Consider the following 54,320-nt stretch of genomic DNA (forward strand, 5'->3'; position numbering starts at 1 on the left):
GTACCGGCAGCAATGGGTGAAGGACAGCGATGCGGTGCGCCTGATCTTCGGCGAGTCGGACCGGCTGCCCGGCCTGATCGTCGACTACTACGGCAACGGCGCGCAGGGCCAACTGGTGTGTCAGTTCAATTCCGCGGGCGTGGAGCACTGGAAGGCCGCGATCGTGCAGGCGCTGGTGAAGGAAACCGGCTGCCCCAACGTCTACGAGCGCTCCGACGCCGCCGTGCGCCAGCGCGAAGGGCTGGAGCTGGTGACGGGCGTGCGGGCCGGCGCCGAGCCGGATCCGGCGCTGTCGGTGACCGAGCATGGCGTGCGCTACTACGTCGATGTGCGCAGCGGCCACAAGACCGGCTTCTACGTCGACCAGCGCGACAACCGCAAGCTGGTCGGCGACCTGGCCGAAGGCCGCGAAGTGCTGAACTGCTTCTGCTACACCGGTGGCTTCTCGCTGGCCGCACTGCGCGGCGGCGCGACATCGGTGACCTCGATCGATTCGTCGGGCGAGGCGCTGAAGATCGCCGCGGGCAATGTCGCGCTCAACGGCTTCGATCCAGAGCGTGCTACCTGGCTCGATGCCGACGTGTTCAAGACGCTGCGCGAATTCCGCGCCGAGGGCCGCCAGTTCGACCTGATCGTGCTGGACCCGCCCAAGTTCGCGCCGTCGGCGCAGCATATCGACCGCGCCGCGCGCGCCTACAAGGAGATCAACCTGGTCGGCATGCAGCTGCTGCGGCCGGGCGGGTTGCTGTTCACGTACTCTTGCTCGGGTGCGATCAGCATGGAGTTGTTCCAGAAGATCGTGGCGGGCGCGGTTACCGATGCGCGTGCCGATGCGCGCATCCTGCGCAGGCTGTCGGCGGGGACCGATCACCCGATGCTGGCGGCGTTCCCGGAAGGGGAGTACCTGAAGGGATTGCTGCTGGAGAAGGTGGCTTAAGTCGACGCGTGGCGCAGGTCAGCGCCACATATTCCGCATTCTGCTAGCCAGATCCACCGGCGCCAACGCCGGCTTGACCGGCCCCTCCCCCGGCATCGGCGGCGGCGGCCACGCACGGCTGTGGAAGTTCGGCATCACGCGATTAGGCAAAAAACGCGTGCGCGACGCATAAACATGCCGGTCGCCAAAGCCCACCTGCTGGTGCACATAGAAACGCTGCGGCACGACGATGTCGAGATGGTCCTTGGCCCGCGTCATCGCCACGTACATCAGCCGCCGTTCTTCCTCGATCTCCTCGGTCGTACCCGTTGCCAGGTCGGACGGCATGCAGCCGTCCACCGCATTGAGCACATACACCGCCTTCCACTCCTGCCCCTTGGCCGAGTGGATGGTCGACAGGATCAGGTAGTCCTCGTCGCGCGAGGGCACGCCAGACTCATCACTCGACGCGCTTGGCGGATCCAGCGTCAATTCAGTCAGGAAGCGCTCACGCGCCCCATAGGTGGCGGCGATGCGCTCGAGCTGCTGCAGGTCGGCCTGGCGCGCGGCGGCATCGTCATGCAGGCGTTCCAGGTGCGGCGCGTACCAGGCCAGCACCTGCTCGAATTCCGACGGCCATGGCGAGGTCGGCGCCATCAGCGCGCGCGCCAGCGCCAGCAGGTCGGCCCACGCCGGCGCGGCAGCAGGCGGGGGCTCGAATGCTTCCAGCGAGAACAGCGGCTCGGTGGCCAGCGCCAGCGCATCGAGCACGCGTGCCGCGGTCTTGGGGCCGATGCCGGGCAGCAGCTGCAGCGTGCGGAAGCCTGCCATGCGGTCGCGCGGGTTTTCCAGCCAGCGCACCACGGCCAGCACATCCTTCACGTGCGTCGATTCCAGGAATTTCAGCCCGCCGAACTTCACGAACGGGATATTGCGCCGCGCCAGCTCGATCTCGACCTGCGCGCTGTGGTCGGCGGCACGGAACAACACAGCCTGCGCCATCAGCGCCAGCCCGGCCTCGCGCCGCGCCAGCACCTGCTCGACCACGTAGCGGGCCTGGTCGGCCTCATCGTTGACGACGATCACGCCGGGCTTTTCCGCCGAGGCGCGGTCGGACCACAAATCCTTGGTATAGCGCTCCGCAGCCAGCCCGATCACCGCGTTGGCGGCCTGCAGGATCGGCTGCGTCGAACGGTAGTTCTGCGATAGCGTGACCTGCTGCGCCGCCGGCGTGAACTGCTGCGGGAAATCGAGGATATTGCGCACGGTGGCGCCGCGGAAGGCGTAGATCGACTGCGCGTCGTCGCCCACCACGGTCAGGCTGCGGCCATCGGGGCGCATGGCCAGCAGGATCGATGCCTGCAGCGCGTTGGTGTCCTGGTATTCGTCGACCAGGATATGGTCGAAACGCGCGCCCATGTCCTGCGCGATGGTGGGCTCGGCCATCGCCTGCGCCCAGTACAGCAGCAGGTCGTCGTAGTCGAGCACGTGCTGCTTCTGCTTGGCCTCGACATAGCCGGCAAAGAGCGTGCGCAGCGCATCGGCCCACATCGCGTAGCGCGGGAACTGCTGCTTGAGCACGTCTTCCAGCGGCGCCTGCGTGTTGACCACGCGCGAGTAGATCGCCAGGCAGGTTTCCTTCTTGGGGAAGCGGCTGGCGGTTTCGGACAGGCCCAGGTCGTGGCGCACCACGTGCATCAGGTCGGCCGAATCGCCACGGTCGCTGATGGTGAAGGCGGGCGACAGGCCCAGCGTCTCGGCGTATTCGCGCAGCAGGCGCGCGCCGATGGCGTGGAAGGTGCCGGACCACTGCAGCGCGGCACGCCCGGCGCCGGTCTGGGTGCCGAGCGCCTGGTCGACGATGCGTTCGACCCGGCGGCCCATCTCGGCGGCGGCGCGGCGCGAGAAGGTCAGCAGCAGGATGCGGCGCGGGTCGGCGCCGCCCAGCACCAGGTGGGCCACGCGGTGCGCCAGCGTATTGGTCTTGCCCGAGCCGGCGCCGGCGATGATCAGCAGCGGCGCGCCGCTGCCGTGCTGGACCGCGGCGCGCTGCTCCGGGTTGAGCCGGGAGAGGTAGGCGGGGGCCGCATCGGCTTCCGGGGCCGCGAGGTCCGCAAGGTTCGAAGCAGGGGCAAGATCCAGTGACACAGGCAGGGCTCGAGGGTCGGGCAGGGCGCGGCCCGCGCATGCGCACGGATCGCCACCAGGATGGAAAGGCTGGGAAAAAGCTGGCGCTAACTGTATATCCATACAGGCCGGCTGCGCAAGCTTGGCAACGCCTGAGCTGGCATCGAAAAAGAAAAAAGGTGCTCGATGAGCACCTTTTCGCGGCCGTTGCAGGCGGTAGCGTTACGCAGACTTTGCCAGGGCCCCGTCCAGCAGCTTGTGCAGCGCATCCCACTCGGGCTCGCCCACATAGCGCTTCAGGATGCGGCCGTCCTTGTCGACCACGAAGGTGGTAGGCGTCAGCTGCACATTGCCAAAGGCCTTGGCCGCGCTGCCGTCCGAATCCATCGCCACCTTGAACGGCAGGGCGCGCGTCTTGGCGTAGTTCACCACGTACATCGGCGGATCGTAGTTCATCGCCACGGCGACGAATTCCAGGCCCTTGTCCTTGAACTGCTCGTAGGTCTTGACCATGTCGGGCATTTCCTTGACGCAGGTGGCGCAGCTGGTGGCCCAGAAGTTGACCATGTAGACCTTGCCCTTCAGGTCGGCGGTGCTGACCTTTTCGCCCGACAGCAGCGTGAAGGTGGCCGCCGGCGCCGCATTGGCCGGCGAAAGCGCGCGGTAGCCGAACCAGCCCAGCAGCGCGAGTACGACAACGGCCGCGACGATGGGCCAGGGCTTGCGGGCGGGTCTGGCGGCGGGAGGGGAAGTCGTCATGGGATGCGGTCAGGCGGATTCGATCGGCAATGGGACATTCTAATGCCGCTGGCGCCCGGGCGCTGCGCGCGGCGTGGCTGCGGCAATCTGCCGCAACCGCATCAGCGCCGGGTGGCGACGGCGGCGCGTGCCTGGTCCAGTGCCTGTTCCAGGTAGGCGCCGTAGAAGTCCGGCTGCATGCCGCGCAGCGACGGGGCGGCGGCGCGGCCCTGCCGGTCGAGGAACAGTACCGTGGGCGCCACGCGCACCTGGTGCGCCCGCGCCCAGGCGCGTGCGGTGGTCAGGTTGCCGTCGGCATCGCGCAGCGGCGTGTCGGCAGTCAGGTCGAGTTCGCGCACCACGGCGATCTCGCCGGCGGCAGCCTGCGGTCCGAGGTAGTTGCGGCGCACGGTCTCGCAATAACTGCAGCCCGGCATCGACACCAGCACCACCACCGGCTCGCCGCGGCGCGCGGCTTCGGCGCCGTGGGCGGCCAGGTCGGTGGCCGGAGACAGGTGCGCCGACCCTGCCGCGGCCTGCACGCCGGTTGCGGCCATCAACGCGCACGCGGCCAGCCAGCAGCGGCAAAGCCTGGCGGATGCGCGGAGGGCGATGTTGGCGGGCATGGCGAAAGCGTCGGGCAAAGGTGTCGGGGGCAATGGAGCGGCGCGGCAAGCACTGGCGGGCCGCTTCCGGGATAATACCGGTTTCCGCCCGCAGGCGACGGCAGCCCCCGAGAGCCGCCCCGGCCTGTGCGCGCTGTCCGCAATCGCTCCCCCATGCGTCCTGTGCCGCCCCCGCCGAGCCTTCCCGCCGCCGCCCGCAAGCCCTTGATGTCGTCGTGCGCCGCCGCGCTGCTGGCGCTGGTCCTGTGCGCCTGCTCGCCGCGCTATGACTGGCGCACCATCCAGTCCGGCGAAGGCGGCTACGCCGCGCTCTATCCCGGCAAGCCAACCAGCGCCGCACGCGACGTGACCATCGCCGGCCGCAAGCTGCCGATGACGATGGAAGCCGCGCGGGTCGACGATACGCTGTTCGCCGTCGGCGTGGTCACGCTGCCCGCCGACGATCCCGAGCTGCGGCGCGAGGCGCTGGCCGCGATGCAGGCTGGCTTGCTGGCCAACCTCGGCACGCCGTCGGGCGAGCCCGCGCGCACCCGTCCGGTCACGATCATGACCGCGGACCGCCCGGGCCGTCCGCTCGAAGGCGTGGAAGTGCAGGCCAGCGGCGTGTCGCCGCAGGACCAGTCGCCGCGGCGGCTGACCGCCCGGCTGGTGGCCGTGGGTATCCGTGCGTACCAGGCCGTGGTGCTGGAGGCGGGCGATGCGGCGCGCGATCTGCGCCAGGCCGAGCAGGTGGAGCAGTTCCTGACCGGCTTCCACCCGCTCTGACAGCGAGCGCCGCGCCGAAGGAAATGTTCGTTTTTTTCAGCCGTTGCCGGCAACATGGGGCAGCGACAGGGTTGTCGTCAAAGGAGAGTCGTAATGCGTTGGGAAGTCTGGCTGGCTTATTTCGCGGCGTGCTGGGTGATCGCCGTGTCGCCGGGATCGGGGGCGGTGCTGTCGATGAGCCACGGGCTGTCGTACGGCTTGCGCAAGACCAGCACCACCATCTTTGGCCTGCAGAGCGGGCTGGTGATCGTGCTGCTGGTGGCTGGGGGCGGGCTGGGCGCGCTGCTGCTGGCTTCGGAGCAGGCCTTCATGGTGGTCAAGACCGTCGGCGCCCTGTACCTGATCTACCTGGGCGTGCAGCAGTGGCGCGCGAAAGTGGAGAGCAGCGAGGGCTCGGCAGCGGATGCCGGCCCCGCGCGCGTGGCCGTGATGAGCCCGCGCCGGCGCTTTGCCACTGGCCTGCTGACCAATGTGACCAATCCCAAGGGCATCATCTTCATGGTCGCGGTGCTGCCGCAGTTTATCAATCCCAACCATGCGCTGGCGCCGCAGCTGGCGATCCTGGCCGCCACCATGTGCGGCGTTGACCTGATCGTGATGCACGGCTATGCGCTGCTGGCCTCGCGTATGCAAGGGCTGTTCCGCAATGCGCGCGCGGTGCGCTGGCAGAACCGCTTCTTCGGCAGCGTGCTGATGGCGGTGGGCGCGGCGCTGTTCTTCGTGCGCCGGCACCACGCCTGAGGCGCTCGCCCCGGCAAGGCTGCGCGACGGCACTGGCGCCCACCGGCCGGGTTTGCTTCAATGAGGAGGAACCCCGGCCACGGAGACCCCGCATGCCAGCCTCGCTGAACCCCCATGGCGCGCACGCGCTGCCGCGCCATACCGTGCCACCGTCGGAAGAGCCGTCGCCGCCGGGCGTGCCTCCCGACCTGCCATTGCCGCCCGAGGAAGACCCGACCCCGCCGCCGGTGGAGCCTCCAGTCGCCGGGCGCTATTGCTTCAACTCGTAGAAATCGTTCAGGCAATAGCCGTCGGTCAGCTCGACCGGCTTGTCGCCGTGGGTGTAGTCGGTGCGCAGGATATGCAGCAGCGGCTCGCCCGGGGCGATGTTCAGGCGTGCCGCCAGTTCGTCGCTGGCGACGATGGCGCGTAGCTTCTCGGTGACGCGCAGCACCGGCTTGCCAATCCGTTCCAGGTAGGCGTAGAGCGACTCGCCGATGGCGCTGGCGTCCGGCAGCACCGCCAGCGCCAGCGTGGTCACATCCATCCAGTAGGTCTGGCCGTCGGCCTTGCGCAGCCGGGTCAGCCTGACAATCTCTTCCCCTTCCTGCAACGCCAGAGCCGCGGCTTGCGTGGCGCGGCGGCGCTCGAACGCCACCAGTTCGCTGGCCGGCGTCATGCCGCGCCGGCGCGCCAGCTCGCTGAAGTTGTCCAGCCGCGCCGGCTTCGGCTCCGGACTCAGCAAGGGGAGAGTGCGGCTGTCGAGACCGCCCCCACGCAAGCGACATCGCCGGCAAGCTTCGATCCCGACTGGTGGCTCGACACGCTGGGCGGCGCCGCCAATATCGCCTCGGTCGGCGTGGTCGCGCAGATGCGGCTGCGCGTGGTGGTGCGCGAGCGCGCCCGCGTGCGCGCCGGGCAGTTGGCCAGCCCCGCCGGCAGCCAGCTGATGTGGGCCGGCGACGACACCGCGCATATCGCCTTCGGCCAGTCCGCCAACGGACCCGCCGCCGCATTCCAGCGCGCACTGCAAGCCGCCGTGCCGACCTGACCCCCGCCGCCGCAGCCGTGCGCGGCTGCGGTCGAACACCGCCATCGGCAGCCAGCGCGATCACAACGACAGCGCCGATGGCGACCGCCTACCCATCAAGGAGCCAATTGATCGTGAAACGCATTGCACTGACGACGCTGCTCGCGGCGTCGGCTGGCAGCGCCTGCGCGCAAGCCGCCAGTCCCACCGGCATCACCCTGTATGGCCGCGCCGTGGCCGGCCTCGACTATGTCAACGGCATTGCCCGACCCGGCGGCGATGTCGATACCTTCCGCTTCGGCAGCAATCAGTATGGGGTCAGCTTCTGGGGCATGCGCGGCGCCGAGGACCTGGGCGGCGGCATGCACGCGGTGTTCAACCTGGAGGGCATGATCACTTCCGGCACTGGCCGCTCCGATCCGCTGTTCAACCGCCGTGCGCAAGTGGGCCTGGCCGGCAACGACTGGGGCACGCTGCTGCTCGGGCGCGCCATGCGCCTGACCGATGACGAGAGCGGCGCGATCGACCCGATGGGCCTGCAGGCCAGCTCGGTGGCCACGCTGGTCTATGGCCGCAACTGGGGCTCGCGTCCCAATGCCGTGACCTACAACTCGCCGGTGTGGAGCGGGCTGAGCGTGCGCGCGCAGGCCGGCAGCAACGGCGAGGCCGGCAGCTTCAACAGCGGCAAGCAGCTGAGCGCGGCACTCAAGTACGCGCAGGGCAACTTCAACCTCACCGGCATCTACGAAGAACTGCGCGACGACCAGGGCCGCATGAACAACCTGTATGTCAATTCGCGCCAGTACACGCTGGGTGGCAGCTATGCGCTCAACAACCTGCGCCTGTTCGCCGGCTACAACCTGACCGTGTCGTCGGGCGATACCGTGGCCACGCCCGAGATCCCGTATGCGGCCACGCGCAGCCAGATGGCGTGGATCGGCGCCAACCACCGCGTGCTGCCGGCGCTTACGCTGCTGTCCGGTGTCTATTACGCCACCCTAAACAAAAGCGGCGGGCATGGCACGCTTGTCACACTGGGCGCAAAGTATGACTTGTCGAAGCGCACCTCGCTCTACGGCACGGTCGCCTCGGTGTTCAACTCGCGCAACGCCACCTTTTCGGTCGAGGCCTCGCCGGACAACCATGCCGCGCGCGGGGGCGAACCAGCAGGGCGCGTACGCCGGCATCATCCACCTGTTCTGATGGGGGCGTGCCGGCGATGTTGCGGAAGTGGAGAGTGATGCCATGAAAGGAAACATCCTGACGCCCGCCGGCTGGGTCTTGGGCGAGATCCACGCCGGCCCGGACGGACGCATCGCGCGCATCGAGGGCGTGCCCGCCACGCCCGACGGCAACGATGCCCCGTACGTGCTGCCGGGGTTTGTCGACCTGCTCAACCACGGCGGCGGCGGCAAGGACTTCATGGACGGCGAGGCGGCGGTGCCGGTGATCCTGCGCGCGCATGTGCGCTTTGGCACCACCAGCCTGCTGGGCAGCACCATGACGGCGCCGCACGACGTGCTGCTGCCGGCACTGCAGGCGCTGGGCCGCGCCTGCGCGCAACGCCCGCGCGGCGCGGCGCGGATGCTCGGTGTCCACCTGGAAGGGCCATATATCAACCCCGGCAAGCTTGGCGCGCAACCCGACACGTCAGCCATCGCCACGCAGGAAGAACTGGAGCAGTACCTGGGCGCGGCGCCGCTGAAGGTGGTGACGCTGGCGCCCGAACTGCCGGGCCACCTCGACATCATCCGCGCGCTGGCCGCGCGCGGCGTGCGCGTGCAGCTGGGCCATACGCTGGGCACCTATGAAGACGCGGTGGCGGCGCTGGAGGCCGGCGCCAGCGGCTTCACCCACCTGTTCAACGCGATGACGCCGCTGCAGCATCGCGCGCCCGGCATGGTGGCCGCGGCGCTGGCGCACGCCGAGTTCGCCGAGCTGATCCCCGACCTGCTGCACGTGCATCCCGGCGCCATCCGCGCGGCGCTGCGCGCAATACCGCGCCTGTACGCGGTGACCGATGCCACCGCCGCGGCCGGCATGCCCGATGGCGTGTACCACCTGGGCAGCCAGACCGTCTACAAGTCGGACGGCAGCGTGCGGCTGGCCGACGGCACGCTGGCCGGCAGCGTGCTGACCATGGACCAGGCGCTGCGCAACTTTGTCGCGATCGGGCTGGAACTGGCCGAGGCTTCGCGGCGCGTGTCGCTGTATCCATCCCAATACCTGGGCCTTTCCAACCGCGGCATGCTGGCTGCCGGCTGCTGGGCCGATATGGTGGTGCTGGACCGCTCGCTGTCGGTACATACCGTCTATGTCGAAGGAGAGTGTTGTGTCGAGAATGCTTGAAGAGGCGCTGAGCGCGCCGGGCGTGGTGGCCGCGCAGCTGGCCGATGCGCCGCGCGTGGCCGCGCTGGCGGCGGAACTGGCCGCGCAGCCGTGGCCCGCGGTACTGACCGTGGCGCGTGGCAGCTCGGACCATGCCGCCAGCTACTTCGCCGCGCTGGTGACCCGCCGCCTGGGCGTGCCGGTGGCCTCGCTGCCGATGTCGACGGTCACGCTGCATGGCAGCTCGCTGCGCGTCGCGGGGCAACTGGCGGTGGCTTTCTCGCAGTCGGGACGCAGCCCGGACCTGGTCGAGACCATGCAGGCGCTGCGCGACGGCGGCGCCACCACGCTGGCGCTGGTCAACGCCCCGGACTCGCCGCTGGCGCAGGCGTGCGCGCACGAGTTGCCCCTGCGTGCCGGGCCCGAGCAGAGCGTAGCGGCGACCAAGAGCTATATCGCCATGCTGTCGATCTCGGCTTTGCTGGTCGGCCATCTCGAAGCGGCGCGCACCGGCGAGCGCGAACTGGTCGCGGCCTGCGAGGGGCTGCCCGCGGTGTTGCGCGAGGCCGCCGCGCAGGACTGGATGCCGCTGGTGCCCGCGTTGCGCGGCGCGCAGCGCATGATCGTACTGGGCCGCGGCGCAGGGCTGGCAATCGCGCAGGAGGCCGCGCTCAAGCTGAAGGAAACCTCCGGCATCCAGGCCGAGGCGTTTTCCGGTGCGGAAGTGCGGCACGGCCCGATGGAGATTATCGGCGACGGCTATCCGCTGCTGGTATTCGCGCCGCGTGGGCCGGAACAGGCCGGGCTGCTGGCGCTGGCGGCGGAGATGCGCGCCCGCGGCGCGCGCGTGCTGCTGGCCGCGCCGCCTGGCACGGAGGATGCGAATCTGGCGGTGGAATTGCCGCTGGTGACGGCCGGCCATCCGCTGCTCGACCCGATCGCCGCGATCCAGAGCTTCTACGTCGCCGCGCAGGCGCTGGCCCTGGCGCGCGGCCGCAACCCCGACCAGCCGCAATACCTGCGCAAGGTGACTGAGACGCGCTGAAACCGCTGCGCGCGTCAATTACAACCAATACGCCCCACGCCGGCAACCCGGCAAGCAAGGAGTCCGCCATGCCAACCACCCGATCCGCCTCTTCTTTGGGCCGTGCCGACGCGCGGCCGCTGGACCTCGTCATCTTCGGCGGCGCCGGCGACCTGTCGGCGCGCAAGCTGCTGCCCTCGCTCTACATGTGCCATCGCGACGGCAACCTTCCCGACGGCACCCGGGTCATCGGCGTGGGCCGCCACGCGTGGGACCGCGAGGCCTTTGTCGGTTTTGCCGACGAGAAGGCGAAGCCGTTCGTGGACGCGCGCTATCTCGACGCGGCCAAGTGGCAGACTTTTCTGGAGCGGCTCGACTTCGTGCGCCTGGATGCGTCGCAGCCGGCCGACTATGAGGCGCTGGCGGAGAAGCTGCGCGACGAGGCGCTGCGCATCTACTACATGGCGATGCCGCCGGGACTGTTCGCCGCCACCTGCGACAACCTCGCGGGCCACGGCCTGATCGCCGACGACACGCGCCTGGTGCTGGAAAAGCCGCTGGGCGTGGACCTGGCCTCGGCCATCGCCATCAGCGAAGTGGTGAACCGCTATTTCACCGAGGATCGCACTTACCGCATCGACCACTACCTCGGCAAGGAGACCGTGCAGAACCTGCTGGCGCTGCGCTTCGGCAACTCGATCTTCGAGCCGCTGTGGCGCACGCCGTTCGTCTGCAGCGTGCAGATCACCGTGGCCGAGACCGTGGGCGTGGGCAGCCGCGGCGGCTTCTACGATGAGGCCGGCGCGATGCGCGACATGATCCAGAACCACCTGCTGCAACTGGTCAGCATCCTGGCGATGGAACCGCCCGCGGCACTCAACTCCGACGCCGTGCGCGACGAGAAACTCAAGGTGCTGCGCTCGCTGCGGCCGATGTCGCCCGAGGACGTGCGCCGCAATACGGTGCGCGGCCAGTACACCGCCGGTGCCATCGCCGGCGAACTGGTGCGCGGCTACCTGCAGGAAGACGGCATCCCGCCCGACAGCCGCACCGAGACCTTTGTCGCGATGCGCGCCGAGCTGGGCACGTGGCGCTGGAACAAGGTGCCGTTCTACCTGCGCACCGGCAAGCGCATGCAGGAGCGCGTGACCGAGGTGGTGATCAACTTCGCCCAGGTGCCGCATTCGATCTTCGATCCGGGCAGCACGTTGCAGCCCAACCGCATGGTGATCCGGCTGCAGCCGGAAGAGTCGGTGCGGCTCACGCTGATGGTCAAGCAGCCCGGTGAGGGCATGAAGCTGAAGCCGCTGAGCCTGGCGCTGAACCTCGACTCGGCCTTCACCACGCGGCGCGCCGAGGCTTACGAGCGCCTGCTGCTCGACGTGATCCGCGGGCGGCTGGCGTTGTTCGTGCGGCGCGATGAACTGCAGGCGGCCTGGACCTGGGTCGATCCGATCCTGGAAGCGTGGCGCCAGCAGGACGAAGGGCCACGGCCCTATACGGCGGGGACGTGGGGACCGGCGGCATCGTCGGCGTTCATGGCGCGCGAGGGCATGCAATGGTCGGAGGAGGCATGACACCGCTTACCGAACGCGCCGCATGGCGGACGCTCGCCGCGCTAGCGGCGCGGCCGCAGCCGCATCTGCGCGAACGGCTGCACGAGCCGGGACGCGGCGACTACGCGCGGCTGGACGCGGCCGGCATCGAACTGGATTTCACGCGGCAGCGCATCGATCGCACGATCCGTGACGCGCTGCTGGCGCTGGCGGGCGGACCTGCAGGCATGCCTGGCGCGGGGGGAGGTTCCGGCAGGGCTTGACCCGGCGGCGCGGGCGACGATGGCCGCGCTGATGGTCTGAATCGCCGCGCTCACCCAGCCGCCATCCGCAACGCCCGCCGGTACTGGATCGCCTCGCCCACATGCGCGACGGTCAGCACGTCGGCGCCCTCCAGATCCGCAATGATCCGTGCCACCTTCAGCACCCGGAAATACGACCGCGCTGACCACGCCAGCCGCGTCATTGCCCCCCGAAGCAGCGCCTGCGCCTGCGGCGCAAGCATGCAGTGCAGCTCGATCTCCCGCCCGCCCAACTCGCTGTTGGGCTTGCCCTGGCGCGCAAGCTGTCGCTCGCGCGCAGCCAGCACGCGAACGCGTACCGAGGCGCTGGGTTCGCCGGGCGGGCCGTCCAGCATTTCGCCCTGGTCCTGCGCGGGAACTTCCACCTGCAGGTCGATGCGGTCCAGCATCGGTCCGGAGATCCGCGACTGGTAGCGCCGCACCTGCTCCGGCGTGCAGCGGCAGGGGCGGTCGGGGTGGCCGAGGTAGCCGCAAGGGCACGGGTTCATCGCCGCGATGAACTGGAAGCAGGCCGGGAAGTCGGCGTGCCCGGCGGCGCGGGCGATGGTGATGCGGCTGGATTCCAGCGGCTCGCGGAGGACTTCAAGCACCCGGCGGTCGAATTCAGGAAGCTCGTCGAGAAACAGCACGCCGTGGTGGGCCAGCGAGATCTCGCCTGGGCGCGGGTTGCCGCCGCCGCCGACCATCGCCGGTCCGGACGCGGTGTGGTGCGGCGCGCGGCAGGGGCGCTGCGCCCATAGTTCGGCGCGGAAGCCGCCTGGCGTCAGGCTCATGACCGCGGCCGACTCCAGCGCTTCCTGCAGCGACATCGGCGGCAGCAGTCCCGGCAGCCGTTGCGCCAGCATCGACTTGCCGGTGCCGGGCGGGCCAACCAACAGCGCGGAGTGCTGGCCTGCCGCCGCGACTTCCATCGCCCGGCGCGCCTGCATCTGGCCGCGCACGTCGCGCATGTCGGGGCCGCCGCTGGCGGGCGTGGAAAGCAGGGCAGGCGCGGCGCGGGGCAGGCGGGCGTCGGGCAGGGGGGCGAGGTGGTCGCACGCCTGGCGCAGCGTGGCGGCGGCGTGTACTGCGAGGTCTTCGATCAGCGCGGCCTCGGCACCGTTGCCTGCCGCCACCATGAAGGCGCGCGGCGCTTCGCCGGCGGCCGCGCGCGCGGCGTTGTCGCGTGCCAGGCCCATCGCCATGGCGAGCGCGCCGCGCACCGGGCGCAGTTCGCCGGACAGCGACAGCTCGGCGGCATATTCATGGGCGTCGAGCGCCTCGGACGGGATCTGGCCGCTGGCGGCCAGGATGCCCAGTGCGATCGCCATAACGAAGCGGCCGGATTCCTTGGGCAGGTCCGCCGGCGCCAGGTTGACAGTGATGCGGCGGTTGGGAAACTCGTAGCCGCTGTTGAGGATGGCGGCGCGCACGCGCTCGCGGCTTTCACGCACGCCGGTGTCGGCCATGCCGACGATGGTGAACGCCGGCAGGCCATTGGCCAGGTGGGTCTCGACGCGCACCGGCGGGGCCGGGCGTGCCCGATGGACAACTACTAACAAAAAAGGCCGCCAGGATTGGCGGCCTTCAGGCAGGCGGGCTTGGTCCGGCCGGCGCGGCGCGGTCATGCGCCCCCGGTCGAGTCCACCGACCCGGCGCCGGGCGGGATGCCGGCCCGGCGCTCCAGCTCGGCCACGCGGCTTTCCAGTTCCTCCAGGCGGGCGCGGGTGCGGGCCAGCACCTGCGACTGGACGTCGAATTCCTCGCGCGTGACCAGGTCGAGGCGGGCGAAGCCCTGCGTCATCATGCTGCGCACGTTCTTTTCGATGTCCCTTGCCGGCGAATTGCGCAGCGCCTCGCTGACCTTGTTTTGCAGGTCGTTGAAGAGATCGGTCGGTTTCATGGTTTCTCCTTTGTGCACCTAACTGGTGCCAATTCGGGTGGGCATCTGGCGTATAGCGCGCTTTCGCACAGGTTTTGGGCGCCCTCAATCCGGGCGGATCGCTCGTGCGTTTGCTGCTTCCGGCCACCGTCAGGACTTGATTATCGCCCTTGCGCCACGCCGGCGAAAGCTCCGGCCTACCGACGTTCACACCTTTTAACCCGATCTGGCTTTGCCGCAAGGCAGATTCAAGCGCGCCTTTGTTCACTGCGGAGCGCTGGCCGCCGCCTGTCATCGCCGTTTTCCGAGGGGCTGGCACGGCTGTTGCAGTAGTGATCCCGCCTGCCTTACAGAAATCCCAATAAACGAAATCCGAGCCATCAGGAAAAAGGAGAAGAAATCCATGAAGAAGTTGGCCCTTGCAGTCAGCGCGGTCGTCTTGTCCGGCGCCGCCGCCACCGCGTACGCGCAGAGCACCGACGCGGCGGCAGCCCCGGCGCCCGCCGCCGCCGCTGCCGAGCCGGCATCGCCGCATACGTTTACGGCCAACGTGTCGCTGGTCTCGGACTACCGCTATCGCGGTATCAGCCAGACCAACCTGCGGCCCGCGATCCAGGGTGGCTTTGACTACGCGCACGAAAGCGGCTTCTACGTGGGTAACTGGAACTCCAGCATCAGCTGGCTCGAGGATGCCAACCCGGCGGTCTCGGCACCGGTCGAGATGGACTTCTATGGCGGCTTCAAGAACACCTTCAAGGTCGCCGGCACCGAATTCAACTATGACCTGGGCGTGCTCGAGTACTACTACCCGGGCGGCTACAACAATCCGCGCCCGTACACCACGGAACTGTACGCCGGCATCGGCTGGGGCCCGGTCATGCTCAAGTACTCGCACTCGGTCACCAACCTGTTTGGCTGGGCCGACAGCAAGAACAGCTACTACGTCGACCTGAGCGCCAACGTCCCGCTGAACTTCTGGGACCTGACGCTGAACGCGCACGTCGGCTACCAGGGCGTGAAGCACAACAGCGATGCCTCCTATACCGACTGGAAGATCGGCCTGACCAAGGACCTGGGCAAGGGCTTTGCGCTGGCGGTCGCCTATGTTGACACCAACGCCAAGGAAGTGGCCTACACCAGCGCCAACCGTGGCCGCTACCTGGGCAAGGCAGCGGCGTGGGCCTCGATCACCAAGACTTTCTAACTCTGACGCAGCCCGGGCGGGCTGATGCCGGCCCTCCCCCAGGAGAATCCTGATGAAACTCATCATTGCAGTCATCAAGCCGTTCAAGCTCGACGAGGTGCGCGAAGCACTGTCGGACGTGGGCGTGTCCGGCATCACCGTGACCGAAGTGAAAGGCTTCGGCCGCCAGAAGGGCCACACCGAGCTGTACCGCGGCGCGGAGTACATCGTCGACTTCCTGCCCAAGGTGAAGATCGAAGTGGCGGTACCCGACGACGTAGTCGAGCGCGCCATCGAGGCGGTCGAGAAATCGGCCCGCACCGGCAAGATCGGCGACGGCAAGATCTTCGTGGCACCGATCGAGCAGGTCATCCGCATCCGCACCGGCGAGACCGGCGGCGATGCCCTGTGACCCCGAGACAGCACAACACAAGAGGTTAATCAAATGAAAACCTGGTTCAAGCGATTCCTGACAGCCGGCGCAATGGCGCTGGCCATCGGCACGGCGGGCGTGGGCGTATCCACGCCCGCCGCCGCACAGGACAAGCCGGCGGCGGAGGCATCTGCCCCGGCCGCCTCCGCCGCGCCCGCGGCTGCTGCCCAAGCTCCGGCTACCCCGGCTGCAGCGGCACCTGCCGCCGCTGCCCCGGCCGCCGCCCCCGCGGAAGCCGCTGCCGCGCCGGCCGCTGCCGCACCGGTGCCCAACAAGGGTGACACCGCCTGGCTGCTGGTCGCCACGGCCTTCGTCATCCTGATGACGCTGCCGGGCCTGGCACTGTTCTACGGCGGCCTGGTCCGCTCCAAGAACATGCTGTCGGTGCTGATGCAGTGCCTGGTGATCTTCTCGCTGGTGGCGCTGCTGTGGGCGGTCTACGGCTACAGCTTTGCCTTCACCGAGGGCAACGCTTTCTTCGGCGGCACCGACCGGCTCTTCATGAAGGGCCTAACGGTGGAAGCCATGGCGGCCACCTTCAGCAAGGGCGTGGTGATCCCGGAACTGGGCTTCTTCGCCTTCCAGTGCGCCTTCGCCTGCATCACCTGCGGCCTGATCATCGGCGCCTTCGCGGAGCGTGCGCGCTTCTCGGCCGTGCTGGTGTTCGTGGTGCTGTGGTTCACCTTCTCCTACATCCCGATGGCGCACATGGTCTGGTTCTGGCCGGGTCCTGACGCCTACACCGACGCCGCCGCCGGCGCTGCCGCGACCGCCAAGTCGGGCTGGCTGTTCCAGAAGGGCGCGCTCGACTACGCGGGCGGCACCGTGGTGCACATCAACGCCGCCGTGGCGGGCCTGGTGGGCGCCTACATGTTTGGCAAGCGCATCGGCTTTGGCCGCGAGGCGATCCGTCCGCACAGCCTGACCTTCACCATGGTCGGTGCCTCGTTGCTGTGGTTCGGCTGGTTCGGCTTCAACGCCGGCTCGGGCCTGGAAGCCAGCGCTGGTGCTGCCCTGGCCTTCGTCAACACGCTGCTGGCCACCTGCGCCGCGGTGCTGGCGTGGACCTTCGGCGAGTGGATCGGCAAGGGCAAGCCCTCGATGCTCGGCGGCGCCTCGGGCGCGGTGGCCGGCCTGGTGGCGATCACCCCGGCGGCCGGCTTCGTCGGCCCGATGGGCTCGATCGTGATCGGCCTGATCGCCGGCCTGCTGTGCCTGTGGGGCGTAACCGGCCTGAAGCGCATGCTGGGCATGGACGACTCGCTGGACGTGTTCGGCGTGCACGGCGTGGGCGGCATCGTGGGTGCGCTGCTGACCGGCGTGTTCGCTTCCCCCAGCCTGGGCGGCACGGGCATCTACGACTACGTGGCGAACAAGGTGGCGGATGACTATTCGATCGCCGGCCAGCTGTGGATCCAGTTCGAAGGCGTGCTGACCACGGTGGTGTGGTCGGGCGTGGTGGCCTTTGTGGCCTACAAGCTGGTGGACATGCTGATCGGACTGCGGGTGCCGGAAGACGAAGAGCGCGAGGGCCTGGATATCACCTCGCACGGCGAGACCGCATATGAAGTCTGATCACAAAGGTGTTGTGCTGGAGAGCTGATTGGGAATCGACTCTCAGGAGTTTGGCCCGGCCCTGTGCCGGGCTTTTTTATGTTCAGCGGGCGCGGCCCAGGCTCGGATTATGCTCGCCAGTGCCCGAAGTCGCGATTATGTGCAAAAGGCTTCCGAAGCCGCATCCGGCCGGCTTTGCCGGGGCTCCACGGGGTTATCCAGGACCCGCGCCAAAGTCAGCCAGCCCAGTGCCGGCGCCGCCTCGCGGGTATCTCCCCGCACCGCACACGGGCTTTTCGCAAAGTGCTTAACTCCGATCTTAAAAAGCTTCAATTGTCTTTAATGTGCGGGGCACATACATTGCCAGTGAGGCAGTTTCCTCCACCTGCAGAACGCTCCCCGTATCTGTCAGGCCATTTGAAAGCGCGGCATCGCCGCGCTTTTTTTTTGCCTGTACGAATGGCGTCCGGGCGGGTTGCCGCCTCAAGCCCCGGCCGGCAACCGCGGACACCGGCCGCCGCGCGGGCCGGCCCTTTATTTCCGCACGCCCATCCCCATATCGTTATCCCTTACGCCATGGCCTGCATATCCTTATAAAGGGTGTGCCAGCGCCTGTTTGGCCGTTCCTCTACAATCGGGGCGAACGATAAAGACGATCTATAGGATGGATATGGTCCCGCATCTCATCACCGCGCTGAACGGTCCGCTGCTCGAACTGGAAAAGAAGATCCTGGACGCCACGCCGTCCATCGAGCGCTGGTTCAGGCTGGAATGGCAGGAGCATACCCCTCCGTTCTATTGCTCGGTGGACCTGCGCAATGCCGGCTTCAAGCTGGCGCCGGTCGATACCAACTTGTTCCCCGGCGGCTTCAACAACCTGGCGCCCGAAATGCTGCCGCTGGCGGTGCAGGCGGCGATGGCGGCGATCGAGAAGATCTGCCCGGACGCCAAGAACCTGCTGCTGATCCCGGAGCGTCACACCCGCAACATGTTCTACCTCCAGAACGTGGCGCGGCTGTCGCTGATCATGCGCCAGGCGGGCCTGAACGTGCGCCTGGGCTCGCTCTCCGAGGAAATCACCGAACCGACCCCGATCGAACTGCCCGACGGCCAGACCCTGGTGGTCGAGCCGCTGGCGCGCCTGGGCACCAAGGGCCGCCGCCTGGGGCTGAAGGACTTCGATCCCTGTTCGATCCTGCTGAACAACGACCTGTCGGCCGGGATCCCGCCGATCCTGGAAAACATCAACGAGCAGTACCTGCTGCCGCCGCTGCACGCCGGCTGGTCCACCCGCCGCAAGAGCAGCCACTTTGCCGCCTATGACGAGGTGGCGAAGAAGTTCGCCAAGCTGATCGACATCGACCAGTGGATGGTCAACCCGTACTTTGCGCGCACCACCGGCGTGAATTTCCACGAGCGCGTGGGCGAGGAAGAACTGGCCGACGCGGTGGAAGGCGTGCTCAAGAAAATCGCCAAGAAGTACCGCGAGTATGGCATCAAGGAAACGCCGTACGTGGTGGTCAAGGCCGATGCCGGCACTTACGGCATGGGCATCATGACCGTGCGCGACCCGTCCGAGGTCAAGGGCCTGAACCGGAAGGAGCGCAACAAGATGAGCGTCGTCAAGGAAGGCCTCGAGGTCAGCGACGTGATCATCCAGGAAGGCGTGCACACTTTCGAGAAGGTCAACGAGGCGGTGGCCGAGCCGGTGGTCTACATGATCGACCGCTACGTAGTCGGCGGCTTCTACCGCGTGCACACCGGCCGCGGCAACGACGAGAACCTGAACGCCCCGGGCATGCACTTCGTGCCGCTGGCGTTCGCCCCGAACGGCATCCCTGACAGCCACGCCAAGCCCGGCGCGGCGGTGCCTAACCGGTTCTACATGTACGGCGTGGTGGCGCGATTGGCGCTGCTGGCGGCGTCGCTGGAACTCGAGAAAACCGACCCGAACCCGATCCTGTGACGAGCCCCATGCGCATCCTCTTCATCACTGACCCGCTGGAGACCTTCAAGACCTACAAGGACTCCACCTACGCCATGATGACCGAGGCCGCCGCGCGCGGCCACGAGCTGTACTGGTGCCTGCAGCCGCAGCTGACGCTGTCCGGCCGCGTGGTCGAGACCATGGCCACGCGGCTGCACCTGACCGGCGACGACCATGCCTGGTACCGCGAAGGCAACAGCGCGCTGGAGCCGCTGTCCGCCTTCGACGCGGTGCTGATGCGCAAGGATCCGCCGTTCGACATGGAATACGTCACCAGCACCTGGCTGCTGGAACTGGCCGAGTCGCAGGGCGCGCGGGTCTTCAACAAGCCGCGCGCGATCCGCGACCATTCCGAGAAGCTGGCGATCGCCCAGTACCCGGAATTCATCACGCCGACGCTGGTGACGCGCGACCTGGCGCGCATCCGCGATTTCCACGCTGAGCACCGCGACATCATCGTCAAGCCGCTCGACGGCATGGGCGGCATGGGCGTGTTCCGCGTCGGCGCGGACGGCATGAACCTGGCCGCGATCGTCGAGACGCTGGGCCATGACGGAGCGCGCACTCTGATGGTGCAGCGCTATATCCCGGCGATCAAGGACGGCGACAAGCGCATCTTGCTGATCGGCGGCGTGCCGGTGCCATATTCGCTGGCGCGGGTGCCGATGGCCGGCGAAGTGCGCGGCAACCTGGCCGCCGGCGGCACCGGACGCGCCCAGGAGCTGAGCAAGCGCGACCGCGAGATCGCCGAGGCGCTGGCGCCGGGGCTGTGGGAGCAGGGCTTGCTGCTGGTGGGGCTGGATGTGATCGGCGACTACCTCACCGAAGTCAATGTGACGAGTCCGACCTGTTTCCAGGAGATCACCCAGCAGACCGGCTTCCATGTCGCGGCGATGTTCATCGACGCGCTGGAGCATGCCGTGGGCGCCGCCGGCAGCTAAACCTGACCGCCCCGGACGTGAGCGGGAGTGCGGGGGCCGCCTGCTACAATCTGGGCAATCCAACGGATTCACCATCATGGCAGGCATCCTGATCATCGCGCACACCCCGCTGGCTTCGGCCCTGCGCGATTGCGCCGCCCACGTCTACTGCGGCCAGCCGCAGCGGCTGGAAGCCATCGACGTCCTTCCCGACGCGGATCCCGCCGCCGTGCTGGCTGAAGCCAGGCGCCGGCTGGCCGCGATCTGCGAAGACAACGGCGCGCTGGTACTTACCGACATCTTCGGCGCCACCCCCGCCAATATCGCCGCGCGCCTGGCCGAGCCGGGCCGCGTGCGCGTGCTGGCCGGCGTCAACCTTCCCATGCTCGTGCGCGCGATCTGCTACCGCGGCGAAAAGCTCGACCAGCTCGCCACCAAGGCGCTGGCCGGCGGCTCGCAGGGCGTGCTGCAGGTCGGCACCACCACCGTACAGAACCAAACCGCCAATCATCCCGACAAATATGCTGCAGAGGGACACCACCATCATCAATAAGCTCGGACTGCATGCTCGCGCGTCCGCAAAGCTGACCCAGCTCGCAGGCAGCTTTGTCAGCCAGGTCAAGATGTCCCGCAACGGACGCCAGGTCGATGCCAAGAGCATCATGGGCGTGATGATGCTGGCGGCCGGGATCGGCTCGACCATCACCCTGGAGACCGACGGGCCCGACGAGCAGGAGGCGATGGACGCGCTGCTGGCGCTGATCGCCAATCGTTTTGGTGAGGGAGAGTGAGGCCGGCGGCCTCGACATAAATTCTTAAACGTTCCTGACGGAGCGGTACATGCCTTTCGCCTTGCACGGCATCCCGGTCTCGCGTGGCGTCGCCATCGGGCGCGCGCACCTGCTCGCGCCCGCGGCGCTGGATGTGACGCATTACCTGGTCGATGAAGACCGGCTCGACGCCGAGGTCGAACGGTTGCGCGCCGCGCGCGCCGCGGTACGGGCGGAACTGGCGGCGCTCAAGCGCGACCTGCCGCGCGACGCGCCCGAGGAGCTGGGTGCCTTCCTCGACGTGCACGCGATGATCCTCGACGACGAGGCGCTGGCGCGCGAGCCCGAGGGGCTGATCCGGGGCCGCCGCTACAACGCTGAGTGGGCACTCACCACGCGCCTCGAAGAGCTGATGCGCCAGTTCGAGGAAATCGAGGACGAGTACCTGCGCGAGCGCAAGACCGATATCCGGCAGGTTGTGGAGCGCATCCTGAAGGCGCTGGCGGGGGCCCCCGTGCTGGTGCCCGCGCCAGTGCCGGCGCTGGCCGCCGACGGCGAAGCCGCGCCTGGCGTGATCGTGGTCGCCCACGACATCGCCCCGGCCGACATGCTGCAGTTCCGCCACACCATCTTCCACGGGTTTGTGACCGACATGGGCGGGCGCACCTCGCATACCGCCATCGTCGCGCGCAGCCTGGATATCCCGGCCGCGGTCGGCGTGCAGAGCGCGAGCGAGCTGATCCGCCAGGACGACTGGATCATCATCGACGGCGACGCCGGGCTGGTGATCGTCGACCCGACCGCCATCATCCTCGAGGAATACCGCCACCGGCAGAGCGAGCGCGCGCTGGAAAAGAAGCGCCTGCAACGCTTGCGGCACACGCCGGCAGTAACACTGGACGGGCTCGAGATCGAGCTGCTGGCCAATATCGAGATGGCCGAGGACGCTGGCGCGGCGCTAGTGGCCGGCGCGGTCGGCGTGGGCCTGTTCCGTTCCGAATTCCTGTTCATGAACCGGCGCGACGAGCTGCCGGACGAGGACGAGCAGTTCCAGGCCTACCGCGGCGCGGTCGACGCCATGCACGGCCTGCCGGTGACCATCCGCACCATCGATGTCGGCGCCGACAAGCCGCTGGATGGCCGTGATGGCCGTGGCGACGGCCGCGGCGACGAGTTCGAGACCGCGCTGAACCCGGCGCTGGGCCTGCGCGCGATCCGCTGGTCGCTGTCCGAGCCGGGCATGTTCCTGACCCAGTTGCGCGCGCTGCTGCGCGCCTCGGCCTTCGGCCCGGTGCGGCTGCTGGTGCCGATGCTGGCGCATGCCAGCGAGATCGACCAGACCCTGGCGCTGATCGCGAAGGCCAAGCGCCAGCTGGATGAGCGCGGCGAGCCCTACGACCCGGGCATGAAGGTCGGCGCCATGATCGAGATCCCGGCAGCGGTGCTGCTGCTGCCGCTCTTCCTGCGCAAGATGGACTTCCTCTCCATCGGCACCAACGACCTGATCCAGTACACGCTGGCGATCGACCGCGCCGACAACGCGGTGGCGCATCTGTTCGACCCGCTGCACCCGGCGGTGCTACAACTGGTGGCGCGCACCATCCGCGAAGCCAACCGTGCCGGCGTGCCGGTGGCGGTGTGCGGCGAGATGGCGGGCGACCCGTCGATGACGCGGCTGCTGCTGGGCATGGGCCTGCGCGAGTTCTCGATGCACCCGGCGCAGTTGCTGCGGGTCAAGCAGGAGATCCTGCACGCCAACTGCCAGCTGCTCGAGCCGCTGGTCGACCAGGTGCTCAATGCCTACGACCCGGAGGAGCAGGCCGCAGCCCTGCGGCTGCTCGCGAGACCATGACGATGTCAGGGTTTTTTGATGACTGAATGCGGCATATGCGTCACAATTCACGCTTCGAAAGTGCCGCCATCGCCGCCTTCTTTTCCTGCCTTGTGCCGTTCTCCCGACCTCCTCGCGTGTGGCTTAATGGGAATTGTTATCATTTTGCATCTCTGATATTCTGACGTTCATTCGCAGTGGCATGCCGGTGCCACGCGCCCCACAGGAGGGAGTTGTGTACGTCTGTATCTGCAACCAGATCACCGATCGTGAGATTCACGGTGCCGCACACCTTGGCATCGAAACCCTCGACGAACTGGCCGAAACGCTTGGCGTTGGCACGTGCTGCGGCCGCTGCCGTGAGTGCGCGCACCAGGTGTTGCAGGAAGGCGTGGCAGCGGTGCGCAACGTCACCGTGGCGACCCTCGCCAACATCCAGGTTGTGGAGATTTCTTCCTGTTCCGCATCAGGCCCATGTACCATAATGGACACTCGGGACCCGGCAGTCGCGAACGACCAGCGCAAGGCGTTGGTTGCCTGAACGCGCCCATATGAACTGAAAGCCAGTTCACGGCGCGTTTTGCGCATTTCCTTTTTCACCGACTGCACGCGGCGCCATTGGCGCCGCTTCGTGTTTTTGCGCGGGCCCGATGCAACAGGAGCCGCCAATGAAAGGTGACAAGAAGGTCATCCAGCATCTGAACGCCCAGCTCAAGAACGAGCTGACCGCGATCAACCAGTATTTCCTGCACGCCCGTATGTATCGCCACTGGGGCCTGAAAAAGCTCGGCGACGTGGAGTACAAGGAATCGATCGGCGAAATGAAGCACGCCGACCGCCTGATCGAGCGCATCCTGATGCTGGACGGCCTGCCCAACCTGCAGGACCTGCACAAGCTGCTTTTGGGTGAAGACACGCCCGAGATGCTCAAGTGCGACCTGAAGCTGGAGCAGAGCGCGCACGCCACCGTCAAGGAAGGCATTGCCTACTGCGAATCCGTCGGCGATTACGTCAGCCGCGAAATCCTGGTCGATATCCTCACCGATACGGAGGAACATATCGAATACCTGGAAACGCAGCTGGACCTGATCGACAAGGTCGGGCTGCAGAACTACCTGCAGTCGCAGATGGAGCCAGGCGAGCAGTAAGCCGCCGTCTCCGGCGCGGCCGCTGCACAGGCGGCCCGCCCCAGCGCGCGGCGCCACCCGGCGCTGCCACCTTGCTTGCCTGTTTGCAGTAACCCTTCTCATTCCAATTCCTTTCTTCATCCAGGCGTGCCTGACCGGGTAGTGGCTCCTGCCCGGACAGGGCGCCGCGACGGAGCCAACCATGACCGATCCCATCCGCCTGACGCAGTACAGCCACGGCGCCGGCTGCGGCTGCAAGATATCTCCGAAAGTGCTCGACGTGATCCTCGCGGGCAGTGGTGCGCAGCATCTGGACCCGCGCCTGTGGGTCGGCAATGCCTCGCGCGACGATGCGGCGGTGTATGCGCTGGATGGCGCCGACGGCGAGCGGGGCGTGGTGTCCACTACCGACTTCTTCATGCCCATCGTCGACGATCCGTTCGACTTCGGGCGTATCGCCGCCACCAATGCCATCAGCGATATCTACGCGATGGGCGGCGATCCGCTGATGGCGATCGCCATCCTCGGCTGGCCCGTCAACGTGCTGCCGCCCGAGGTGGCGCGCGAAGTGGTGGCGGGCGGGCGCCGCGCCTGCGACGACGCCGGCATTCCGCTGGCGGGCGGGCATTCGATCGATGCGCCGGAGCCGATCTTCGGGCTGGCGGTGACCGGCATCGTCGAACGCGCGCACCTGAAGCGCAACGACACGGCCACGCCCGGTTCCCGCTTGTACCTGACCAAGCCACTGGGCATCGGCGTGCTGACCACCGCCGAAAAGAAGGGTTTGCTGCGCGCCGACAACCGTCACCTTGCGCGGGACTGGATGTGCGTGCTGAACCGGCCCGGCAGCGCGTTCGGGCGCCTGGCGGGCGTGTGCGCGATGACTGACGTCACCGGGTTCGGCCTGCTCGGCCACCTGGTGGAGATGGCCGACGGCAGTGGCCTGACCGCGCGGCTGGACTATGCCGCGGTGCCGGTGCTGGATGACGTGGTCGACTACATCGGCCAGGGCTGCGTGCCGGGCGGCACGCAGCGCAACTTCGACAGCTACGGCCACCGCATCATGCCGCTCACGGACGTGCAGCGCGCGGTCCTGTGCGATCCGCAGACCAGTGGTGGCCTGCTGGTGGCGGTCGAGCCTGCCGGCGAAGCCGAGTTCGTGGCTGAGTGCGCCCGCCTGGGACTGGCGCTGACGCCGGTCGGCGAGATGGTTGCGCGCGCCTCGCTTGCGGTCGAGATCCAGTGATGCGCGAAGACACCGCCGACCTCCGTACCCTGTTCCTCAGCGGCGTGGCGACGATGGATGTGCGCGCACCGCTGGAATTCGCGCGCGGCGCCTTCCCGGGGGCCGTGAATTTGCCGCTGATGGACGATGCCGAGCGGCACGAGGTTGGCCTGTGCTACGCGCAGAAGGGCCAGCAGGCGGCGATCGTGCTGGGCCACCAGCTGGTGTCGGGCGAACGCAAGGCGGCGCGGATCGCGGCGTGGGCGGAGTTTGCGCGCGCGCATCCGGATGGCTACCTGTACTGCTTCCGCGGCGGGCTGCGCTCGCAGCTGGTGCAGCAGTGGCTGCGTGAAGCCGGTGTCGACTACCCGCGCGTGACCGGCGGCTACAAGGCGATGCGAGGCTTCCTGATCTCGGCCATCGATACAGCCGCCGCCGAGCAGCGCTGGTTCGTGCTCGGCGGCCTGACCGGCAGCGGCAAGACCGACGTGCTGGCCGACGTGCCCGCTGCGATCGACCTGGAGGGCCATGCGCGCCATCGCGGCTCGGCATTCGGGCGCCGCGCACTGGCGCAGCCGCAGCAGGTCGACTTCGAGAACGCGCTGGCGATCGACCTGCTGCGCCATATCGACACAGGCTTCCACGCGCTGGTGGTGGAAGACGAAGGCCGCTATATCGGCAGCCGCGACGTGCCGCAGGCGCTGACGCAGCGCATTCAGGCAAGCCCGCTGGTATGGCTGGAGGCGTCGTTCGAGCAACGCGTGGAGCGCGTGCTGCGCGACTATGTGCAGGGACTGGCGGCGGAATTTCTCGCGGAGAAGGGTACGGCGGAGGGCTTCGAGGCCTACGCCGCGCGTCTGCGCGAAGCGATGGCCGCTATCGCTCCAAGGCTGGGCGGAGCGCGCTATGGCAAGTTATCGAGCCTGCTGGAGCAGGCGCTGGCGCGGCAGGCGGAATCCGGCGAGGTGGCATTGCACCGCGGCTGGATCGAAGTGCTGCTGCGCGATTACTACGATCCGATGTACGACTACCAGCGCGAGCAGCGCACGGCGCGCATCGTCTTCCGTGGTGACCGCGCCGCCGTCACCGACTGGCTGCTGGCGCACGCGGCGCCCAAGGAGTAGCTGCGCTCAGCGCCCCGCGCAGACCGGGCAATCCGGCGTGCGCGCCAGCCGCATCGTGGTCCATTCCATCGACAGCGCATTGACCATCAGCAGCCGGCCCGCCAGGCTGTCGCCGACGCCTGCGAGCAGCTTGAGCGCCTCGGCCGCCTGCACCGTGCCGACCATGCCGACCAGCGGCGCGAACACGCCCATGGTGGCGCAGGCCACTTCCGGCGCGGGCTCGGCCGGCGGGAACAGGCAGGCGTAGCAGGGCGCATCCGGCTGGCGGCGGTCGAACACGCTGATCTGGCCGTCGAAGCGCAGCGCCGCGCCCGACACCAGTGGCACCTTGTGGCGAACGCAGGCGCGGTTGACCGCCTGGCGCGTGGCGAAGTTGTCGCAGCAATCCAGCACCACGTCGGCCGTGGCCACCAGTTGGTCGAGCTCGGCATCGCCCACGCGCGCGGCCACCGTCACGATCTCCAGGCCCGGGTTGATGCGCAGCATGCCCTCGCGCGCGGAATCGACCTTGGGCCGGCCCACGTTGGCGGTGGTGTGGATGATCTGGCGCTGCAGGTTGGTCAGGTCGACCTCGTCGTTGTCGACCACGGTGATGCGGCCCACGCCGGCCGAAGCGAGGAAGGGCAGCGCGGCCGCGCCCAGCCCGCCCGCACCGATTACCAGCGCGTGGCCGGCCAGCAGCCGGCGCTGGCCTTCGATGCCGAGTTCGTCCAGCAGGATATGGCGCGAGTAGCGCAATAGCTGTTCGTCGTTGAGGCCGTCGTCGCTCATGAGGTAATCCCTCGAGTGCTGAAGAGGAGGGCGGTCTTGGGTGCTCCGTCTTGGGTGCTCCAAAGCCGCCCGAGCTAGCCTAAGCAAGGTGTTCTCCCTCTCCCCTCATGGGGAGAGAGTTGGGGAGAGGGGTGGGCTAGCAAGGAGTCACATCAAGCTAAGCCAACGGTTTGAACCCACCGCCGTCGGCCTTTGACCCTCCTGCCCTCTCCCCCTGCCTCTCTCCCGCAAGCGGGAGAGGGGAGCAAACCAGCAGCCTTGTGCAGGCCTCAGGGCGCCTTGCCCGTCGGCGTACCCAGCGGCTCGCCGATCGGCGCGCTGGCTGGCGGCTGCTTGCCGGGGGCCGGAGCGGCCGGCTTGGCGGCCGGGGCGCTGGCACCCTTGGCGCCGCTCTTGCCCGAGGGCTTGGCTGCCTTGCCGTTGTCGGCCGGCGGATTGGTTTCCAGCCGCGACTTGGAGCGCTTGACCGGCTGGCCATTGAGCTGGGCCACGGCTTGCTGCAGCATGAAGTCGTCGGCCGAGCCGAATTCCACCGGCTTCTTGCGGCGTTCCTTCTCGCGCTCTTCCGGCGTCTTCTTCGCGTTCTCTTCTTCCAGGCGGCGCAGTTCTTCCACCCGGCGCTGCTCGCGTTCGGTCATTTCCGGCTCTTCCGATTCCTGCTTGTTGTGCAGGTGGCGCTCGGTATCGATCTCCCGCGTGATCAGCGCGTCGTCCGGATCGCCTTCGGGGTTCTGGTCGACCGGGATGTCCGGGCGAATGCCCTTGGCCTGGATCGACTTGCCGCTCGGCGTGTAGTAGTACGCGATGGTCAGCTTGATGCCGGTGTCGTTGGTGAGCGGACGCACGGTCTGCACCGAGCCCTTGCCGAAGGTGGTCTTGCCCATGATCTGCGCGCGGTGATGGTCCTGCAGCGCGCCCGCCACGATCTCGGAAGCCGAGGCCGAGTAGGCGTTGGTCAGCACCACCATCGGGATCTTCTTGTAGATCGCGGGCAGGTCCTTGAGCGGATCGTCTTCCAGCGAGGACAGGCGGTAGTTGTTGTACGCCGCCTTGTAGACGCGCTTGGCATCGGGCACCTGGCCGTTGGTCGACACTACCGTGGCGTCGTTCGGCAGGAAGGCCGCGGCCACGCCGACCGCGCCCTGCAGTACGCCGCCGCCGTTGTTGCGCAGGTCCAGGATCAGCCCCTTCATGTTCGGGTTCTTCTGCGCCATCTCGGCCAGCTTGCGGGCCAGGTCGGAGACGGTGCGTTCCTGGAAGCTGGTGAGGCGAATCCAGCCGATATTGTTGTCGAGCATCTTGGCCTTGACCGACTGCACGCGGATCTCGGCGCGCGTGATCGAGACCGGGAAGGTGCGTTCCTCGCTCTTGCGGTAGATGGTCAGCGTGACCTTGGTGCCGGGCTCGCCGCGCATGCGCTTGACCGCTTGCTCAAGCGGCAGGCCGCGCACGGGTTTGTCGTCGATACGGGTGATCAGGTCGCCCGGCTGGATGCCGGCGCGGAACGCCGGCGTGTCCTCGATCGGGTTGATCACCTTGACCAGGCCTTCTTCCTGCGAGATCTCGATGCCGAGGCCGGCGAAGCGGCCGCGCGTGCCTTCCTGCAGTTCCTTGAAGTCTTTCTCGTCGAGATAGGACGAGTGCGGGTCGAGGCTGGCGACCATGCCCTTGATGGCTTCGGTCAGCAGCTTCTTGTCATCGACCGGCTCCACGTACTCGCGCTTGATCTGCCCGAAAATATCGGCCATCAGCCGCAGCTGGTCCAGCGGCAAGGGCCCCGATGAATTCTGGGCGGTCGCCGAGATCTGCAGCGTGGCGAGCACGCCGGCGACGAGGCCGACAGAGACTAGGCTGATGTTCTTGAGCGTCTTGCGCATGAGGGCTGCCTGAACGTGTACTTGGTGTACGGAGTGTACGTGTGGGGATTATGCCGGCTGCGGCCGCCCGGCGCTGGGCGGTTTGTCCGACAGTATAAGTCCGAGCGTAGAATGGGGCCTGCCGTGCCCCGGTTCAGGGTGGGCGGCCGCACATGCGCGTACACATGCGCCTGTGGGGGCCGCCCGGACCAGCTTCAGCGTGCCTTGCCCTGGTTGGCCACGGCCGCCAGCGAGGCGGCGATGGCTTCCTGGTCGCCCAGGTAGTAGTGGCGCAGGGGGCGCAGGTCGGCGTCCAGCTCGTACACGAGGGGGGTGCCGTTGGGAATGTTGAGTCCGACGATTTCGTCATCCGAGATCTGGTCCAGGTACTTTACCAGCGCGCGGATACTGTTGCCGTGCGCGGCAATGACCACACGCTTGCCGGATTGGATGTCGGGGGCGATGGATTCGTTCCACAGCGGCAGCACGCGCGCGACCGTGTCCTTCAGGCATTCGGTCAGCGGGATCTCGTTGCGCGGCACATTGGCGTAGCGCGGATCGTTGAACGAGGCGCGCGGATCGGTCGGCTCCAGCGCGGGCGGCGGGGTGTCATAGCTGCGGCGCCACACCAGCACCTGCTCGTCGCCGAACTTGGCGGCGGTTTCGGCCTTGTTCAGGCCGGCCAGCGCGCCGTAGTGGCGCTCGTTCAGGCGCCATTCGTTGCGCACCGGGATCCACATCAGGTCCATTTCGTCCTGCACGTGCCACAGCGTGCGGATGGCGCGCTTGAGCACCGAGGTGTAGGCGATATCGAAGCTGAAGCCGGCATCCTTGAGCAGCTTGCCGGCCAAGTTGGCCTGGGCCGCGCCGGTTTCGGTCAGGTCGACGTCGACCCAGCCGGTGAAGCGGTTTTCAAGGTTCCACGTGGATTCGCCGTGGCGGATAAGGACGAGCTTATACATGCTGCTGCTTCCAGAGAGTAGATAACCTGTGCGTGCGTCCGCGCCGTCACCCCGAGTGAGCTCATGGCTTTCTAATGTGAACTCCATGTCTCAGGCAGGCGACAATGGCGGCTGGCCATGCAGCGGCAGGCCCCGGACGCCAAACCGCGTATTTTATAATGCCGCCGACCCAACCTACCGGAATGCCAACGTGAATTTCTTTGCCGACTATAACAACCTTGCCCTGATCGCCCTAGCCGTGGTCTCGGGCGGCCTGCTGGCCTGGCCCGCGATCTCGCGCAGCACCGGCGGCAAGACCGTCAATATGGCCGCCGCCACCCAGCTGATCAACAAGCGCGGGGCGGTGGTGGTCGACATCCGCGAGCCCGCCGAGTATGCCAAGGGTCACCTGCCGCAGGCCAAGAGCGCCCCGCTTGCCGAGCTGGCCTCGCGCGCGGCCGGCCTTGCAAAGGACAAGTCGGCCCCAATCATCGTCGTATGCCAGACCGGCCAGCGCTCGGGCAAGGCCCAGGCAGCGCTGAAGGAAGCCGGTTACAGTGAGATCTACGCGCTCGAGGGCGGCATCGCCGCCTGGCAGCAGGCAGGTCTGCCGCTGGTGAAGTAATCCCGGCAACTCCGGCCCGTATTCCGTTACACCGTGCGCCGCCCGGCCCAAAGCCGGTGCGCGCGCCGCATTGCATTCAAGGAGAACCCGCATGGCCCGCGTCGTCATGTACAGCACCGTGGTGTGTCCGTTTTGCGTTATGGCTGAACGCCTGCTGAAGTCCCGCGGCGTGGAAGCAATCGAGAAGATCCTGATCGACCGCGAACCCGGCAAGCGCGAAGAGATGATGTCTCGCACCGGCCGCCGCACCGTACCGCAGATCTACATCGACGATACCCACGTGGGCGGCTTCGACGACCTGTCGGCGCTGGACCGCCAGGGTGGCCTGGTGCCGCTGCTGGCTGCCTGAGCGCCCCGCGACTGCTGCTCGCTCGGAACCGTCTGATTCCGGGCCGGCTTTGTCCCGGCGCGGGTGAAATCGCCACCCGCGTCATGTACCATATGCGTTTTCCAACCGGGCACCGGCCAGCCCTGCACCCATCAGGGGCTGCCGCCGCCGCGCCCAACGCCCATCTTCCCGGAAGCCTTTCATGAGCGACCAGCAAAACACCCAGCAGGACGATCAACCCTTCTTCAATATCCAGCGCGTCTACCTGAAGGACATGTCGCTGGAGCAGCCCAACTCGCCGGGCATCTTCCTGGAATCGGAAGCCCCGTCGGTGGAAGTGCAGGTCAACGTCGGCGCTTCGCAGCTGCAGGAAGGCATCTTCGAGGTGGTGGTGACTGGCACCGTGACGACCAAGGTGCAGGACAAGGTCGCCTTCCTGGTGGAAGCGCACCAGGCCGGCATCTTCGATATCCGCAACGTGCCGGTGGAGCAGCTCGACCCGCTGCTGGGCATCGCCTGCCCGACCATCCTGTATCCGTACCTGCGCAGCAATATCGCCGACGTGATCACCCGCGCCGGCTTCCAGGCCATCCACCTGTCGGAAATCAACTTCCAGGCGCTGTACGAGCAACGCCTGCAGGCGGCCATGGAAGAAGCCCAGGGTGCCGAAGGCGGCAGCAGCGGCATCGTGATGCCCGACGGCAGCCAGGCTCGCCACTGATTCCGGCGTCCGGAGTCATGCATCGGAACGGGGCTGCGGCCCCGTTTCGCCATTTGGGCTCCGGGACTACTATCGACTGCGCCCATCCTCCGTGCGAGCTCCCATGAAACTGACCTTCCTTGGTGCCGGTGCCTGGGGCACCGCCCTCGCCAGCCATGCCGCGGCCACCAATGACGTGGTGCTGTGGGGGCGTGACCCCGCCCAGCTCGCCACCATCGCCGCCACGCGCGAGAATGCTGCCTACCTGCCGGGCGTGACGTTGTCCGAGCGGCTCGCGGTGCAGGCGGATTTCGAGCTTGCGGTGGCGCATGCCGCGGACGATCCGGACGGCATCGTGGTGGTGGCCACGCCGGTGTCGGGCCTGCGCGAGATGACGCGCCGGCTCGCCACGCGCAGCGCGCGGCCGGTGACGATGCTGTGGCTGTGCAAGGGCTTCGAGTCCGGCACGCACCTGCTGCCGCACCAGATGGTGCGCGCCGAGCTGGACACCGCCGGGCGCACCGATGGCTTCGACTACGGCGTGCTGACCGGCCCGAGCTTCGCCCGCGAAGTGGCGCAGGGCCTGCCGTGCGCGCTGACGGTGGCGGGCAGCGTGCCGTCGCTGGCCGAGCGCGCGCAGGCGGCCTTCCACCACCACGCCATGCGCATCTACGGCAGCGACGACCTGACCGGCGTGGAAGTGGGCGGCGCGGTCAAGAACGTGCTGGCGATCGCCACCGGCGCCAGCGACGGGCTGGGCCTGGGCCTGAACGCGCGCGCCGCGCTGGTGACGCGCGGGCTGGCCGAGATGACGCGGCTGGGCCTGGCGCTGGGCGGGCGGGTCGAGACCTTCATGGGCCTGGCTGGCGTCGGCGACCTGATCCTGACCGCCACCGGCGACCTGTCGCGCAACCGCAAGGTGGGGCAGCAACTGGCGGCGGGGCAGAGCCTGGACCAGATCCTGGCCGAACTGGGCCATGTGGCCGAGGGCGTGCGTTGCGCGCAGGCGGTGGCCGAGCTTGCCGCCGCGAACGGTGTCGAGATGCCGATCGCCCGCGCGGTGTGCGCGGTGCTGTTCGACGGGCTGAGCGCCGCCGACGCGGTGGCGCAGCTGCTCCAGCGCGACGCGCGCGACGAGTGACAGCGCGCGCGACCCAACCTTCCTGACGATACTTCCCGCATGCCTACCCGCCGACACGTGCTGATCGCGCTTGCCGCTGCCTGCGCTGCCGGCGCTTCCGCCAGCGTGCTCGCCCAACCCTGGCCCGCCCGGCCCATCCGCATGGTGGTGCCGTTCCCGCCGGGCTCGTCGCCCGACCTGATCGCGCGGATCGTGACCGAGAAGCTTGCGACTGCGCTGGGCCAGCCGGTGGTGGTGGAAAACCGCCCTGGCGCCGGCGGTAATATCGGCACCGGCATGGTGGCGCGCGCCACGCCCGATGGCTACACGCTGGTGTTCACCATCAACGGCCCGCTGGTCACCGCGCCGACGCTGTCGCGCAACCTGAACTACGATCCGTTCCGCCAGCTCGCGCCGGTGACGCTGGTGGCGACCTCGCCCAACGTGCTGGTGGTCGACGCACGCCTGCCGGTCCACAACCTGCGTGAATTCGTCGCCCTGGCCCGGTCGAAACCGGGCGAACTGAACTATGGCTCGCCCGGCAACGGCAGCGCCTCGCACCTGGCGATGGAGCAGCTCAAGGCGATGGCGGGCATCGAGCTGCAGCACGTGCCGTATCCCGGCTTCCCGCAGGTCACCACCGCGATGGTAGGGGGGCAGGTGCAGGCGGGCTTCATGGTGCCGGCGATCGCGATGCCGCAGGTCAATGCCGGCAAGCTGCGCGTGCTGGCCGTGACCACTACGGGCCGCACCGCGGTGCTGCCGTCGGTGCCGACGGTGGCGGAATCCGGCTATCCGGGTTTCGAAGCGATTTCGTGGCAGGCAGTGCTGGCACCGGCGGGCACGCCGCAGCCAGTGATCGACCGGCTCTACCGCGAACTGGTGGCGATCATCGGCAGCGCCGACGTGCGCGACAAGATGCGCGCGCAGTATTTCGTGCCGGCCGGCACCGCGCCGGCGTCGCTGCGCCAGACCATGGCGAGCGAGAAGGCGCGCTGGGACAAGGTGATCCGGGCGGCCGGGGTGCAGCCGGAATAAACGGTGCGGCGGCGTTCAGCTTCCGCCCGCGAACCCGTTCTGCCGCCACGCTTCAAACACCACCACCGCGACCGTATTCGACAGGTTCAGGCTGCGGTTGTCGGGCCGCATCGGCAGCCTTATGCGTTGCGCCGGCGGGAACCACTCGCGCCGCTCGGGTGACAGGCCGCGCGTCTCGGAACCGAACACGAACCAGTCGCCCGGCCGGAATTCCACCTGGCCGAACGGTGTCGAGCCGCGCGTGGTCAGCGCGAACATGCGCGTGGGATCTGGCTGTTCGCTGGCCATCAGCGCGTCCCAGCTGTCGTGCACACGCATGGTGGCGTACTCGTGGTAATCCAGCCCGGCGCGGCGCATGCGCGCGTCTTCCAGCGGAAATCCCAACGGTTTGATCAGATGCAGCTGTGCACCGGTGTTGGCGCACAGGCGGATCACATTGCCGGTGTTGGGTGGGATTTCCGGTTCGACCAGGACGACGTTGAACATGATGCGGGGGGTATCTCGGGCGCCGGGTGCCGCCCTTCGTCAGAACGGTGCGCAGCTTACCGCGCGCACCGCTCACTGTCATCCCGGCCCTATGGCGTGCGCAGCGCCACGATTACGCTGACGTGGGCAGCGCCGTGCGCTTTGAGCACGCGGGCCGCTTCGTGCAAGGTGGTGCCGGAAGTCATGACATCGTCGACCAGCGCCACATGCAGCCCGTCCAGCCGTGCGGGACGCGCCAGCCGGAACGCATCGCGCAGGTTCACCTGCCGTGCCGCCAGGTCCAGCGCACGTTGGCTGCCGGTATCCCGCTTGCGCTGCAGCAGCACCGGATCGGCGCGCAGGCCAAGACCGCGCGCCAGCGGCCGCGCGATCTCCCAGGCCTGGTTGAAGCCGCGCGCGGCGAGGCGCTGTGGCGACAGCGGAATGGGTGCAACCAGGTCGGGCGGCCCAAGCCGGGCGCTGGACCACGCCGCCGGCAGCCCGGCCGCGAGCCGGGCCGCCAGCCAGCCCGCCAGCGGCAGCGCCTGGCCGAACTTGAGCGCCAGCACCAGCTGGTCCTGCGGCGAGGCATAGTCGCCCAGCGTGCAGGCGTGGTCGAACGCGGGCGGCATCGCGGCGCACGCCGGGCAGCTGAAATGGCGCCCCAGCGCCAGCGCGCTCCGGGCGGCCAGCGCGGCGCGCGCGTATACTTGCCGTCCGGCCGCGGCCCATCGGGCAAGGCGGCCGCGTTCGCCCGGCGCCCGTGCCTGCACCTGTGCCGCTTCCTGGTCTTCTTGCTGCCCTGTCTGTCCGTGTCCCTGCATGCCGCTGAATCCCCCGATGCTTTCCTGCCGCCCGCGCGCCTGACCCGGCTCGCCTTTGACCGGCGCAGCCGCGGCTTCGGCCAGCTGGACTTCCTGCTGGGCGAGATCGGCCGCCGCATGCAAGAGCGCATGGAGGTGATCCGCCTGGCGCCGCAGCGTGCGCTGGATATCGGCTGCGGCCACGGCCAGGGCCTGGCGGGGCTGCGCGCGCGATTTCCCGATGCGCAGATCGCGGGGCTCGATATTTCCGGCGCGATGCTGGCCGAAGCCGGCCAGCGCGACCCGCAGCGCCGTCCGGGCTGGCTTGGGCGCATGCTAGGCAAGCGGCCCCTGTTCGACCTGGTCCAGGGCGATCTTGCCACACTGCCTTTTGCGCCCGCGAGCTTCGACCTGCTGTGGTCCAACCTGGCGCTGCACTGGCATCCGGAGCCGCACCGTGTGTTCCCGGAGTGGCACCGCGTCACGCGCGACGAGGGGCTGGTGCTGTTCTCGCTGTTCGGCCCGGATACGCTCAAGGAGCTGCGCGCGGCCTTTGCCGAAGTCGACGACGCGCCCCATACGTTGCGCTTTGTCGACATGCACGATATCGGCGACATGCTGGTGCACAGCGGCTGGTCCACGCCGGTGATGGACATGGAAACGCTGACCGTGACCTACGAGTCGCCCGCCACGCTGCTGCGCGAGGTGCAGGCCTTCGGCGGCCTGCGCGGCCCGGCGGGCGCGTTGTCGCAGGGCCTGCGCGGCCGCGGCTGGTACCAGGCGCTGACCCAGGCGCTGGAGCGCCGGCGCAACGCCGATGGCGTGATCCCGCTGACCTTCGAGATCGTCTACGGCCATGCGTGGAAGCTGGCGCCGCGCGGCGGCCAGGCGCTGGACGAGCAGGGCCGCGCCGTGGTGCCGCTGGACCAGATCGGCCGTGCAAGGCCGCGCAAGGCAGGTTAAAACAGAGTTAACTTGCGCGTGCGACAGATTGCCGCAGAGTGAGCGCTGGCGCGGCGTGCAGGGAGATCGCGGGGCGTTTGTGCATGCACAGAATCAAGCGGGGCGCAAGCCTTCCGGTCAAGGTGCGCCCTTGTCCGTGTAGGGGAAGCGCCCTATAATGCGCCAGTTTGTCGCAGTGGTCCCCTGGCACAAGAACGTCCTGGTATTGCACCCGCACTGTGCAACCCGGGCGCCATCGTCCCGGGTGTGCATCCGATGCAGAGTGGTTGGCGATGCAAGACTTGGGTATCGCACTCCAGACGGCAGGTGGTGACTCCGGCGGAAATCTCGACGGACCTCTCCCCGCGCCCCACGACTGGCTGATGAAGCGAAATTGCTCGCTGTCTCCACGCCAGGTCGGCTGGTTTTACCTCTCGATCCTCACTGTTTCGCTTGCCATCGCGTTGTTTTTCGCGTGGCAAGGGTCCTGGCTCGTGCTGCCGTTTGCCAGCATCGAGCTGATCGGGCTGGGGATCGCGCTGCTGGTGTATGCGCGCCATGCGACAGACTATGAGCGCGTCAGCATTACCGACGGCATGCTGGTCGTGGAGACAGCCAGCGGCACAAAGGTGACGCGCCAGGAATTCAACCCGCGCTGGGTGCGGGTCGAACTGGGTGAATCGTTCCGCGCGCTGGTGACGCTGCGCTCGGGCGGGCGTGAGGTACAGGTGGGGTGTTACGTGGACCCGTACCGGCGACGCAAGTTCGCGCAGGAGCTCGCAGCGGTCCTGCGTCGCCTCTGAGGAGGCGGCGGGGGCGGAGGCGGGGACAGATCTGAATCTGTAAATTGGGTAGATAACAAATGAAAATGTGGAAGAAGGCATCCGCAGTTTGTCTGGCAGGTGTGTCCCTGCTTGCCAGCCAGGCGGCGTCCGCGGTGAGCGACATGCCGGGCGGCCCCGCCGTGCGCCAGCTCAACCTGACCGAGCCGGTTACCAAGATCGCCGAACAGATTCACTGGCTGAACTGGATGATGCTGATCATCTGCACGGTGATCTTCGTCGCGGTGTTCGCCGTGATGTTCTATTCCATCTTCACGCACCGCAAGGCCAAGGGCTCCAAGCCGGCTTCCTTCCACGAGAGCATCACGGTGGAAGTGGTCTGGACCATCGTCCCGTTCCTGATCGTGATCGCGATGGCCCTGCCGGCCACCAAGACCGTGGTGGCGATGAAGGACACCACCAACTCCGACATCACCATCAAGGCCACCGGCTACCAGTGGAAGTGGGGCTATGACTACCTGAAGGGCCAGGGCGAAGGCATTTCCTTCGTGTCGACCCTGACCACCCCGCGCGAGCAGATCAACAACGAGCAGCCCAAGTCCAACACCTACCTGATGGAGGTGGACAACGAGCTGGTCGTGCCGGTCAACAAGAAGATCCGCATCGTCACCACCGCCAACGACGTGATCCACGCCTGGATGGTTCCGGCCTTCGGTGTCAAGCAGGATGCGATCCCGGGCTTTGTGCGCGACACCTGGTTCAAGGCTGAGAAGGTCGGCGTGTACCGCGGCCAGTGCGCCGAGCTGTGCGGCAAGGAACACGCCTTCATGCCGATCGTGGTGCGCGTGGTGTCCGATGCCGACTACACCAAGTGGGTCGACGGCAAGAAGAAGGAGCTGGCGGCCAAGGCCGACGACCCCAACAAGACCTGGACGCTGGACGAGTCGAAGGTGCGCGGCGAGAAGATCTACGCCGCCAACTGCGCGGTCTGCCACCAGCCCAACGGCAAGGGCGGCGGCGCGTTCCCGGCGCTGGACGGCGCCAAGCTGGTCAACGGCCCCAAGGCCGGCCAGATGCACATCCTGCTCGAAGGCAAGGGCGGCATGCCCTCGTGGAAGCAGCTCTCGGATACAGAGCTGGCCACGGTGATGACCTATACGCGCAACGCCTGGAGCAACAAGACGGGTGAAGTGATCCAGCCGAGCGACTTCGTGGGTGCCCGCGCGGGCAAGTTCCCGGAAGGCGGCGGCGCGGCAGGCGGCGCGGCTCCCAAGGCCGAAGCCAAGCCTGCAGACAAGCAGGCCAGCCTCGCGGGCGACCGCGTCGCGGGCTGACCCGCTGAAGACAGAACAGGATTAGAGGAGCATTTGCGATGAGTACTGCTACCCCGGACGCGCTCGCCCATCCGCACGATCATGCGCATGACGACCACGCGCACGATCACCCGCATGGCTGGCGCCGCTGGCTGTTCGCCACCAACCACAAGGACATCGGCACGCTGTACCTGCTGTTCTCGTTCATCATGCTGCTGTCCGGTGGCGTGCTGGCGCTGCTGATCCGCCTGGAGCTGTTCGAGCCCGGCCTGCAGTTCTTCCGCCCCGAGCTGTTCAACCAGTTCACCACCATGCACGGGCTGGTGATGGTGTTCGGCGCGATCATGCCGGCCTTCGTGGGCTTTGCGAACTGGATGATCCCGCTGCAGGTCGGCGCGTCCGACATGGCGTTCGCGCGCATGAACAACTTCAGCTTCTGGCTGCTGCCGCCCGCCGCGCTGCTGCTGGCCGGCTCGTTCTTCGCCCCGGGCGGCGCCACCGCCGCCGGCTGGACCCTGTACGCGCCGCTGTCGGTGCAGATGGGCCCGGGCATGGACATGGCCATCTTCGCCATGCACATCATGGGCGCGTCGTCGATCATGGGCTCGATCAACATCATCGTGACCATCCTCAACATGCGTGCCCCCGGCATGACGCTGATGAGGATGCCGATGTTCTGCTGGACCTGGCTGATCACCGCCTACCTGCTGATCGCCGTGATGCCCGTGCTGGCCGGCGCCATCACCATGGTGCTGACCGACCGCCACTTCGGCACGAGCTTCTTCTCGGCCGCCGGCGGCGGCGACCCGGTGATGTACCAGCATATCTTCTGGTTCTTCGGCCACCCCGAGGTTTACATCATGATCCTGCCGGCGTTCGGGATCGTCTCGCACGTGGTGCCGGCGTTCTCGCGCAAGCGCCTGTTCGGCTACAGCTCGATGGTGTACGCCACCGCCTCGATCGCCATCCTGTCGTTTATCGTGTGGGCCCACCACATGTTCACGACCGGCATGCCGGTGACCGGCCAGCTGTTCTTCATGTACGCGACCATGCTGATCGCGGTGCCGACGGCCGTGAAGATCTTCAACTGGATCGCCACCATGTGGCGTGGCTCGATGACGTTCGAGACCCCGATGCTGTTCGCGATCGGCTTTATCTTCGTGTTCACCATCGGCGGCTTCACCGGCCTGATGCCGGCGGTGGCTCCGATCGACATCCAGCTGCAGGACACCTACTTCATCGTGGCGCACTTCCACTATGTGCTGGTGGCCGGCTCGCTGTTCGCGCTGTTCGCGGGCTTCTACTACTGGGGTCCGAAGTGGAGCGGGTTCATGTACAACGAGACCCGCGGCCAGATCCACTTCTGGGGTTCGCTGATCTTCTTCAACGTGACCTTCTTCCCGATGCACTTCCTGGGCCTGGCCGGCATGCCGCGCCGCTATGCCGACTACCCGACCCAGTTCGCGGATTTCAACGCGATCGCGTCGCTCGGTGCGCTGGGCTTCGGCCTGATGCAGGTGTATTTCTTCTTCTTCGTGGTGCTGCCGTCGTACCGTGGCGGCGAGAAGGCCGCGGACAAGCCGTGGGAAGGTGCCGAGGGCCTGGAGTGGACCGTGCCGTCGCCGGCGCCGTTCCACACCTTTGAAGTGCCCCCGCAGGTCCGCTGAAGCGGCACCAGCGTAATCAGGCAGCGGGAGGCGGCAGCGTCCGCCTCCCGCGCCAGCAGGTAAGCAAATGATGCAGGCTCCAGACAAAAACCCATCACACCCGGACCAGAAAGCCGCCAACCGGCGCCTTGGCCTGATCCTGCTGTCGATCGTGGTGGTTTTCTTTTTGGGGTTCTTCGCCAAGATGGTGTTCCTTGGCTGAAGTGGCCGGGTAGCTGCAGGATAGCGAGATGAGCATCGACCAGCAGGGCAGGGAAGCAGACAAGCGGTTCAACCGCGGCATGATGCTGCGGCTGGTCGTGATCGTGGCCGTGATGTTCGGCTTCGGCTATGCGCTGGTGCCGCTGTACAAGAAGATCTGCGAGATCACCGGCATCAACGTGATCACCACGCGCGAGCTGCACGGCGCGGTGAAGAACACGCAGGTCGACAAGAGCCGCACCATCACGGTGGAGTTCGACTCCAATGCGCGCGGGCCTTTCGCCTTCCGGCCGGTGAAGAACAGCATGGAAGTGCATCCTGGCGAGATGGCGACGATCGTCTATGAAGTTGCCAACGGGCAGCCGCGCGATATCTCGGCGCAGGCGATCCCGAGCTACGCGCCCAAGCAGGCGACCCAGTATTTCATGAAGCTGGAGTGCTTCTGCTTCAAGCAGCAGACGCTCAAGGCAAAAGAGGCGCGCGAGATGCCGGTGGTGTTCGTGATCGATCCCGCGCTGCCCAAGGATGTGAAGAACATTACGCTGTCGTACACCTTCTTCGAGGTGGGCACGCCGGTGGCGCAGGCGCCCGAGGGCCTGCTGGCGCCGCAGCCGGCGCCGGCAGGCAAGGGCATCTGAAGCCGGCCGGCGCGGCATGCCGGCGTTGCGGAGGACGGGCGATGGATGAGATGAAGGACGCGGTCAAGCGCAAGATGTCGTTCGCGCAGACCATGCGCGCGGTGCTGTGGTCGTTCATCGGCCTGCGCAAGGGCGCGGAGCACGAGCGCGACATGGCCAGGCTGAACCCGGTGCACGTAGTCATCGCCGGGGTGATCGCGGCGGCCATCTTCATCGCGGTGCTGGTCGTCATCGTGCGCATGGTGGTGAGCCAGGCGGCGGGGTAGCAGGGCAGGAAGGGTAGACAACAAAAGCAGTCGCAGGCAGTCGCAGAAAAAAACAGCCGCAGCGGCGCGGCCGGCCCAGAGGAGGCGGGCGGCCCGGAGCGCCGAAGCGCGGATAACGAATACCGAATCAAAGACTCTGAGCTGGAGATAAAAGAATGAGTGCGAATCGCGCAAACGCTCCGTACTACTTCATACCGGGCCCGTCGCGCCACCCGATCACGGCGAGCTTCGGCCTGCTGCTGACGGGCGCGGGCGCCTCCGGTTGGGTAAACGGGCAGCCCTGGGCGCCGTACGTGTGCGGCTTCGGCCTGCTGTGGTTTCTGTTCGTGCTCAAGAGCTGGTTCGGCGACGCCATCAGCGAGTCCGAAGGCGGCCTGTACGGCAAGAACATCGACTTGTCGTTCCGCTGGTCGATGGGCTGGTTCATCTTCTCCGAAGTGATGTTCTTTGCCGCCTTCTTCGGCGCGCTGTTCTACGCCCGCGCCATTGCCATGCCGTGGCTGGGCGACCTGAACAACAAGATCCTGTGGCCCGACTTTGCCGCGGTGTGGCCCAACCTCGGGCCGGCCGGCGTGGTGGAGTCGTTCCAGACCATGGGTCCGTGGCCGATCCCGACCATCAACACCGCGCTGCTGCTGATGTCCGGCGTGACGCTGACCTGGGCGCACCACGCGCTGCTGGCCGGCAAGCGCAGCCAGCTGATCCAGGGCATGGTGCTGACCATCCTGCTGGGCGCGATCTTCATGTGCCTGCAGGTGTACGAGTACATGCACGCCTACGGCGATCTGAACCTGAAGCTGACCTCGGGCATCTACGGTTCGACCTTTTTCCTGCTGACCGGCTTCCACGGCTTCCACGTGACCATGGGCGCGATCATGCTGGCGGTGGTGCTGGGCCGCGTGCTCAAGGGCCATTTCACGCCGGAGAACCACTTCGCGTTCGAAGGCGCAGCCTGGTACTGGCACTTCGTTGACGTGGTGTGGCTGTTGCTCTACGTCGTGGTGTACTGGCTGTAAGTTACGCTGCTGTACCCGCCGGCAGGGCCCCGACCGGGGCCGCCGGCGCCGACGTAAAAGAGAAACGCCGCAGGGGGTCGACCAGCCTGCGGCGTTTGTCTTTTGCGTCCCGGGTGTTTCAGGGCGTCATGCGGATGCCCGTGCTGTGGATCCAGCCCATCCAGTTCGAGAACAGGATGAACAGGAACAGCGCCACCGAAAAGCCCACGCGCAGCATCAGCGAGCGCATCATGTTGGGCGTCTTGCCGCGGTCGCGCATCATGAAGAACAGGGCGGAAGCCAGGCTGGCAATGATCAGGACAAAGGCGACGATGATGACAAAGCGCATGGCGGGGCAGGTTGGCTGCGGATCGGGCCGCGGTCTCGTTGGGGTAGCCGCGATGGGCATCGGAAGCGCCCATTATCGCACCGGCCTCGCGCGCGCGGCGCTGACGGGCATGACCGGGCGATGACGGCACGCCGTATCTTCAGCCCGCTGCCACTGGCCGCCGCGCTGGTGGTGGTCGCCATCACCTGCGCGCTCGGCAACTGGCAGCTCAATCGCGCGCATGAGAAAGAAGGCCGCGCCGCGCGGCTGCAGGCGCTGGCGGCACAGCCGCCGGTGGTGCTGGGCCCGGCGCCGCTGTCACAAGTTGTGACGGACCGCACCGTGCGCGTGACGGGGCGTTTCGACACAGCGCGCACCGTATTGCTGGATAATCGCCCCCACGGCAATGGCAGCGACAGCCGCGCCGGCTTCCTGGTGCTGACGCCGCTGCGCATCAACGCCCCTGCAAGTGATCGGGGCGCCATGCAAGCGGTGCTGGTGCTACGCGGCTGGCTGCCGCGCGACGCGCAGGACCGCACCCGGATCGCGCCGTTCCCGACGCCCGAGGGGGAGGTGACCATCGAGGGCACGGCATTGGCGGCCGTGCCGCGGGTCTATAGCCTGGGCCAGCCGGCCAGCGCCGAGGCCGGCAGCAAGATCCGCCAGAACGTGGAAATTGCGGCGTATGCCGCCGAAACCGGACTGGCTCTGCATCCGCTGGTGGTCGAGCAGCGCAGCGATACCGGCGACGGTCTGGCGCGCGACTGGGCCCCGGCCGACCTGGGCGCAGACCGGCACTACGGCTACGCCTTCCAGTGGTTCGGGCTGGCCGTGCTGACGGTGGTGCTGGTGGTCGTATTCGGCTGGCGCCGCGCGCGCCGGCCGGCGGCGGGCTCGACCACACCCCGAACCGAATGAACTGACCGCACGCGCCTTCTCCGGGGCGTGCGCTTGCCGAAACAAAGGACAGACGTACCCATGGCACAGCAAGACTCCGCTCCGGCTCCGGCCGTCACGGCTACGCCGCCGGATCCCCGCATCGACGCGCGCACGCGCCGCGGCCGCTTCCAGATGCTGATGCTGCTGCTGGTGTGCGCCTCGCCGGTGATTGCCTCGTATTTCACCTACTACGTCATCAAGCCGCGCGGTGGCGCCACCAACTACGGCGCGCTGGTCGACCCGCAGCGGCCAATGCCGCCGGTGCGCGTCACCGACGAGCGCGGTCAGGCCGTGCCGCTGGAGCAGTTCCGCGGCAAATGGCTGCTGGTGACTTCCGATCCGTCGGCCTGCGACGAGGCCTGCGCCAAAAAGCTCTTTACCATCCGCCAGATACGCGCCGGCCAGGGGCAGGACCGCGAGCGCATCGTGCCGGTGTGGCTGATCACCGACGAGGGCAAGGTCGACGAACGCCTCAGCGCCGCCTACAACGAGCCCTATGCCGGCGTGCGCTTCCTGCGCATCGACCGCCAGGCCGCGCAGCAGTGGCTGCCGGCCGAGACCGGAAAGCGCGCCGAGGACACGATCTTCCTGGTCGACCCGCTCGGCAACCTGATGATGCGCTTCCCGCAGGACCCGGACCCCAAGAAGATGAGCGGCGACCTGAAGAAGCTGCTCAAGGTCTCGCGCATCGGTTGAGGGAGACGGCATGCTGCTGCAACTGGCCATTATCGGCATCCTGATCGCGCTGCTGCCCCTGTGCTACGTGCTGGTCAAGGGCGATCGCAACAAATACCGCAAGCTGGTCTGGATCACCGCATTCCTGACGCTGGACCTGATCATGTTCGGCAGCTTCACGCGGCTGACCGACTCCGGCCTGGGCTGCCCGGACTGGCCCGGCTGCTACGGCCACTCCAACCCGCACTCGGCGATGGAGCCGATCCGCGCGGCCGAGACCGCGCTGCCCAGCGGACCGGTGACGCTGGTGAAGGCGTGGATCGAGATGATCCACCGCTATTTCGCCATGGCGGTCGGCGTGCTGATCATCGCGCTGATGGTGTTGGCGTGGGTCAAGCGGCGCGAGCTGAAGCAGTCGCCGTGGTTCGCCACCGGCGTGCTGCTGCTGGTGTGTGTGCAGGGCGCGTTCGGCGCCTTTACCGTGACCATGAAGCTGCAGCCGATCATCGTGGTCACGCACCTGATGCTGGGCATGAGCCTGCTGGCGGCGTTGATCTGGCTGGGCTCGCGCAACGATCCGCCGCACCCGGTCGCGCCGCAGGCCGCGCGGCTGCGATGGCCGGTGCGCATCGGCCTGCTGCTGCTGGTGATCCAGATCTTCCTGGGCGGCTGGGTCAGCACCAACTACGCGGTGCTGGCCTGCACCGACTTCCCGCTGTGCAACGGCCAGCTGGTGCCGGAGATGGACTTCGCGCACGGCTTCACGCTGTGGCGCCAGCTGGGCATGACCGCCGACGGCGACTACATCCCGCACGCGGCGCTGGTGGCGATCCACTGGGTGCACCGCGGCTTCGCTTTTATCGTGCTCGGCTACCTGGCGTGGTTCGGGCTGCGCGCGCGCCGGCTCGAAGGGCTGGACCGCGCCGCCGGCTGGCTGCTCGGCACGCTGGTGCTGCAACTGGCGACCGGGATGTCCAATATCGTGTTCGACTGGCCCCTGGTGGCCGCGGTCGCGCACAACGGCGGGGCGGCGGTGCTCCTGCTGCTGCTCGTCCGCCTCCACTACAATATAGGGCTCGCGACCCGGGCCGCCCGCGCTCCTGCCCCCGTGCCGAACGCCGCCCGCGCCACATGAAAGACAAGACCCCTTCCGTGGTTACCGCTACACATACCCATTCACTGGGCAAGCTGAGCCGGATACGGCACCTTGCCCGCCAATATGCCGCCCTGACCAAGCCCCGCGTGACGCAGCTGGCGGTGTTCTGCGCCATCATCGGCATGTTCCTGGCCACGCCTGGCATGGTGCCGTGGCGCGTGCTGATCGGCGGTGCCGCCGGCATCTGGCTGCTGGCCGGCGCCGCGTTTGCCATCAATTGCCTGGTCGAGCAGAAGATCGATGCGCTGATGCGCCGCACGGCCTGGCGCCCGTCCGCCACCGGCGAGATCACAACGCCGCAGACGCTGGTGTTCTCCGCCATCCTCGGCGGCGCGGGCATGTGGCTGCTGCACGAGTTCGCCAACGACCTGACCATGTGGCTGACCTTCGCTACCTTCCTGGGCTACGCGGTGGTCTACACCATCCTGCTCAAGCCGGCCACGCCGCAGAACATCGTGATCGGCGGGCTGTCCGGGGCGATGCCGCCGGCGCTGGGCTGGGCCGCGGTGGCAGGCGAGGTGCCGGCCGAGGCCTGGTTCCTGGTGCTGATCATCTTCACCTGGACGCCGCCGCACTTCTGGGCGCTGGCGCTGTACCGCCGCGCCGATTACGCCAAGTCTGGCCTGCCGATGCTGCCGATCACGCACGGTGAGCGCTACACGCTGCTGCATATCCTGCTGTACACGCTGGTCATGATCGCCGCGACGCTGCTGCCGTTCGTCTACGGCATGAGCGGCTACATCTACCTGGCGGCCGCGCTGGCGCTGGGCGCCGGCTTCCTGGCCTACGCCTGGAAGATGTACCGCAACTACTCGGACGAACTGGCGCAGCGCACCTTCCGCTTCTCGATCCTGTACCTGTCGCTGCTGTTCGCGGCGTTGCTGGTCGATCACTACTTCAAGTTCGTTCCGCAGGTCTGACCTGCGCCAACTGGCTGCTCGGCTGCGTCATCTTGTCGCGGCCGGCGCAGCGCGGCGGTGCGATCGGCGATACTGCAAGCTGTCGCCGCGCGCCTCCGGCGCCGCTGGTTCCCTCCCACCCCCTGACCGGTTCCCGCCGCATGCCCCGCCCCAGTCCTGCCTCCGGCCTGTTTTCCGCCTTCCGCCGCTTCTCCCTGCTGGCCGTGCTTGCGCTGGCCGTGGCCGCCTGCGGGCAGCAGAAGGCATCGTTCCGCAATGTCGACATCAGCGGTGCCGCCGACTTCGGCAAGGACTTCTCGCTGACCGACCATACCGGCAAGGTGCGCCATATCGCCGACTTCAAAGGCAAGGCGGTGGTGATGTTCTTCGGCTACACCCATTGCCCGGACGTGTGCCCGACCACCATGGCCGAGCTCAAGGCCGTGATGGAGAAGATGGGCCCAGACGCCGACCGCGTGCAGGTGCTGTTCGTGACGGTCGACCCGGAGCGCGACACGCAGGCGCTGCTGGCCCAGTACGTGCCTGCCTTCGATCCGCGCTTCCTGGGCCTGCGCCCGGCCGACGAAGCCGCGTTGCAGAAGGTGACCAAGGACTTCAAGGTGTTCTACGCCAAGGTGCCGGGCTCGTCGCCGAACAACTACACGGTGGATCATTCCGCCGGCAGCTATGTATTCGACCCGGATGGCCGCCTGCGCCTGTTTATCCGCCACGGCCAGGGCCCGGAACCGATCGCGCACGACCTGAAACAGCTGCTGTCCTGATGCCCCGGGGTGCGGCATAACGCCGCAGCCGCGCCCAGCAGGCAAACAAAAAGGCCGGTCCAGTGGACCGGCCTTTTTGCTTCTGGCGGGGCAGCGGGATCAGGCAAAGGCCTGCAGCGCGCCCTTCATCTTCTTCATTGCCGCGGCCTCGATCTGGCGGATGCGCTCGGCCGAGACGCCGAACTCGGCGGCCAGCTCATGCAGCGTGGCGCCGCCCGAGCCGTCGTCCTCGACGTTCAGCCAGCGCGCCTCGATGATGCGGCGGCTGCGCTCGTCCAGCTTGGCCAGCGCTTCTTCCAGGCCTTCGACCTGCATGCGGTCGTGGCGCTTGGCTTCCATCACGCGCGTGGGCTCGTTATGGTTGTCCGCCAGGTAGGCGATGGGGGCGAATTCCTCCTCGCCGTCGTCGATCTGGCCTTCCAGCGCCAGGTCGCCGCCCGACAGGCGGGTTTCCATCTCCATCACTTCTTCGGGCTTGACGTTCAGCTCGCGCGCCACCGCCTCGACCTGCTCCGGCGTGAACGTGTGCGAGCCCTGCTTGTGGCTGCGCAGGTTGAAGAACAGCTTGCGCTGGGCCTTGGTGGTCGCCACCTTGACCATGCGCCAGTTCTTCAGCACGTACTCGTGGATTTCGGCCTTGATCCAGTGCATCGCGTACGACACCAGGCGCACGCCCTGGTCGGGGTCGAAGCGCTTGACCGCCTTCATCAGGCCGATATTGCCTTCCTGGATCAGGTCGGCGTGCGGCAGGCCGTAGCCCAGGTACTGGCGGGCGATCGACACGACCAGGCGCAGGTGGGACATCACCAGGCGGCGGGCCGCGTCAACGGAATCGTGGTCGCGGAGTTCGCGCGCCAGGCGCTGCTCTTCCTCCGCGGTCAACAGCGGAATTCGGTGGACAGCCTGGATATAGCTGTCGAGATTGCCCAGCGTGGCCGGGAAGGTCAGCGCCAGGCTACCCCCGTGCTTCGGGGCCGTCGGCAGACGGCTGGGGGTCAGATTTTGGTCAGCAGACAAGACTGCGTTCACTCAATGGCTCCTTTCGCATCCGGCGGTTCGGTTGCCGGTGCGCCGCGCACCTTCTCTTGGGATGGGCGGCGGCACTGCAACGCATCTTAGCACTCAGGCCGGGTGAGTGCTAATTGGAGTCCTGACTGTTGCGATAGTTCCCGACGATTGTCATAGCATATTGGATAGCTATTTCGCAATCAAGCGCCGTCGGGGATACTCGCAGCAGGGCGCACTCAGTATTAGAGCAAAGCGTGCCCCGCCGGTTCTGCCCGCTGGTGGAATGATTTGTTGCACCAGCGGCTACACTCGACGCAAGCGGCGCCACGCTGGCATGCTTGCGAGCCTCTCTTATTCCACCGGAGAAGTTATGTCTGCTATCGAACACTTGCTCAAGCCGCATGTGCGCGACCTGGGCGATTTCACCGTACGGCGGCTGCTGCCTGCAGCGGCAACCCAGACGGTAGGGCCGTTTATTTTCTTCGACCATATGGGGCCGGTGCAACTGCCGCCCGGGGAGGGAGCCGATGTGCGCCCCCATCCGCATATCGGCCTGGCCACCGTTACCTATATGTTCGAGGGCGAGATCATCCACCGCGACAGCCTGGGCAGCGAGCAGGCGATCCGTCCGGGCGACGTCAACTGGATGACCGCCGGCCACGGCATCGTGCACTCCGAGCGTTCGCCGGACCATGTGCGCGCGGCGGGCGCGCGGCTGCACGGCATCCAGACCTGGGTGGCGCTGCCGCAATCGCATGAAACCGACGAGCCGTCGTTCTTCCACCATCCGGCCGAGACCCTGCCACGCATCGAGCGGCCCGGCGTGCGCATGACCGTGATCGCCGGCGATGCATTCGGCAAGACCTCGCCCGTCAAGGTGTTCAGGCGCACGCTGTATGTGGCGATCGAACTGGACGCGGGCGCCAGCGTGGAAATCCCGGCCGAGCATGCCCAGCGTGGCATCTACCCGGTGGACGGCGCCGTCACGCTGGACGGCGAGCCGCTGCCGGCGGAACACATGGTGGTGCTGACGCCCGGCCAGAGCGCCACGCTGCTGGCCACGGCGCCGTCGCGCGTGATGCTGCTGGGCGGCGATCCGACCGACGGCCGCCGCTTTATCTACTGGAATTTCGTCGCGAGCAGCAAGGAAGCGATCGAGGCCGCCGCCAGGCGCTGGGAGGATGACCAGTTCCCACGGGTGCCGGGAGACGAGAACGAGCGCATCCCGCTGCCGCCGCGCAAGCCTTAAGGGAAGGAAAGGGGCCGGCTCAGACCGGGCTGGCCCAGGTCACCCGGGTGCCCTGCCGCAGGCATTCCCGGATCGCCTCGATCTGCGTGGCGATCGGCGCCGGTACCGGCACGGCGCCATCCAGCACGCGCCGGATCCAGGCCGCGGTCTGATCGACATCGCTGCCGGGTGGCAGCTCCGGCACTTCAGCCAGCGAGCCCCCGACAGGATCGACCAGCGTCTGCTGGTGCCCTTCATGCAGCCAGTCGATGCGGCTGTTGCGGCGCGCATCGGCCACCACTTCGCCTTCGGTCCCGCGTGCCAGCAGCACGTTGGCGGGTTCGTTCGAGAAGTAGTCGGTCAGCGTCTCGCGGTATTCCGGGTGCGTATAGCTGTACAGCCGCAGCCCTTCGGCGGGGGAGTGCTCGCCCACCGGTTGCAGCATCTTGGCGACCGTGTGCGAGGAATTGCGCAGCCCGATCACGGTGCGCCGGTCCAGCAGCTGCGACAGGCCGGGCGACAGCACGTCGACCGGCAGCACCGCCAGCGGCCCGTGGTCGGTGCCATCGCGCAGCAGCGCCGAAGCCTCGGCCGTGGTGCCGCACAGGGGAACGCCCAGCGCCGCGAACAGCGTCATGCTGGTCACGCGGCCGTTGAACTCGCGCGAGCCATGCACCAGCACGGGGATGCCTTCATGCGCCAGCAGCAGCGCCAGCAGCGGCACCAGGTTGGGCTGCTTGCGCGCGCCGTTGTAGCTGGGGATCACCACCACCTGCCGGTCCGGCGGCCCGGGCAGCGGCTCGCAGTGCGCATGGGCGGCCTCGAGCATGCCGGCGAGTTCGTGCGGCGCCTCGCCCTTGATGCGGTAGGCCATCAGCACGGCGCCGAGTTCGACGTCGGATACGCGCCCGGCCAGCATGGCGTCGAACAAGGCCTGGGCATCCTCGCGCGGCAGCGCGCGGGCGCCGTTGACGCCGCGGCCGATCTCCTTGATATAGCGGGCGGCAGGGAAGGGTGCGGCAAGCGTGGCGGCAGGCGTGGTCATGGCGGCGGGGGGTAGGAGTCTGTTCTGGGTTCATGATAGCGGAGCAGGGCCGCCGCGCCCATCGCCGCCGATGGGTGCGGCGGTCGGGCGAGCCTAGGCCGCCTCCCGCAGCGCCGGATTGCGCTGCTTGCGGTAGAGGAAATCCAGTACCGCGGTGCGGCAAGCGTGGTAGCTCTTGTCGTCGGCCAGCGCGACGCGGTCGCGCGGGCGCGGCAGGTCCACCTTCAGGATCTCACCGATGGTCGCGGCGGGGCCATTGGTCATCATCACGATGCGGTCGGCCAGCAGCACGGCCTCGTCGACATCGTGGGTCACCATCACCACCGTGCTCTGCGTGCGCGCGACGATCTTGATCAGTTCGTCCTGCAGGTGCGCGCGGGTGAGCGCATCGAGCGCGCCGAAGGGCTCGTCCATCAGCAGCACCTTGGGCGCCATCGCCAGCGCGCGGGCAATGCCCACCCGTTGCTTCATGCCGCCGGAGATCTCGTGCGGGTACTTGTTCTCGGCATGCGTCAGGCCCACCAGCGACAGCGTGTCGTGCGTGCGCGCTTTCAGTTGCGCCTTGCTTTCGCTGGCGGCGAACACGCGCTCCACGCCCAGGTAGACGTTCTCGAAGCATGTCAGCCACGGTAGCAGCGAATGGTTCTGGAATACCACCGCGCGTTCCGGCCCCGGGCCGGCGATCTCGCGCCCGGCGCAGATCAGCGCGCCGGTGGTCGGCATGGCCAGGCCCGCGATCAGGTTCAACAGCGTGGACTTGCCGCAGCCGGAATGGCCGATCAGCGTAATGAACTCGCCCTCGGCGATATGCAGGTTGATATCGCGCAGTGCCACGAACGGCCCCTTGCGCGTCTTGAAGGTCTGTCCGACGTTCTCGATGCTGACGAACTTTTCCATGGCGTTTCTCCCCGCGTATCAGTTGGTGCCGTAGCTGAAGCGCCGGGCCAGCGCCAGCAGCGCGTGCTCGAGCAGCAGCCCGATGATGCCGATCACGAAGATCGCGATCACGATGTGCTCGACCTTCAGGTTGTTCCACTCGTCCCACAGCCAGAAGCCGATGCCGGTGCCGCCGGTCAGCATCTCGGCCGCGACGATCACCAGCCACGCGGTGCCGATCGACAGCCGCACGCCGGTCAGCATGTACGGCAGCACCGCCGGGAACAGCACGCGGGTGAAGACCTTCCACTCCGACAGATCCAGCACGCGCGCCACGTTCAGGTAGTCCTGCGGCACGCGCGTGACGCCGACCGCGGTGTTGATCACCATCGGCCAGATCGAGCAGATAAAGATCGCCCAGATCGCGGCCGGGTTGGCAGCCTTGAACAGGAGCAGCCCGATCGGCAGCCACGCCAGCGGTGAGACCGGGCGCAGCAGGCTGATCACCGGGGCGGTCATCGCGTTCAGAAAGGCGAAGCGCCCGATCAGGAAGCCGGCCGGGATGCCGATCACCGCCGCGAGGCCGAAGCCTGCGGCCACGCGCGCCAGCGACGCCAGCACGTTCCAGCCGATGCCCTGGTCATTGGGCCCGTTGCGGTAGAACGGGTCGGCAAACAGCGGCACTGCGGCGTTCCACGTCGCACCCGGCGTGGGGATGGCCGGGATCAGCGTGGCGATGCCATGCCAGGCCAGCACGAACAGGGCGAAGCCCAGTACCGGCGGCACGGTTTTCAGCACCAGCGCGCCGAGCGCGTCGCGGCGCTGCGCGCGCCGTTCCTGCGCGGCGAGTTCCTGCTCGCGCCGGCGGGCCCGTTCCTTGATGTCGGGATCGGCCGCAGTGGCCGCGGTTGCGCCTTTGGGCGCGGTATGGGCGATGGCATTCACGTCTGGCTCCTTTTTGTCAGGGGCACTGCGGATCAGTGGGGAAGTGGCGGCCCGAACTTCGTCAGGCCTTGATCTTGAAGCCATCGGCGTAGGCCTTCGGGTCCTTGGCATCCCAGACCACGCCGTCGATCAGCTTGGCAGTGCGGAAGTCGCTCTTGGGCAGCGGCACCTGCGCCGCGGCGGCGGCCTGCTTGTAGACGTCGATGCGGTTCACCTGTTTCGCCACCGCGAGGTAGTCCGGATGCTCCTTCAGCAGGCCCCAGCGCTTGTGCTGGGTCAGGAACCACATGCCGTCGGACAGATACGGGTAGTTGGCGCTGCCGTCCTGGTAGAACTTCATCGCGTCGGGGTCGTCCCAGGTCTTGCCCAGGCCGTTGTTGTAGCGGCCAAGCATGCGGTCCAGGATGATGTCCATGTCGGTGTTGACGTAGGACTTGGCGGCGATGGTCTCGGCGGTCTTGCGGCGGTTGGAGGCCGACGCGTCGATGTACTTGGACGCCTCCAGTATCGCGGCCACCATGGCGCGCGCGGTGTTGGGGTGCTTCTGCACGAAGTCCGCGGTGGTGCCGAGCGTTTTCTCCGGGTGGTTCTTCCAGATCGCCTGCGTGGTCTCGGCGGTGAAGCCGATCTTGTCGGCGATGGCGCGCGCGCCCCAGGGCTCGCCCACGCAGAAGCCGTCCATGTTGCCCACGCGCATGTTGGCCACCATCTGCGGCGGCGGCACGGTGATGGCCTTGGCGTCCTGCATCGGGTTGATGCCGTTGGCCGCCAGCCAGTAGTACAGCCACATCGCGTGCGTGCCGGTGGGGAAGGTCTGGGCGAAGGTGTAGTCGCGCTTCTCCTTCATCATCAGCGCCTTCAGGCTGGCACCGTCCTTGACGCCCTTTTCCGCCAGCTTGGACGACAGCGTGATGGCCTGGCCGTTGTTGTTCAGGTTCATCAGCACCGCCATGTCTTTCTTGGGGCCGCCAATGCCGAGCTGCACGCCGTAGATCAGGCCATACAGCACGTGCGCGGCATCGAGCTCGCCGTTGACCAGCTTGTCGCGCACGCCGGCCCAGGAGGCTTCCTTGGTCGGCGTGATCTTGATGCCGTATTTCTTGTCGATGCCGAGCGTGGACGCCATCACCACGGAGGCGCAGTCGGTCAGCGGGATAAAGCCGATGCGCACATCGGTCTTCTCCGGTGCGTCGGAGCCCGCTGCCCACGCCCCGGCGCGCACCAGCGGGTCGACCAGCGTCATCACGCTGGCGCCTGCAATGGTGGCGAGCACACGGCGGCGGCCGCTGCTGGCCGGCACTGCATCGGCAGTAGCGTCGGAAACGTGGACGGCTGCGTGCAGCGGCTTGGTAATCCTGAGGCGAGAGGGCATTGCATGGCTCCAAAAAAAAAGAAAAAAGCGTCCCCTTCCGCAGCCGGCTTCTCCAGAAGACCGTTGCGGCGCAGGGACGCCGTTGTCCGTGGCGTGACGCGGCCCGCGTTGGCCGTGTCCGCCGAAATTGTCGATCGGCCGCCGTTGGCCGATACCTGCATAACGCAAGGCGTGTGCCAGCCTGTGCAGTGCAACATTTGCGGGCGTGATTGTGGCGGCGAGGTTGCTGCGGGACGCGATTTGGTGAGGAATGTCCGAACGCGGTGCGTGCGTGATCGACACCGCCGTATCAGGGGGAGTGAGAGGGAGACAGCGGGAAGGGAAGGCACCGCTTCAGCGGCGCCAGGATCGTGCAATGCACCAGCCCCGTGCGGCCGCGCACTGCGGGCTGGCGAATCAGCCCATCACGTCGATCACGCGCTGTGCGGCATCCACCAGCTTCAGTCCACGCTCCATCGCCATGCTGCGCAGGCGCTTATAGGCTTCGTCCTCGGTGATGCCGCGCGCCTGCATCAGCAGGCCCTTGGCGCGCTCGACCACCTTGCGCTCGGCCAGCTTGAGGCGTGTGGCGTCGAGCTCGGCGCGCAGCTGCTGGTCGAGTTCGAAGCGGGCATAGGCCACGTCGAGCACCGTCTTGACGCGCTCGGCACGCAGGCCGTCGACGATATAGGCGGTGATGCCGGCCGTTAGCGCGGCCTTGATGCGCTGGCTGTCGTCGTTGTCGGTGAACAGTACGATCGGCCGCGGGGCGTGCTGGGTCGACACGCAGACGTGCTCGATGGTGTCGCGTGCGGCGGATTCCGAGGCGATGATCAGCATGTCCGGCTGGGTGGCCGTGATGACGTCAGGCAGGCGCAGGTCGGCGTCGACGATCTGAATCTCGGCAAAGCCCGCGCTGACCAGGCCGCTGCGAATAGTCTCTACATTCAGCGGATTGGCGTCGAGCGGGTCGCGCACGAGAAGGATGCGCAGCACCCGGCCTCCGGTGGAGGTGGCTGGTGCGGCATTCGGCGTGGGCGAGGGGGGCGGATGGCGTCGGGTCATGGCTAGGCTCTGTTGCAGTGCGCCATGCAAGATTCGCGCCGGGTGAGAGTGGGTCACGCTGCGCCAGGCCGGTGCGGCTCGGCTGCGAGGATGCCTGGATTCATTGTATGCCGTTGTACGCGGCCAACCCGCGCGGTGTATCCTGTTGCCCTGCTGCGCCGGGCGCGTCTGCTGGCGACGCCGCAATGCTGCCCTCTGCAACCCGTGACGCAGTACTGATCAGAAAACATCTGGAGAGATGCATGACCGAATTCGTGTTCGCCCCGCCGGCTCCCGTTGGCGTGCCGGTGCGTGGCAGCAACGCTAGCTTCCCGGTCCGGCGCGTGTACTGCGTCGGCCGCAACTACGCTGCCCATGCCCGTGAAATGGGCTCGGACCCCGACCGCGAGCCGCCGTTCTTCTTCTGCAAGCCCTCCGACGCGGTC

60 protein-coding genes (2 of these 60 cut by a window edge) are annotated in these 54,320 nt (G+C 67.5%); 42 read left to right on the forward strand and 18 right to left on the reverse strand.

The genetic code is table 11. From position 1 onward, the window contains the following. Positions 1 to 937, forward strand: partial view of a class I SAM-dependent rRNA methyltransferase gene (locus ABNX08_RS01380; protein WP_349605406.1) — the 3' portion only. The gene continues 260 nt to the left of window position 1, outside the view; 937 of the gene's 1,197 nt are visible here — the last part of the coding sequence; the start codon falls outside the window, past its left edge; the stop codon is at positions 935 to 937. Positions 938 to 955: 18 nt separating this feature from the next. Here ABNX08_RS01380 and ABNX08_RS01385 read toward each other — a convergent pair whose 3' ends face one another. The 3 genes from ABNX08_RS01385 to ABNX08_RS01395 form a co-directional block, all read right to left on the reverse strand. Beyond that, positions 956 to 3,064, reverse strand: coding sequence for an ATP-dependent helicase (locus ABNX08_RS01385; RefSeq protein WP_374063638.1), 2,109 nt, complete (start codon positions 3,062 to 3,064; stop codon positions 956 to 958). A gap of 201 nt (positions 3,065 to 3,265) precedes the next feature. Beyond that, a complete protein-coding gene (locus tag ABNX08_RS01390) occupies positions 3,266 to 3,802 on the reverse strand; it encodes a TlpA disulfide reductase family protein (RefSeq protein WP_022533379.1) in 537 nt (178 codons plus the stop codon). Positions 3,803 to 3,903: 101 nt separating this feature from the next. Beyond that, positions 3,904 to 4,407 (reverse strand): thioredoxin family protein, encoded by a 504-nt coding sequence (locus ABNX08_RS01395; protein ID WP_022533380.1) that lies wholly within the window; start codon positions 4,405 to 4,407, stop codon positions 3,904 to 3,906. A gap of 153 nt (positions 4,408 to 4,560) precedes the next feature. On the opposite strand from ABNX08_RS01395, the gene ABNX08_RS01400 reads away from it, so the two are divergent. The 3 genes from ABNX08_RS01400 (at position 4,561) to ABNX08_RS01410 (ending at position 6,182) form a co-directional block, all read left to right on the forward strand. Then, positions 4,561 to 5,172 carry a hypothetical protein gene (locus ABNX08_RS01400; protein WP_041680927.1) on the forward strand — a complete coding sequence of 204 codons (612 nt, stop codon included), beginning with the start codon at positions 4,561 to 4,563 and terminating at the stop codon, positions 5,170 to 5,172. Positions 5,173 to 5,265: 93 nt separating this feature from the next. Continuing rightward, a complete protein-coding gene (locus tag ABNX08_RS01405; protein WP_022533382.1) occupies positions 5,266 to 5,913 on the forward strand; it encodes a LysE family transporter in 648 nt (215 codons plus the stop codon). A gap of 92 nt (positions 5,914 to 6,005) precedes the next feature. Next, positions 6,006 to 6,182, forward strand: a complete 177-nt coding sequence (locus ABNX08_RS01410; RefSeq protein ID WP_022533383.1) for a hypothetical protein — start codon at positions 6,006 to 6,008, stop codon at positions 6,180 to 6,182. Here the strand turns inward: ABNX08_RS01410 and ABNX08_RS01415 are convergent. After that, the gene (locus ABNX08_RS01415; protein ID WP_349605408.1) at positions 6,164 to 6,637 is read right to left on the reverse strand and encodes a GntR family transcriptional regulator; all 474 of its coding nucleotides are present in this window, start codon (positions 6,635 to 6,637) and stop codon (positions 6,164 to 6,166) included. The genes ABNX08_RS01410 and ABNX08_RS01415 overlap by 19 nt on opposite strands. Before the next feature lie 114 nt (positions 6,638 to 6,751). Between ABNX08_RS01415 and ABNX08_RS01420 the strand changes: the two genes are divergently transcribed. The 6 genes from ABNX08_RS01420 to ABNX08_RS01445 all read left to right on the forward strand — a co-directional run bounded on the left by ABNX08_RS01420 (position 6,752) and on the right by ABNX08_RS01445 (position 12,093). After that, complete coding sequence (locus ABNX08_RS01420; RefSeq protein ID WP_022533385.1) at positions 6,752 to 6,943, forward strand: hypothetical protein; 192 nt, start codon at positions 6,752 to 6,754, stop codon at positions 6,941 to 6,943. Positions 6,944 to 7,056: 113 nt separating this feature from the next. Further along, complete coding sequence (locus ABNX08_RS01425; protein ID WP_349605410.1) at positions 7,057 to 8,163, forward strand: porin; 1,107 nt, start codon at positions 7,057 to 7,059, stop codon at positions 8,161 to 8,163. 4 nt (positions 8,164 to 8,167) lie between these two features. Then, positions 8,168 to 9,271 (forward strand): N-acetylglucosamine-6-phosphate deacetylase, encoded by a 1,104-nt coding sequence (gene nagA, locus ABNX08_RS01430; RefSeq protein WP_022533387.1) that lies wholly within the window; start codon positions 8,168 to 8,170, stop codon positions 9,269 to 9,271. Beyond that, positions 9,264 to 10,295, forward strand: a complete 1,032-nt coding sequence (locus tag ABNX08_RS01435) for an SIS domain-containing protein (RefSeq protein WP_022533388.1) — start codon at positions 9,264 to 9,266, stop codon at positions 10,293 to 10,295. The genes nagA and ABNX08_RS01435 overlap by 8 nt, the downstream gene beginning before the upstream one ends. 68 nt (positions 10,296 to 10,363) lie before the next feature. Beyond that, a complete protein-coding gene (gene zwf, locus ABNX08_RS01440) occupies positions 10,364 to 11,851 on the forward strand; it encodes a glucose-6-phosphate dehydrogenase (RefSeq protein ID WP_022533389.1) in 1,488 nt (495 codons plus the stop codon). Next, entirely contained in the window at positions 11,848 to 12,093 is a 246-nt protein-coding gene (locus tag ABNX08_RS01445; protein WP_022533390.1) for a hypothetical protein, read from the forward strand. The genes zwf and ABNX08_RS01445 overlap by 4 nt, the downstream gene beginning before the upstream one ends. A gap of 50 nt (positions 12,094 to 12,143) precedes the next feature. Here the strand turns inward: ABNX08_RS01445 and ABNX08_RS01450 are convergent, their stop codons facing one another. Beyond that, positions 12,144 to 13,673, reverse strand: a complete 1,530-nt coding sequence (locus tag ABNX08_RS01450; protein ID WP_349605412.1) for a YifB family Mg chelatase-like AAA ATPase — start codon at positions 13,671 to 13,673, stop codon at positions 12,144 to 12,146. A 62-nt stretch (positions 13,674 to 13,735) separates the two neighbouring features. Further along, on the reverse strand, positions 13,736 to 14,014 hold the full coding sequence (locus ABNX08_RS01455; RefSeq protein ID WP_012351595.1) for an accessory factor UbiK family protein: 279 nt from the start codon (positions 14,012 to 14,014) through the stop codon (positions 13,736 to 13,738). A gap of 382 nt (positions 14,015 to 14,396) precedes the next feature. Between ABNX08_RS01455 and ABNX08_RS01460 the strand changes: the two genes are divergently transcribed. The 12 genes from ABNX08_RS01460 (at position 14,397) to mnmH (ending at position 26,147) form a co-directional block, all read left to right on the forward strand. Next, positions 14,397 to 15,197: a TorF family putative porin gene (locus tag ABNX08_RS01460; protein WP_022533393.1), complete on the forward strand. Its 801-nt coding sequence runs from the start codon at positions 14,397 to 14,399 to the stop codon at positions 15,195 to 15,197. 52 nt (positions 15,198 to 15,249) lie between these two features. Further along, entirely contained in the window at positions 15,250 to 15,588 is a 339-nt protein-coding gene (locus ABNX08_RS01465; protein ID WP_010814843.1) for a P-II family nitrogen regulator, read from the forward strand. A gap of 33 nt (positions 15,589 to 15,621) precedes the next feature. After that, positions 15,622 to 17,184, forward strand: coding sequence for an ammonium transporter (locus ABNX08_RS01470; protein WP_349605416.1), 1,563 nt, complete (start codon positions 15,622 to 15,624; stop codon positions 17,182 to 17,184). A 649-nt stretch (positions 17,185 to 17,833) separates the two neighbouring features. Beyond that, a complete protein-coding gene (gene gshA, locus ABNX08_RS01475) occupies positions 17,834 to 19,129 on the forward strand; it encodes a glutamate--cysteine ligase (protein ID WP_022533395.1) in 1,296 nt (431 codons plus the stop codon). 8 nt (positions 19,130 to 19,137) lie between these two features. After that, positions 19,138 to 20,091, forward strand: a complete 954-nt coding sequence (gene gshB, locus ABNX08_RS01480) for a glutathione synthase (RefSeq protein ID WP_022533396.1) — start codon at positions 19,138 to 19,140, stop codon at positions 20,089 to 20,091. A gap of 76 nt (positions 20,092 to 20,167) precedes the next feature. Beyond that, positions 20,168 to 20,623, forward strand: a complete 456-nt coding sequence (locus tag ABNX08_RS01485) for a PTS sugar transporter subunit IIA (protein ID WP_022533397.1) — start codon at positions 20,168 to 20,170, stop codon at positions 20,621 to 20,623. Continuing rightward, positions 20,592 to 20,861 (forward strand): HPr family phosphocarrier protein, encoded by a 270-nt coding sequence (locus ABNX08_RS01490; protein WP_022533398.1) that lies wholly within the window; start codon positions 20,592 to 20,594, stop codon positions 20,859 to 20,861. The genes ABNX08_RS01485 and ABNX08_RS01490 overlap by 32 nt, the downstream gene beginning before the upstream one ends. 49 nt (positions 20,862 to 20,910) lie before the next feature. Next, positions 20,911 to 22,692 carry a phosphoenolpyruvate--protein phosphotransferase gene (gene ptsP / locus ABNX08_RS01495; protein WP_349605419.1) on the forward strand — a complete coding sequence of 594 codons (1,782 nt, stop codon included), beginning with the start codon at positions 20,911 to 20,913 and terminating at the stop codon, positions 22,690 to 22,692. Between the two features lie 214 nt (positions 22,693 to 22,906). Then, a complete protein-coding gene (locus ABNX08_RS01500; RefSeq protein ID WP_010814836.1) occupies positions 22,907 to 23,212 on the forward strand; it encodes a (2Fe-2S)-binding protein in 306 nt (101 codons plus the stop codon). Positions 23,213 to 23,339: 127 nt separating this feature from the next. Continuing rightward, positions 23,340 to 23,819: a bacterioferritin gene (bfr, locus tag ABNX08_RS01505; protein ID WP_022533401.1), complete on the forward strand. Its 480-nt coding sequence runs from the start codon at positions 23,340 to 23,342 to the stop codon at positions 23,817 to 23,819. A gap of 181 nt (positions 23,820 to 24,000) precedes the next feature. Further along, entirely contained in the window at positions 24,001 to 25,044 is a 1,044-nt protein-coding gene (gene selD / locus ABNX08_RS01510; RefSeq protein ID WP_022533402.1) for a selenide, water dikinase SelD, read from the forward strand. After that, positions 25,044 to 26,147 (forward strand): tRNA 2-selenouridine(34) synthase MnmH, encoded by a 1,104-nt coding sequence (mnmH, locus tag ABNX08_RS01515; protein ID WP_349605422.1) that lies wholly within the window; start codon positions 25,044 to 25,046, stop codon positions 26,145 to 26,147. Before selD ends, mnmH begins: the two co-directional genes overlap by 1 nt. Positions 26,148 to 26,153: 6 nt before the next feature. On the opposite strand, the gene ABNX08_RS01520 is transcribed toward mnmH, so the two are convergent. The 3 genes from ABNX08_RS01520 to gpmA all read right to left on the reverse strand — a co-directional run bounded on the left by ABNX08_RS01520 (position 26,154) and on the right by gpmA (position 29,736). Beyond that, positions 26,154 to 26,918 carry a molybdopterin-synthase adenylyltransferase MoeB gene (locus ABNX08_RS01520; protein WP_022533404.1) on the reverse strand — a complete coding sequence of 255 codons (765 nt, stop codon included), beginning with the start codon at positions 26,916 to 26,918 and terminating at the stop codon, positions 26,154 to 26,156. Between the two features lie 269 nt (positions 26,919 to 27,187). Then, positions 27,188 to 28,795 (reverse strand): S41 family peptidase, encoded by a 1,608-nt coding sequence (locus ABNX08_RS01525; RefSeq protein ID WP_349605424.1) that lies wholly within the window; start codon positions 28,793 to 28,795, stop codon positions 27,188 to 27,190. Positions 28,796 to 28,989: 194 nt separating this feature from the next. Further along, positions 28,990 to 29,736, reverse strand: coding sequence for a 2,3-diphosphoglycerate-dependent phosphoglycerate mutase (gpmA, locus tag ABNX08_RS01530; RefSeq protein WP_349605426.1), 747 nt, complete (start codon positions 29,734 to 29,736; stop codon positions 28,990 to 28,992). Positions 29,737 to 29,926: 190 nt separating this feature from the next. Here gpmA and ABNX08_RS01535 point away from each other — a divergent pair, with 190 nt between their 5' ends. The 5 genes from ABNX08_RS01535 to ABNX08_RS01555 all read left to right on the forward strand — a co-directional run bounded on the left by ABNX08_RS01535 (position 29,927) and on the right by ABNX08_RS01555 (position 33,526). Next, a complete protein-coding gene (locus ABNX08_RS01535) occupies positions 29,927 to 30,340 on the forward strand; it encodes a rhodanese-like domain-containing protein (protein WP_349605427.1) in 414 nt (137 codons plus the stop codon). Between the two features lie 91 nt (positions 30,341 to 30,431). Beyond that, on the forward strand, positions 30,432 to 30,689 hold the full coding sequence (grxC, locus tag ABNX08_RS01540; RefSeq protein ID WP_022533408.1) for a glutaredoxin 3: 258 nt from the start codon (positions 30,432 to 30,434) through the stop codon (positions 30,687 to 30,689). A gap of 181 nt (positions 30,690 to 30,870) precedes the next feature. After that, entirely contained in the window at positions 30,871 to 31,389 is a 519-nt protein-coding gene (gene secB, locus ABNX08_RS01545) for a protein-export chaperone SecB (protein WP_022533409.1), read from the forward strand. Between the two features lie 103 nt (positions 31,390 to 31,492). Next, positions 31,493 to 32,509 (forward strand): NAD(P)H-dependent glycerol-3-phosphate dehydrogenase, encoded by a 1,017-nt coding sequence (locus tag ABNX08_RS01550; RefSeq protein ID WP_041680929.1) that lies wholly within the window; start codon positions 31,493 to 31,495, stop codon positions 32,507 to 32,509. Positions 32,510 to 32,548: 39 nt separating this feature from the next. Beyond that, complete coding sequence (locus ABNX08_RS01555) at positions 32,549 to 33,526, forward strand: tripartite tricarboxylate transporter substrate binding protein (protein ID WP_022533411.1); 978 nt, start codon at positions 32,549 to 32,551, stop codon at positions 33,524 to 33,526. 15 nt (positions 33,527 to 33,541) lie between these two features. Here the strand turns inward: ABNX08_RS01555 and trmL are convergent, their stop codons facing one another. Together trmL and ABNX08_RS01565 are read right to left on the reverse strand one after the other, a co-directional pair. Continuing rightward, positions 33,542 to 34,012, reverse strand: coding sequence for a tRNA (uridine(34)/cytosine(34)/5-carboxymethylaminomethyluridine(34)-2'-O)-methyltransferase TrmL (gene trmL, locus ABNX08_RS01560; protein WP_022533412.1), 471 nt, complete (start codon positions 34,010 to 34,012; stop codon positions 33,542 to 33,544). A gap of 89 nt (positions 34,013 to 34,101) precedes the next feature. Continuing rightward, positions 34,102 to 34,815, reverse strand: coding sequence for a ComF family protein (locus ABNX08_RS01565; RefSeq protein WP_349605430.1), 714 nt, complete (start codon positions 34,813 to 34,815; stop codon positions 34,102 to 34,104). Between ABNX08_RS01565 and ABNX08_RS01570 the strand changes: the two genes are divergently transcribed. The 8 genes from ABNX08_RS01570 to ABNX08_RS01605 all read left to right on the forward strand — a co-directional run bounded on the left by ABNX08_RS01570 (position 34,804) and on the right by ABNX08_RS01605 (position 41,619). Continuing rightward, entirely contained in the window at positions 34,804 to 35,757 is a 954-nt protein-coding gene (locus tag ABNX08_RS01570) for a methyltransferase domain-containing protein (protein WP_349605431.1), read from the forward strand. The genes ABNX08_RS01565 and ABNX08_RS01570 overlap by 12 nt on opposite strands. A 272-nt stretch (positions 35,758 to 36,029) precedes the next feature. Then, positions 36,030 to 36,539: a DUF2244 domain-containing protein gene (locus ABNX08_RS01575; protein ID WP_022533415.1), complete on the forward strand. Its 510-nt coding sequence runs from the start codon at positions 36,030 to 36,032 to the stop codon at positions 36,537 to 36,539. A 59-nt stretch (positions 36,540 to 36,598) separates the two neighbouring features. Further along, positions 36,599 to 37,852 carry a cytochrome c oxidase subunit II gene (gene coxB, locus ABNX08_RS01580; protein WP_349605432.1) on the forward strand — a complete coding sequence of 418 codons (1,254 nt, stop codon included), beginning with the start codon at positions 36,599 to 36,601 and terminating at the stop codon, positions 37,850 to 37,852. Between the two features lie 38 nt (positions 37,853 to 37,890). Next, a complete protein-coding gene (ctaD, locus tag ABNX08_RS01585; protein WP_022533417.1) occupies positions 37,891 to 39,498 on the forward strand; it encodes a cytochrome c oxidase subunit I in 1,608 nt (535 codons plus the stop codon). Positions 39,499 to 39,568: 70 nt separating this feature from the next. Then, complete coding sequence (locus ABNX08_RS01590) at positions 39,569 to 39,700, forward strand: cytochrome oxidase small assembly protein (protein ID WP_230626368.1); 132 nt, start codon at positions 39,569 to 39,571, stop codon at positions 39,698 to 39,700. A gap of 28 nt (positions 39,701 to 39,728) precedes the next feature. Beyond that, complete coding sequence (locus ABNX08_RS01595) at positions 39,729 to 40,337, forward strand: cytochrome c oxidase assembly protein (RefSeq protein WP_349605433.1); 609 nt, start codon at positions 39,729 to 39,731, stop codon at positions 40,335 to 40,337. A gap of 41 nt (positions 40,338 to 40,378) precedes the next feature. Further along, positions 40,379 to 40,603: a DUF2970 domain-containing protein gene (locus ABNX08_RS01600; RefSeq protein ID WP_022533420.1), complete on the forward strand. Its 225-nt coding sequence runs from the start codon at positions 40,379 to 40,381 to the stop codon at positions 40,601 to 40,603. Positions 40,604 to 40,758: 155 nt separating this feature from the next. Then, on the forward strand, positions 40,759 to 41,619 hold the full coding sequence (locus ABNX08_RS01605; protein WP_022533421.1) for a cytochrome c oxidase subunit 3: 861 nt from the start codon (positions 40,759 to 40,761) through the stop codon (positions 41,617 to 41,619). A gap of 118 nt (positions 41,620 to 41,737) precedes the next feature. Here ABNX08_RS01605 and ABNX08_RS01610 read toward each other — a convergent pair whose 3' ends face one another. Next, positions 41,738 to 41,947, reverse strand: a complete 210-nt coding sequence (locus ABNX08_RS01610; RefSeq protein ID WP_022533422.1) for a twin transmembrane helix small protein — start codon at positions 41,945 to 41,947, stop codon at positions 41,738 to 41,740. Positions 41,948 to 42,067: 120 nt separating this feature from the next. Here ABNX08_RS01610 and ABNX08_RS01615 point away from each other — a divergent pair, with 120 nt between their 5' ends. From ABNX08_RS01615 to ABNX08_RS01635, 5 genes are all read left to right on the forward strand, one after another. Next, the gene (locus tag ABNX08_RS01615; protein ID WP_022533423.1) at positions 42,068 to 42,844 is read left to right on the forward strand and encodes an SURF1 family protein; all 777 of its coding nucleotides are present in this window, start codon (positions 42,068 to 42,070) and stop codon (positions 42,842 to 42,844) included. 60 nt (positions 42,845 to 42,904) lie between these two features. Next, positions 42,905 to 43,561, forward strand: coding sequence for a cytochrome c oxidase subunit I (locus ABNX08_RS01620; protein ID WP_022533424.1), 657 nt, complete (start codon positions 42,905 to 42,907; stop codon positions 43,559 to 43,561). 10 nt (positions 43,562 to 43,571) lie between these two features. After that, on the forward strand, positions 43,572 to 44,675 hold the full coding sequence (locus tag ABNX08_RS01625) for a heme A synthase (protein WP_022533425.1): 1,104 nt from the start codon (positions 43,572 to 43,574) through the stop codon (positions 44,673 to 44,675). Then, a complete protein-coding gene (gene cyoE, locus ABNX08_RS01630; protein WP_022533426.1) occupies positions 44,672 to 45,616 on the forward strand; it encodes a heme o synthase in 945 nt (314 codons plus the stop codon). The genes ABNX08_RS01625 and cyoE overlap by 4 nt, the downstream gene beginning before the upstream one ends. 140 nt (positions 45,617 to 45,756) lie before the next feature. After that, complete coding sequence (locus tag ABNX08_RS01635; protein WP_041681223.1) at positions 45,757 to 46,377, forward strand: SCO family protein; 621 nt, start codon at positions 45,757 to 45,759, stop codon at positions 46,375 to 46,377. A gap of 99 nt (positions 46,378 to 46,476) precedes the next feature. Here the strand turns inward: ABNX08_RS01635 and rpoH are convergent, their stop codons facing one another. Beyond that, on the reverse strand, positions 46,477 to 47,406 hold the full coding sequence (rpoH, locus tag ABNX08_RS01640; protein ID WP_022533428.1) for an RNA polymerase sigma factor RpoH: 930 nt from the start codon (positions 47,404 to 47,406) through the stop codon (positions 46,477 to 46,479). Between the two features lie 349 nt (positions 47,407 to 47,755). Between rpoH and ABNX08_RS01645 the strand changes: the two genes are divergently transcribed. Then, positions 47,756 to 48,634, forward strand: coding sequence for a pirin family protein (locus ABNX08_RS01645; RefSeq protein ID WP_349605434.1), 879 nt, complete (start codon positions 47,756 to 47,758; stop codon positions 48,632 to 48,634). Positions 48,635 to 48,653: 19 nt separating this feature from the next. On the opposite strand, the gene ybiB is transcribed toward ABNX08_RS01645, so the two are convergent. From ybiB to ABNX08_RS01670, 5 genes are all read right to left on the reverse strand, one after another. Next, the gene (ybiB, locus tag ABNX08_RS01650) at positions 48,654 to 49,658 is read right to left on the reverse strand and encodes a DNA-binding protein YbiB (RefSeq protein WP_022533430.1); all 1,005 of its coding nucleotides are present in this window, start codon (positions 49,656 to 49,658) and stop codon (positions 48,654 to 48,656) included. Positions 49,659 to 49,751: 93 nt separating this feature from the next. Further along, a complete protein-coding gene (locus ABNX08_RS01655; protein WP_022533431.1) occupies positions 49,752 to 50,555 on the reverse strand; it encodes an ABC transporter ATP-binding protein in 804 nt (267 codons plus the stop codon). An 18-nt stretch (positions 50,556 to 50,573) separates the two neighbouring features. After that, complete coding sequence (ntrB, locus tag ABNX08_RS01660; protein ID WP_022533432.1) at positions 50,574 to 51,479, reverse strand: nitrate ABC transporter permease; 906 nt, start codon at positions 51,477 to 51,479, stop codon at positions 50,574 to 50,576. A 61-nt stretch (positions 51,480 to 51,540) separates the two neighbouring features. Beyond that, a complete protein-coding gene (locus tag ABNX08_RS01665) occupies positions 51,541 to 52,851 on the reverse strand; it encodes a CmpA/NrtA family ABC transporter substrate-binding protein (protein WP_022533433.1) in 1,311 nt (436 codons plus the stop codon). Positions 52,852 to 53,247: 396 nt separating this feature from the next. Further along, the gene (locus tag ABNX08_RS01670; RefSeq protein WP_349605437.1) at positions 53,248 to 53,895 is read right to left on the reverse strand and encodes an ANTAR domain-containing protein; all 648 of its coding nucleotides are present in this window, start codon (positions 53,893 to 53,895) and stop codon (positions 53,248 to 53,250) included. Between the two features lie 242 nt (positions 53,896 to 54,137). On the opposite strand from ABNX08_RS01670, the gene ABNX08_RS01675 reads away from it, so the two are divergent. Further along, a protein-coding gene (locus ABNX08_RS01675) for a fumarylacetoacetate hydrolase family protein (protein WP_022533435.1) crosses the window boundary here: on the forward strand, positions 54,138 to 54,320 show its beginning. Its footprint extends 519 nt past the window's final position; only the first 183 of its 702 coding nucleotides appear in the window; the start codon lies at positions 54,138 to 54,140; its stop codon lies off the right edge, out of view.

This window comes from Cupriavidus sp. DF5525 (assembly GCF_040149425.2).
GTDB lineage: Bacteria > Pseudomonadota > Gammaproteobacteria > Burkholderiales > Burkholderiaceae > Cupriavidus > Cupriavidus pickettii_A.

Excerpts from the sequence above, each read along its gene's own strand:
- ABNX08_RS01390 (WP_022533379.1), bottom strand. The coding sequence starts at position 3,802 with ATGACGACTTCCCCTCCCGCCGCCAGACCCGCCCGCAAGCCCTGGCCC.
- ABNX08_RS01395 (WP_022533380.1), bottom strand. The coding sequence starts at position 4,407 with ATGCCCGCCAACATCGCCCTCCGCGCATCCGCCAGGCTTTGCCGCTGC.
- ABNX08_RS01400 (WP_041680927.1), top strand. The coding sequence starts at position 4,561 with ATGCGTCCTGTGCCGCCCCCGCCGAGCCTTCCCGCCGCCGCCCGCAAG.
- ABNX08_RS01405 (WP_022533382.1), top strand. The coding sequence starts at position 5,266 with ATGCGTTGGGAAGTCTGGCTGGCTTATTTCGCGGCGTGCTGGGTGATC.
- ABNX08_RS01410 (WP_022533383.1), top strand. The coding sequence starts at position 6,006 with ATGCCAGCCTCGCTGAACCCCCATGGCGCGCACGCGCTGCCGCGCCAT.
- nagA (WP_022533387.1), top strand. The coding sequence starts at position 8,168 with ATGAAAGGAAACATCCTGACGCCCGCCGGCTGGGTCTTGGGCGAGATC.
- ABNX08_RS01435 (WP_022533388.1), top strand. The coding sequence starts at position 9,264 with ATGCTTGAAGAGGCGCTGAGCGCGCCGGGCGTGGTGGCCGCGCAGCTG.
- zwf (WP_022533389.1), top strand. The coding sequence starts at position 10,364 with ATGCCAACCACCCGATCCGCCTCTTCTTTGGGCCGTGCCGACGCGCGG.
- ABNX08_RS01445 (WP_022533390.1), top strand. The coding sequence starts at position 11,848 with ATGACACCGCTTACCGAACGCGCCGCATGGCGGACGCTCGCCGCGCTA.
- ABNX08_RS01455 (WP_012351595.1), bottom strand. The coding sequence starts at position 14,014 with ATGAAACCGACCGATCTCTTCAACGACCTGCAAAACAAGGTCAGCGAG.
- ABNX08_RS01460 (WP_022533393.1), top strand. The coding sequence starts at position 14,397 with ATGAAGAAGTTGGCCCTTGCAGTCAGCGCGGTCGTCTTGTCCGGCGCC.
- ABNX08_RS01465 (WP_010814843.1), top strand. The coding sequence starts at position 15,250 with ATGAAACTCATCATTGCAGTCATCAAGCCGTTCAAGCTCGACGAGGTG.
- ABNX08_RS01470 (WP_349605416.1), top strand. The coding sequence starts at position 15,622 with ATGAAAACCTGGTTCAAGCGATTCCTGACAGCCGGCGCAATGGCGCTG.
- gshA (WP_022533395.1), top strand. The coding sequence starts at position 17,834 with ATGGTCCCGCATCTCATCACCGCGCTGAACGGTCCGCTGCTCGAACTG.
- gshB (WP_022533396.1), top strand. The coding sequence starts at position 19,138 with ATGCGCATCCTCTTCATCACTGACCCGCTGGAGACCTTCAAGACCTAC.
- ABNX08_RS01485 (WP_022533397.1), top strand. The coding sequence starts at position 20,168 with ATGGCAGGCATCCTGATCATCGCGCACACCCCGCTGGCTTCGGCCCTG.
- ABNX08_RS01490 (WP_022533398.1), top strand. The coding sequence starts at position 20,592 with ATGCTGCAGAGGGACACCACCATCATCAATAAGCTCGGACTGCATGCT.
- ptsP (WP_349605419.1), top strand. The coding sequence starts at position 20,911 with ATGCCTTTCGCCTTGCACGGCATCCCGGTCTCGCGTGGCGTCGCCATC.
- bfr (WP_022533401.1), top strand. The coding sequence starts at position 23,340 with ATGAAAGGTGACAAGAAGGTCATCCAGCATCTGAACGCCCAGCTCAAG.
- selD (WP_022533402.1), top strand. The coding sequence starts at position 24,001 with ATGACCGATCCCATCCGCCTGACGCAGTACAGCCACGGCGCCGGCTGC.
- mnmH (WP_349605422.1), top strand. The coding sequence starts at position 25,044 with ATGCGCGAAGACACCGCCGACCTCCGTACCCTGTTCCTCAGCGGCGTG.
- ABNX08_RS01520 (WP_022533404.1), bottom strand. The coding sequence starts at position 26,918 with ATGAGCGACGACGGCCTCAACGACGAACAGCTATTGCGCTACTCGCGC.
- ABNX08_RS01525 (WP_349605424.1), bottom strand. The coding sequence starts at position 28,795 with ATGCGCAAGACGCTCAAGAACATCAGCCTAGTCTCTGTCGGCCTCGTC.
- gpmA (WP_349605426.1), bottom strand. The coding sequence starts at position 29,736 with ATGTATAAGCTCGTCCTTATCCGCCACGGCGAATCCACGTGGAACCTT.
- grxC (WP_022533408.1), top strand. The coding sequence starts at position 30,432 with ATGGCCCGCGTCGTCATGTACAGCACCGTGGTGTGTCCGTTTTGCGTT.
- secB (WP_022533409.1), top strand. The coding sequence starts at position 30,871 with ATGAGCGACCAGCAAAACACCCAGCAGGACGATCAACCCTTCTTCAAT.
- ABNX08_RS01550 (WP_041680929.1), top strand. The coding sequence starts at position 31,493 with ATGAAACTGACCTTCCTTGGTGCCGGTGCCTGGGGCACCGCCCTCGCC.
- ABNX08_RS01555 (WP_022533411.1), top strand. The coding sequence starts at position 32,549 with ATGCCTACCCGCCGACACGTGCTGATCGCGCTTGCCGCTGCCTGCGCT.
- trmL (WP_022533412.1), bottom strand. The coding sequence starts at position 34,012 with ATGTTCAACGTCGTCCTGGTCGAACCGGAAATCCCACCCAACACCGGC.
- ABNX08_RS01565 (WP_349605430.1), bottom strand. The coding sequence starts at position 34,815 with ATGCAGGGACACGGACAGACAGGGCAGCAAGAAGACCAGGAAGCGGCA.
- ABNX08_RS01575 (WP_022533415.1), top strand. The coding sequence starts at position 36,030 with ATGCAAGACTTGGGTATCGCACTCCAGACGGCAGGTGGTGACTCCGGC.
- coxB (WP_349605432.1), top strand. The coding sequence starts at position 36,599 with ATGAAAATGTGGAAGAAGGCATCCGCAGTTTGTCTGGCAGGTGTGTCC.
- ctaD (WP_022533417.1), top strand. The coding sequence starts at position 37,891 with ATGAGTACTGCTACCCCGGACGCGCTCGCCCATCCGCACGATCATGCG.
- ABNX08_RS01590 (WP_230626368.1), top strand. The coding sequence starts at position 39,569 with ATGCAGGCTCCAGACAAAAACCCATCACACCCGGACCAGAAAGCCGCC.
- ABNX08_RS01595 (WP_349605433.1), top strand. The coding sequence starts at position 39,729 with ATGAGCATCGACCAGCAGGGCAGGGAAGCAGACAAGCGGTTCAACCGC.
- ABNX08_RS01600 (WP_022533420.1), top strand. The coding sequence starts at position 40,379 with ATGGATGAGATGAAGGACGCGGTCAAGCGCAAGATGTCGTTCGCGCAG.
- ABNX08_RS01605 (WP_022533421.1), top strand. The coding sequence starts at position 40,759 with ATGAGTGCGAATCGCGCAAACGCTCCGTACTACTTCATACCGGGCCCG.
- ABNX08_RS01610 (WP_022533422.1), bottom strand. The coding sequence starts at position 41,947 with ATGCGCTTTGTCATCATCGTCGCCTTTGTCCTGATCATTGCCAGCCTG.
- ABNX08_RS01615 (WP_022533423.1), top strand. The coding sequence starts at position 42,068 with ATGACGGCACGCCGTATCTTCAGCCCGCTGCCACTGGCCGCCGCGCTG.
- ABNX08_RS01620 (WP_022533424.1), top strand. The coding sequence starts at position 42,905 with ATGGCACAGCAAGACTCCGCTCCGGCTCCGGCCGTCACGGCTACGCCG.
- ABNX08_RS01625 (WP_022533425.1), top strand. The coding sequence starts at position 43,572 with ATGCTGCTGCAACTGGCCATTATCGGCATCCTGATCGCGCTGCTGCCC.
- cyoE (WP_022533426.1), top strand. The coding sequence starts at position 44,672 with ATGAAAGACAAGACCCCTTCCGTGGTTACCGCTACACATACCCATTCA.
- ABNX08_RS01635 (WP_041681223.1), top strand. The coding sequence starts at position 45,757 with ATGCCCCGCCCCAGTCCTGCCTCCGGCCTGTTTTCCGCCTTCCGCCGC.
- ABNX08_RS01645 (WP_349605434.1), top strand. The coding sequence starts at position 47,756 with ATGTCTGCTATCGAACACTTGCTCAAGCCGCATGTGCGCGACCTGGGC.
- ybiB (WP_022533430.1), bottom strand. The coding sequence starts at position 49,658 with ATGACCACGCCTGCCGCCACGCTTGCCGCACCCTTCCCTGCCGCCCGC.
- ABNX08_RS01655 (WP_022533431.1), bottom strand. The coding sequence starts at position 50,555 with ATGGAAAAGTTCGTCAGCATCGAGAACGTCGGACAGACCTTCAAGACG.
- ABNX08_RS01665 (WP_022533433.1), bottom strand. The coding sequence starts at position 52,851 with ATGCCCTCTCGCCTCAGGATTACCAAGCCGCTGCACGCAGCCGTCCAC.
- ABNX08_RS01670 (WP_349605437.1), bottom strand. The coding sequence starts at position 53,895 with ATGACCCGACGCCATCCGCCCCCCTCGCCCACGCCGAATGCCGCACCA.